The following is a 41,370-nucleotide window of genomic DNA, read 5'->3' as shown; positions in this document are numbered from 1 at the left end:
ATACCTTTTAATCCTTTTGGCTTAGCCATTTTTTATTATTTTTACCAGGCAGGTAAGGCTTATGATATTTTTATCCCATTTTCTTTCCAAAGCATTTGTTTATGGTTCTTTTTATCCATCTGCACCAAAAGATACCTGGGAAATTCTTAAATCTTTTTCATAATAAAATTATACGCGCAAAGCCCTCCGAGAGCAACTCCCTGTGGGCATTTCTTGAAATTGTTTTTTTTATAATACATAAAAATTGCAGATAACGCTTGCAAAAAGAAAAAAATGCCGTTATAATAAAGATCAAGTTAATATTTACGAATGATATGGTGCCCCATAAGGGGAGAATAGGGAATCAGGTGGAAGTCCTGAACGAACCCATCACTGTAAGCGGTAGTGACCGGCAAGTGCCACTGAAAGGGAAGGCGTCGGTTCATGTTAATCCGTAAGTCAGGAGACCTGCCTATGATTCTTAACGCATATGAACGATGGTAAAGTTCATAGCTGGTAAAGCAGCTATGGATTTTACCATTTTTTTCGTGACAGCAAACGGTCGTGCGCTGAAGTGAAAATAAAAAATCGCCAAAGCTTGCTTTAAGGCGATTTTTTATTTTTACTTCAGCATAGGGCACAGCCCGTGACAAAGGTGTTCACAGAGCACCGAAGCAGCACGCTGAGAACGGCAAAATAAAAACGCCATTCCACCAAATTTTTTTGTTTTAGGAGGATTTAAAAACCATGACTTTGTTGGAAAAAGCGAAAAGCGGTGAGATTACCGCGGAAATGCAGTACGTTGCTGAAAAAGAAGGCGTTACCCCAGAATTTATCTGCGAAGGTGTCGCTAAAGGGGAAATTGTAATCTTGCACAGCTCAAGAAAAAATATTCATCCGGTAGCTGTGGGAAAAGGATTGTTTACCAAGGTCAGCGCCAGTGTGGGCATGTATGAAGCAGCTGATACCATCGACGGTGAAATGGCAAAAATCGACGCCGCAGTCAAGGCCCATGCAGATACCATTATGGATCTCTCAGTTCGTGGACCAATCGAGGAAATGCGCGAAAAAGTATTGTCCACTGTTGACCGTCCTGTCGGCACACTGCCCATGTACGAAACCCTGTCTGTCGCAGAAGCCAAATATGGCACCGCACTGGATATGACGCCGGACGATCTATTCGACATGATTGAAAAACAGGCGTCACAAGGCGTTGCCTTCATTGCGCTGCATCCCGGAACCACCCTTTCAGTTATTCATCGCGCTAAGGATGAAGGCCGCATTGATCCTCTTGTGAGCTACGGCGGCTCTCACCTTATCGGCTGGATGCTCTATCACAATACCGAGAATCCCTTATATACTGAATTTGACCGTCTCATTGAAATCTGTAAAAAACACGATGTTGTGCTGAGTTTTGCGGACGGTATGCGCCCGGGCTGTATTGCCGACTCCCTCGATCATGCTCAGGTTGAGGAACTTGTGATCCTCGGCGGTCTGGTCAGACGCGCCAGAGAAGCCGGCGTACAGGTTATGGTTAAAGGGCCCGGCCACGTACCGCTCGATGAAATCGCCACAACTGTACAACTTGAAAAGAAGCTCTGTTACGGTGCTCCTTACTTTGTATTCGGCTGTCTGCCAACCGATGCAGCTGCCGGTTATGACCATATTACCTCTGCCATCGGCGGCGCTGTTGCTGCTTATGCCGGCGCAGATTTTCTCTGCTATGTCACCCCGGCTGAGCATATTGGTATGCCAAACGTCGATGATGTCTATCAGGGCGTCATGGCCTCTCGGATTGCCGCCCATGCCGGCGATGTTGCCAAGGGACATCCTCAGGCTGTCAAGTGGGATCTGGATATGTCTGTTGCCCGCCGTGCCATGAACTGGAAGGAACAGTTTAAGCTGTCCATCGACCCTGAAACCGCTGAGCGCGTCTGGCGTGAACGCAGCACCAGCTTTACTTCGGAATGTACTATGTGCGGTAAATACTGCGCCATGAAGATTGTTGAAAAATATTTGAGAGCAGAGTAAGGAGGACAAGACAATGACACAGATGCTAGAAGCCCGCAAAGGCCGTATTACAGAAGAAATGGAAAAAGTCGCCCTGATTGAAGGCGTTACCCCGGAATTTGTACGCGAAGGGGTTGCCAAAGGCCACATCGTCATCCCCAAAAACAAGTTTCGCAGCCGTGAAAAAATCTGCGGTATCGGAGGCGGTCTGGATGTAAAGGTCAACGGCCTTATGGGCACATCCTCTGACCGTAATGATATGGAAATGGAAGCAAAGAAGCTGCGGATTCTGGAAGAATGCGGCGCCAACGCTTTTATGGATTTGTCCACTGGTGACGATATTGACGCCATGCGCAAGCAGAGCCTCGCAATCTCGGGTATTGCGGCAGGCTGCGTACCTGTCTACCAGGCCAGTGTCGAAGCCATTGAGAAGCACGGCAGCATGGTTGCCATGACCGAGGATGACCTTTTTGCTACAGTAGAAAAACAATGCCAGGAGGGCATGGATTTCATGGCCATCCACTCTGCTTTAAACTGGTCGGTTTTAAACGCTCTGAAAAAAAGCGGCCGTGTCACCGATGTTGTCAGCCGTGGCGGTTCCTTTCTGACGGCGTGGATGTTCCACAACGAAAAAGAAAACCCGCTGTATGAACACTTTGACCGTCTGCTCGAAATTCTCAAGGCTACCGATACTGTATTATCCATCGGCGACGCCATCCGCCCAGGCGCAGGCGCAGACTCTCTGGACTCTGCCCAGGTACAGGGCCTGGTTGTTGCCGGTGAGCTGACTAAACGCGCCCTGGAGGCCGGTGTGCAGGTCATGATTGAAGGACCGGGGCATGTGCCGCTTAACCAGATTGCGACCACTATGCAGCTCCAGAAGCAGCTTTGCTACGGTGTTCCCTACTATATTCTCGGCTTCCTCGCCACCGATGTGGCCCCAGGCTACGATAACATCACAGGCGCCATCGGCGGTGCCTTTGCCGGCATGCACGGCGCAGACTTCCTCTGCTATCTGACCCCGGCAGAACATCTGGGCCTGCCAAACGAAGATGATGTACGTATGGGTGTCCGCACGACCAAAATCGCAGCGGATGCCGCCAATGTTTTAAAACGGGGCGGCAATGCGTGGAACCGCTCTCTGGCAATGTCCAAGGCGCGGGTGGCGCGGAATGAAAAAGCCCAGATTGCCAATGCCCTTGATCCGGAATACCTGGAAAGCAAGCTGAAAGCTGAGCCCGAAAGCCACGGCTGTGCTGCCTGCGGCAAAAGCAAATGCCCGGCGGATATTGCGGCTGAATTTTTCGGTATCGCCTGATCCGTTGACGATGGTCTGAAAATCAGGCAAATCTTTCTCATTACTGCTGAGATTAGTGCTATAATTAAGCTTGAAGATCACCTGAAATCTGCAAAATTCAAATAATGAGGTATTTATCATGAGTGCATTAACTTTAAAGGAAGTTATTGAAAATATTGAACCAAAGGACCCTGATTGGGAATCCAAAGCCTGCGCACATGTGGAATCACTTGCCATTCCGCCCTGGAGTCTGGGACAGGTCCTGACACTCGGCGTCCAGCTGGCTGGAATTAAACGGACCATCCACCCCTGTGTGGATAAAAAAATGATCCTGACCATGGCGGCTGACCACGGAATTGCTGAGGAGGGCGTTTCCGCCTTTCCTCAGGAGGTAACCATGCAGATGGTCGCCAATATCGTTGCCGGCGGCGCAGGCGTCAACGTTTTGGGAAAAGCCTCCGGTGCAGAGGTGCGGCTGGTGGATATGGGCGTTAAGGAGGATATGCCCGAGCTGGTAAAAAAGGGTGCCATCATTGACGCCAAGATCGCTCACGGCAGTGAAAACTTTCATAAAGGGCCAGCCATGAGCAGGGAACAGGCAATCGCTGCCCTGGAAGCCGGCATCAATGTCGCTACAAAAATGATTCAGGAGGAGGGTGTCGAGCTTCTAGGTACCGGTGACCTGGGCATTGGCAACACCACCCCCAGCGCTGCCATTCTCGCGGTTATGGGTGAGTATCCTCTGACCTCCATTACAGGGCGCGGCACAGGGCTTAACAACGCCGGACTTATGCACAAAATCAAAATTATCCGCGAGTCCATCGCGCTCAACAATCCAGATAAAAACGATGCTCTGGACGTGCTGTCAAAGGTCGGCGGCTATGATATCGCCGGTATTGCCGGCATGATCCTTGGCGCAGCCTATAATAAGGTGCCAGTGGTTGTGGACGGCTTTATTTCCACTGCCGGCGCGCTAATTGCCAAAGGCCTCTGCCCCACCTGCGCAGACTACATGATCGCTTCACACCAGTCCGAGGAGCCAGGACATCAGATGATGTGGCAGACTTTGGGAATGCATCCGCTTCTAAATCTTAATTTTCGTCTTGGCGAGGGCACCGGTGCTGCGGTGGCCATGCATCTCGTAGAATGCGCCGCACGGTGCATGAACGACATGCTCACCTTTGAAGACGCAGGAGTCACCAATGGCCTCGCTTAAATGGGACCCCAACACATCCGGTGGACAGTATCTTGAAGATCTGTCCACTGCCTACTGGTATTCGGAATCACTTTTTACGGCCCTGGATATGGGCCTTTTTGAACTTTTGGAGAAAGGCAGCACACCCCTTCCCCGACTGGCAAAAGCTCTGAACTGCAACGAATCCAGCCTGTCCCGCTATCTGCATCTGCTAAAAACCCTGGATCTTGTAGACTGTTATGAAAACAGCTGGTATAACACCACGCTCTCAAGCACCTATCTCATTAAAGGAAAGCCGCTTTATCAGGGCAATTCCATCTTGTGGCGGCGTGATATTAAAGCCGACTGGGACACCTTGAAGCCGGCCCTTGAAGCCGGCGGACGTGTCCATTTCCCCCCCGAAAACATCAGTGATGCCGAAATGGACGCCCGGCGTGAGGAATATATCACGGCTATGGACAATATTGTCAGGCTCAAGGTTCCAGAGATTCTTGAATTTTTCGGAAACGGCCTGAAGACTGGCGCCCGTATTCTGGATGTCGGCGCAGGCAGCGGTGCTTTTGCCCTTGGATTTCTTGAAAAGTTCCAGGACTCCCAGGCCACTCTGGTGGATATTCGCCAGGTCTTGCCACAGACCCGGAAGCTTGTTGAAAAAAGTCCTATTGATACTAAAAACCGTGTTCTGTTCCATGAACAGAATATTCTGGATCCTGACTGGCAGCTTGAGGGCCACTATGATCTTGTCATATTATCCAACATCGTCCACGCCTATGCTGAAGAAGAAATCAGCGGTATTTTAAAAACCGCGTCCCAGCTTCTCTCAGAGGATGGCATCCTGCTGATTCACGACTTTTTTCTGGATCACTGGGACATCAAGGCGGCCTTTTCGGATATCAATATGTTCATCAATACTTATAACGGCAAAGTCTTTAACTCAAAATGGGTCGATCAGACTCTTAAAAACAGCGGTCTGTCCACCACAGGGCTCATCCCTTTGCAGACCGATACAGCTGTTATCTTTGCTGCCAGAGAGTCCGCCGCACTTGACAGCCTGACCATTACACCAGTCCAGAAAATTCTGCAGCCCATCAAAGCCATTGGCTTTGACAAAGTGATGCCCTATGACCCCAAGGACGTGGTCGTCGCTCCCTTTGCCAAAAACAAATGCAAATTCGGTTGCCGCTCCTGGGATAAAAAGCACTGCAGCACCAATCAGGAAATGAGCGCAGATGAGACGAAGGCCTTTGTGAACAGCTTCAGCAAAGCCCTCCTGCTAAAAAGCGAGCCGCCAACTGGCGATTTCCAGCGCAAGGCACTGAGGGCTGAAACCCTTGCCTTTAAAGCTGGCTACTACAAAGCTTTTGTTTTCTGGGCCGGCCCCTGCAGCATCTGTCCAGACTGTGACCTGACTGCTCCCTGCAACAACCACGCCCACTCCCGCCCGTCCATGGAAGGCTCGGGTATTGACGTTTTCGCCACTGTAAAAAAGGCCAGAGAGTCCTTGAAAACCCTGAGTGAGCGCGGTGAAGTCATTAAGTATTACGCGCTGCTGCTTTTGGAGTAAACGGAGTTGAAAATGAAACGAATCCTACTAATTCAGGCCATATCCATGGAAGGCATGGACATCGAGCGTGTCTACCCCATCGGTATTGTCACCCTGGCCTCCTGCATTGAAAAGGCTGGCCGATACAGCCTGGAAATTTTTGATATGAACATGGCTGCAGACCCCTATGGTGAGCTACGCGAAAAAATGCTCAGTTATCAGCCGGATATCATTGGTATTTCTCTGAGAAATGTGGACCCGCTGGGCAACAGGACCACCTCGCTGATCGTTCCCTTTGCCATTACCCTGTCCTTTATCAGGCGTTATCTGCCCGACGTTACCCTGATGGCCGGAGGCACCGCCTTTTCCCTTTTTCCAGAACGCCTGATGCGGGAATTTCCCGAAATCGACCTGGGTGTCGCCGGTGAAGCCGAAGAAATTATTGTGCCGCTTCTGGACAGCATTGATCATCCGCCAAAACTGCCCGGGCTGGTTTACCGTGAAAACGGCGAAGTGAAAATGGTGCCTCCTGTGGGAAAATTTGATATGGGCAGCTATACCATGCCCAACCGCGAGCTTTTAGACCCGCGGGAATATCTGAGGGTCAATAAATATGTGGAGAGCGTAGGAGTTGAAACCAAGCGCGGCTGCTGTTATAACTGCGGCTATTGCTCCTATCCGCTTCTCTCCGGCTGTGGCATGCGGTGCCGTGAGCCAGCGTCTGTGGTCGATGAGATCGAGTTTCTGCACAAAGAATACGGTGTCAGCCGTATCCATCTCACCGATTCCATTGTCAACTTCCCCGTAAACCATCTGGATGACATCTGCAAAGAGCTGATCCGGCGCAGGCTGGATATCCACTGGAGCGGCTTTTTCAGGGAAAACCTGCTGACTCCCGAAAACGCCCCGCTATACCGGGATTCCGGCTGTGAGTGCTTCTCCCTGTCGCCAGACGGGCTCAGTCAGACTGCTCTGGATATTCTGGACAAGCACCTGACTGTCGATGAGATTCTTCACACTGCCAAGGTCTTGTCAGACGTGGGCATCACCACTGTTTATCATTTCCTGGTCAACACGCCCGGTGATACCTGGAAAACAGTGGATGAGGGAAAAGCGCTCATCGACCAGATCTACGACATCCACGCTGCCTCAAAAACCATCGGTACCATCGTACTCAACCTGATCCGCATTATGCCAAATACCAAGGTTGAAAAGCTTGCGCTGGAGAACGGCGTTATCACGCCCAAAACGGATTTGCTTTTCCCCACCTACTATAATCCCGATCCCTTTAAAACGGTTCGTTATGATCTTGAAATCTACCATAACAAACGAAATATCTTTATGTGGCAGGACGCCTAATAACAAAGACTGGAGCGATTAAATGAAACGAATCCTACTACTCGAACATCCCAGAACACCCGGCGAGGACCGTCAGAATGACATTGCCAACACCACCCTGTCCTCCTGCCTGAACAGCGGCTATCTGGCCGCCGTTCTGCTTGAAAAAGGTTATCAGCCCGCCATTGTAGAGGGCTATATGGAAAACCTGAGCTACGAAGCCATCGAAGCCCGCATCGCCGCCCACAAGCCTGAGGTGCTGGGAATCCACCTGGTTTATAACTGGGAGGATAACCACACCCTCTACGACTTTATTGCCAGAGTAAAAGCAAAATATCAGATCAGCCATGTGACCGTATACGGCTACTACCCCACTTTTGCCTATGAAGAAATCCTGGACCGGTGTCCAGACATCGACACCTGCATGCTTGGGGAAAACGAAATAACCATCATAAACCTCATGGCAAACCTCCCGGATTACAGTGGCTTAAAGGGCCTGGCTTACCGGAGCAAGGACGGCTATGAGGCCAGCCGGGGTGAGCTGGTCCGCGACCTGGACAGTCTGCCCTTCCCGCTTCGCAAGGCAGCCTCCTACCCTGGCGGCGAGGTCAATATCTTCGGGAGCCGCGGCTGCTACGGGGGCTGCACCTTCTGCTACATTAACCCCTATTATGGCGCAGATGAAATGCACTGTCCCAAGTGGCGCGGCCGCTCTCCTGAAAACATCATCGCAGAAATAGACCAGATCATCGCTCAGACCGATTATCGCTATTTCTATTTCACCGACCCCAATTTTTATGGCCCGGGAAAGGCTGGAAAGGAACGCGTACTCAAACTGGCCGCCCTTTTAAAAGAACGCAATATCCGCTTTGGCATTGAGGCAAGGGCCAACGATATTGAGCCCGAAACCACCAGGGCACTGGTGGACGCCGGACTGCAGAATATCCTTGTCGGCCTGGAATCCGGCAAGGACGAATCCCTGAAGCGGCTCAATAAATATACGACAGTAGCAGACAACGAAAACGCTCTGCGGGTGCTGCGCGAGGCCGGTATCGAGCCCAGTGTGGGTTTTATCATGTTTGAGCCTGACTCCACTATCAACGACTTGAAGATCAACCTGGAATTTTTAAAGCGCAACGCCCTTTTGGAAACCCTGGAAATATCTGTCAACGTGCTCTACCATCATCAGATTATCCTGGCGGGCAGTAGCTCCTACCACGACCTTCTGGCTGCGGGACGGCTGAACATTTCCGAGCATTCCACCTACGAGGCCAACACCGATTATGTCAATCCCAGCATTGCTACCATGGCAAAAATGATGCGGGATATTACCAACCATATTTTTGACTATATGCATGATACCTGGCAGAAAAGCGCCTCGGGCGATCCCGAGACGGTGGCGCGCTATCAGGCCATCAACCATCTCCTGGTGGATGGCTTTGAAAACGCCTTAAAGCTTTTGGAAAAAGGCGATATCACCGAAGCCGAAAGGCAGGACTGGGTCCGCTGTTTTAACGCTGAAATTGACAAAATCACCGCATAAAAAACTCCGGAAATCTGTAAATAGATTTCCGGAGTTTTTTATTTCTATTTTTATACAGCGCTTATTGTTCAAGCTCCTTCACGATAAATGCCAGCGCTTCATCCAGGGAACGCACCACCATAACACCATCCGTCTCCTGTGTTCCCTTTCTGTCAAGGAGAATCGGACGGATTCCTGCCGCGCGTGCGCCTGCCACGTCCGACGCCATAGAATCGCCGATATGAATGACCTCATGGGCACTGCAGCCGCTGATCTCCAGTGCTTTTTCAAAAAGCTCCCGATGCGGTTTATAGGCCCTTGCCATATCGCCGCAGATAATGCCCGCCGGCTCCAGCGCCTTGTGCCTCATACCTTCTCCCACATAACGGACGCCGTTATTAGTGATAACGTATATGGGCAGCGGACAATTTTCAAAAAATGGCTTGGCGTCCTCAAAAGCCGGCGCGTACATCCAGAAACGCCGGCAAAGCTCATGGGCTTCCTCCAGATTTTCCTGAAGATTCAGCTCCTCGACACAATCTGCCAGAAGCTTGTCCACAATCTCATCCTCCGTTAAAAAGGCGTCGCCGAAACTTTCGTTCTCATACTTTTTCAATTTTCCCCACCAGTAGTTCAGCATAGCCTGCGGGCTTTCAATATCGCTGTTTTTATAAAGCCGCATGGTCATTTCCTCAACGTCTTTTCCCGATTCTTTCATGATGGTTCCCGTATAATCAATAAATACTGCTTTTAACATAATTTCTCCTTTATAAAAAGTGTGCTTTCCTTCTGTCCGCAAAATGTATCCCTGTTCATTGTCGCACGCTATAATAATCAATATTCATTGACCATTATAGACCATTTTGGCAAAATCAACAACATGCTGCAAAAATTGGATTCATTAAATTTGAGCCAGAAAGCTGTTCGCTGTAATCATTCTAAAAAACATACAGCTTTAAGAAAGGCCTGATATAATATTTGAAACGCTTTCAAACGAGGTGAACCATGAAAAAAGAAAAAATCATGCAAATGATACAGGCCTATGATGGCCTGAACCTTTATATGACAACCGATACACCCGAATCCCCGAGGGCTGTGGTGATCATCAGCCACGGCATGTGCGAGCATTCAGGACGCTACGCCGCAGTCACCCAGAAACTTTTTGACCGCGGGTTTAAGGTGTACCGCTACGACCTCCGGGGACACGGCAAGTCCGAGGGCGAACGTGGCTTCTACAGCGCACCGGATGAAATCACCGAGGATCTCCACCGTATTGTGGATATCGCCTCAGAGGAAAATCCCGGCCTTAAGCGCTTCCTGCTGGGCTACAGCATGGGCGGCTTTGCTGTGGCTGACTTTTGTACAAAATATCCCGATAAGGCAGAAGGCGCCATTTTGTTTGACGCGGCCACCCGGGATAACCTGGGCGGCTTCAGCCGTGTCTCCCAGTCCCTTGACCCTCTGACCCGCTTTCCAAACAAGCTGGCAAAACGGCTGACCTCAGATCCCGAAGTTACTGCGGCCTACAAGGCAGACCCCTTAAACGCTTCCTACTTTACGGCTGGCCTGAGCCAGCAGCTGACACTCGGTATCCGGCAGTTAACCGCAAATTCCACTTTCCGTCTCCCTGTTCTTTTGCTCCACGGTGAAAAAGACACCCTGGTTGACCCAAGCGATTCCACGGATTTTTTTGCGCAGATCGCCTCTGAGGATAAACATCTGAAAATTTACGGCAACACTCAGCATGAAATTTTTAATGAGGCCGTCAAAAACCAGGTCATGACAGACGTAACCCGTTGGATTGAAAACCGGCTGTAAACGCGCATACTAAAAGGGCCCTGTGACAAAAAACCACAGGACCCTTTTTATTTATCCTAACGGCTGGCCTTTGATCCCCGCATTCGTTTAATCCATTTAACAACCTCTACCTGGACAACAGAGAGCAGTGAAAGCCCAAGGACGGTCAGCCACTGGCTGCCGCTCAGCAGCGTTACCTTAAAGGCTGCCTGTAGCGGTGGAATAAAAAGAATACAGGCCATCAGCGCGGCAGATACCGCAAAGGACAGGATCAGCCATGGGTTTGCGCCTTCGGCCCGCACCCAGACCGGCTCAGTATTAGAGCGCTGATTAAAAGCCCGGAGCATCTGGGAGAGCGCCAGCACACAGAAAGCCATGGTCTGGCCAGTGATGTGGCTGTCTGTCTCAAAACCGATCCAGTAAGCCACCAGCGTCATGGCGGCGACAAAAACTCCCTGTCGGATTACCCTGAAAATAAGGTCACGCTCAAACAGCGTTCCCGATTTAACCGGCGGATGGCTCATGATATTTTTGCTGGCCGGGTCTACCCCCAGGGCAAGCGCCGGCAGTGTTGCGGTTGCCAGGTTGACCCATAGAATATGAACCGCCAGCAGCGGCGCATCCCAGTTAAAGACGGTTGCCACAAAAAGGGTTAAAATCTCAGCAATGTTTCCTGCCAGCAAAAACTGAATAACCTTTTGAATGTTCCGGTAAACACGCCGTCCCTCCTTAATCGCGTAGGCAATGGTGGTAAAGCTGTCATCCAAAAGAATCATGTCGGCGGCCTCCTTGGCCACATCCGTTCCTGTGACACCCATGGCAACACCAATGTCTGCTGCCTTAAGGGCTGGTGAGTCATTGACTCCGTCCCCGGTCATGGCCGCAACCTCCCCGCCCCGCTTGAGCGCCTTGATAATCCGCAGCTTGTCTGCCGGCGATACCCGGGCATAGACGGTGGTGGTCTTCACTGCCTCTTCGAGCTCACGCTCTGACAGGCACTCCAGCTCATCGCCGGTCAGCACTGTATTTCCTTCCTGGAAAATATCCAGCTCCCGGGCAATGGCAATGGCTGTAACCTTGTGGTCGCCAGTGATCATCACCGTCCGGATTCCCGCCTTCCGGCAGGTTCTTACCGATTCCGCGACTTCCTTTCTCGGCGGGTCAATCATTCCCACAACACCGATAAAGGTCAGGTCATGCTCTATATTTTTTTCATCATCCTCGGGAATTTCCTCAAGCTGCCGTGTTGCAAAGCCCAGTACACGCAGCGCTTTTTCCGACAACTCAAGACAAAGCCGCTGAATATTTTTCCGGTCGGTTTCTGTCATGGGGCGGGCTCCCTGCTCAGTGAGCATCCGGCTGCAAAGGGGAAGGAGTTCGTCTACCGCGCCCTTCGTGTAAGCCGTCAGCTGCCCCCCAACTGGATGAACCGTCGTCATGCGCTTCCGGTCAGAGTCAAAAGGATTCTCAAAAACCCGGGGATAGGCCGCCTCCATGTTATCGTGGTCCAGCCCAAAAGCTCTTGTCATGTACAGGAGCGCACCCTCGGTGGGGTCGCCGATTATGGCGCCCTCCTGATCCGGATCAAAACTGGCGTCATTGCATAAATCCGCCGCGACCATCAGCTCACGGTATACCTCAGGATGCGCCTCAGCTGCCGCGCCGGCCAAAACGGCCTGTCCTGCCTCAAAGTCTCCGTTTACCGCTACCTGGGTAACTGTCATCTGGTTAAGGGTCAGCGTCCCTGTTTTATCGCTGCAGATGACCGTAGCACTCCCAAGAGTCTCCACCGCAGGCAGCTTACGGATCAAAGCGTTTCTTTTAGCCATGCGCTGAACCCCCAGAGCCATGACAATGGTAGCCGTGGCGGGCAGCCCCTCCGGAATAATGGAAATGGCCAGAGAAATAGCCACCAGGAACTGCGGAATCAACGGCCGGTGGTAAACAGCGCCGATGGCAAAAATCAGCACACAGACAATGACCCCTATGATGGTCAGTGTTTTACCCACCGCGCCCAGCTTGCGCTTAAGCGGCGTATCGGTCTCATCCTGACTGTCGAGCATACCGGCAATGTTCCCCACCTCTGTGTTCATGCCCGTTGCCACCACCACACCAGTGGCACGGCCATAGGTGACAATGGAGGAGGTATAGGCCATGTTGCCCCGGTCCCCCAATGCGCAGCGCTCAGGAAACAGCGCATCCGCGTCCTTTTCCGACGGGACAGACTCCCCGGTCAGGGACGCCTCCTGCACCTTCAGATTGGCCGAATCAATGAGCCGCAGGTCTGCGGGCACCATGTCCCCGTCACTCAGAAATACAATATCCCCGGTCACCAGCTCACTGGCAGGCACAATACTCTCCTCATCCTCCCGCAGTACGCGGGCGGTAGGTGCGCTCATATTTTTCAACGCCTCCAGAGAGGACTGGGCCTTTTTCTCCTGGACAATGCCAATAAGGGCATTCAGCACAACGATGGTAAAAATGACCCCTGCCTCTGTCCATTCCCTCAGCACAGCTGAAAAAATGGCAGCGCCAATCAAAATAAGAACCATGGGGTCTGTGATCTGAGACCAGAGCATCTGCGCAATGGATCTCGGCGGTTTTGAACGCAGCACATTGCGTCCGTTTTTTCTTAGCCTTTCGGCTGCCTCAGCATCGCTTAATCCCTCCTCCGAGGTCTGCAGGCCGGCAAAAACATCTTTTGCCGGCAGCGCGTGCCAAGGCTCCTGTCTGTGATTATCCATATTGGATAAACCACCCCTTTCCTGTAAAAATTTTATCTAAGCCAGAATATAAAAAAAGGCACAGTCAGACCACCCATGTGCAAAATGGGCGTGACTATGCCTTGTATATTCTGAGACTTATTCGCTTTTAAGATTTTGATTTTTCGGTCAGTGTCGCTCTCGTCACTATCGTCCATCAATTAAGATTCCTTTACTTTTAATATAAATGTTTTCTAAATTCTACATAAAAAAACGGTAAACGTCAAGGGAATTAAGGAAGATTTAACAAAGGGCTTATCTCCCCGCTGTACAGAAGCGTCAGGCTGTGCATGGCCCGGGTGCAGGCAACGTACAGCAGGCTTCTCTCATACGCGCTGCTGTAATGCCTGCTGTCTGCATCTGGGATAAGGACCGCGTCAAATTCCAGCCCCTTGGCCATCTGGATAGAGGTAACGGAAACGCCGTTTTTAAACTTCCTGCTCTCTGGCGTGATCAGATGGACGCTGTGTTTTTCTGAAAGCAGATCATAAAATGCCCGTGTCTCGCGATTTGTTTTCAGAATAATCCCCAGAGAGGCCCATCCGCTTTTTTCAAAAGCCCGGATTTCATCCACAAGCTTTTCAAGCATTTCCCTTTGGCTGCTGCAGCGGATAACCTCCGGCGGTTCCCCGTGGCGCTCCACGGGCTCTAATGCGCTGACGGGCTGTATCTTCCCGGCAAATTGTATGATCTCACAGGTGGAACGGTAGCTCTTGTTGAGCGCCACGTATTCCGCGCCGCTGTAAAGCCTTCTCATATCGTCCAGTGTATTTTGATTATTGGGATTGACGCATTGCCCAAAATCGCCCAGAATGGTCTTGGGGCAGCTGTAAATACTGTTGATCACCGCGTACTGGACCGGCGTGTAATCCTGCATCTCATCGACCACCAGATGTCTTATTGATTTATTCTCCCTCAAGCCCTCAAAGGCTCTCTTAAAATACAGATATGGGTAGACATCTGCCCATTCAAAGGTCTTCTTTTCAGGCAGGACAAGCATATGTGACAGCCCTGCCTGTCGGTAAAAGTCCTTATAAAGGGAAAAAGTGTTCTTCACCCTGAGCATGGCATTGAGGCTTTTCAGGATGGCCCCCGGCCTTGGAAGCTCCTCACCCCGGATATTATCCGCCTCAAACCGCTCATGGATCGTCTCCGCCATGCACTTCAGGCGCTTTTTAAAAGGAAGTCCACTGTCTGACTCAAACATGTTTTTTATCCAGGCCGCCTCTGCCTTAAACCGGCCAAAGCCGTAATCCTCAGGCGCAAAGGCCATTTCGGGCAGGCTTTTCAGATAGGCGTCCATCTGCCCTTTAAACGCGAGGCTCGACTTCAGCCGGGCCCGTTCTGCCCAGCGCTCATCCTCAGTCTCCAGCGGATCTTTTTCCTTTTCAAACCGAAATTTTCCTTCCAGCTGTTCTTCGGCAATATCCTCAAAGCTTATTTCGTAGATGGGCTCTTCTCCCAGCTCTGGCAAAACATTTGAAATATAATCCCCAAACACCCTGTTAGGAGATAAAATTCGGATGTCCGACGCTGACAGGTGATCCTTAAAGCGGTAAAGCAGAAAGGCGATCCGGTGCAGGGCAATGGAGGTTTTACCCGATCCCGCCACCCCCTGGATGATCATCGTTCCGGCCTTCTCATTCCGGATAATTTTATTCTGCTCTTTCTGGATGGTGGCGATGATGGATTTCATCTTTTCATCGGAGGTATGGCTCAGCTCACGCTGCAGCACATCATCCTGGATATTGACCGAGCTTTCGAGCGCGTACTCCATTTTTCCATCTTTGATTTTAAACTGCCGCTTTCGGGTCAGACGTCCTTCGATTTTACCCGAAGGGGCTTCATAGCCTGCCGGACCCACCTCGCAGTCGTAGAACATACTGGCCACCGGCGCGCGCCAGTCACAGATCAGCAGCTCATTGTTATCATTAAAGGACGCTGGCCCAATATAATATTTTTCCGCATCTTCTCCCTCCTCATACTGAAAATCAATTCGGGCAAAATAGGGGGAGGCCTTCAGCCGCGCCAGCTTTTCCCGGACGTTCACTGCAAATGCCCCTTTCTGGTCCAGCTGTTTTAAGGCCAGCTCATTTTGGAACATTTCGTGAGGGTCGATCTCCCCCCGGTTTTCAACCATGTAACGCTTGGTATCCATATAGTGCTCATCCGCCAGCCCAACGCGGCCCTCCGCGGCTTTAAGCGCTGTATCCAGACGGCTGGCGACCTCTGCCAGATGGCGGATCTCTTCTGGAAAGGGGACGGCGCTTGTTCCTCGCTCTGGCTGGCGTCTTTTTTTATACTTCATCGCTGCTCTCCCCTGGCAAAACAAAGCGCTGGGTAGGATAGCCAAATTCCACCAGGAGCTCGGCCTCGGCAAAACCCAGATCCACAATGGCCTGCCGGTGCCCGGTGTCGGCCTTGTCACCCTCCCGGTAGGTGGTGATGCTGATATCCCTGCCTCTGAGCAGCTCGCCCATCATTTTATCCAGAAAAGCCCTGGGGATTCCCTGGCTGCGGTACAGCGGATGTGTCCCCATAAAATCAATGCTGCCGGTTTCGCCGGAAAAAAGCATTGCGCCGGCAGCCACCTCGCCATCCTTCAGGATCAATGCCTGCCGTTTGCGGATCCGGCGTTTAAGCTCACCGACATATTCCTCCTCATACAGGTGCGGAAACCCGTCGATGACCAGGCGGACCAGTGCCATCCAGCATGGGATATCGCCCTCGTCAGCATAGGTGATCTTCCACTGTGTTTTTTCTTTGCTGTTTCGCATATTATGGCTCCCTTCAAATTGAAACCTCAACTGCAGAGGATAGAACTTTTCATTTTCCCGGTATTGGCTGGGGGACTGCTTATACATGGCAGAAAAGGCGGCTGTAAAGGCCTGCTGGCTCTCATACCCAGCCTGCAGGGCGATGTCGAGTATGGTTCTCTCCGAAAACACCAGCAGCTTGGCAGCCTCTGTGAGCTGCCGCCGGTTCCGGTACTCATGCAGGGTCAGCCCCACAGTTTTTGAAAAGACGCGGTGCAGATGGTATTTTGAATAATGGACTGCACCGGCAATGGCGTCAAGATCCAGCTTTTCGGTTAAATGGCCCTCTATATAATCAATGGCGGCCTGTACTTTTTCGATGTTGTTCATTACTGCCACTCCTTTCTCAGAGCATTATACCCCATTATATCGGAGACGTTTTAATATTTCTTGCTCTTGCTTGCGCTTTTTGTCCGGGCGCCCTCCAAAAGCAGAGAAACCTCCTTCACGGCCAGAGACCGCCTGGAGGTTTCTTCTTCCGAAAGCATTCCGCTTTCACTGCGTCACTCTTTATTCTTAATGTACTTGTTAATCAAAAGATTGGCGGTGGACTGGCTGATGCCCATACGTCTGGCCACTGCCCGGCTCGATTTGTGCTTTGCGTAAAGCTTGATGACCGTCTGCTTTTTAAACTCCTCTACATTGTAAGTTTCGCCGTCGGTTTCTTCCCGGTCTTCCTCCTGGTCCAGATAACGGAAAAACAGCTCCTCATTGATAATAATGCCGTCAGATAAAATGATCATGCGCTCCACAGCATTCCTGAGCTGACGCACATTGCCCGGCCAGTCATAATTGTTAAAGCAGGAAAGTATTTTTTCATTGAAAACCTTATTCGTGTTGTAACGCTTGTTAAAGTCATTCAGGAAAGCGGTCGCCAGATAAAAAATATCTTCCTTTCTTTTGCGCAGGGGCGGCAGCACAACCTTTACGGTGTTGAGCCGCCAATAAAGATCCTCCCTGAACTTTTTCTCCCGGATGGCATTCATTAAATTTTGATTGGTCGCGGCAATGATCCGTATATTGACATACTCAGGCTTATTGCTCCCCACCGGGAAAAACCGCTTATTTTCCAGAACATCCAGAATTTTAACCTGCATGGCCGGAGACAGCTCCCCAATTTCATCGAGGAAAATGCTGCCGCCGTCCGCATTTTTAAGAAGGCCGATTTTCCCTTTAACGTTGGCACCTGTGAAGGCCCCCGGCATATAGCCAAACAGCTCACTCTCCAGCAGCCCGTCCGGTATGGCGCCGCAGTTAATGGCCACAAAGGGCTTGTGGTTTCTGGGGCTACGCTCGTGCACCATCTGGGCCAGATAGCTTTTCCCTGTACCGCTCTCACCCAAAATCAGGATATTGCAGTCAAACTTGGCCGCCTTCTCAAGGTCTGTCAGGCACTGCTCAAACAGGATGCTCTTTCCGATAATCTCATCTGAAAAGTCCAGGTTAATGGACTCAATGGGGTTTCTCAGGTCACGATAGCTCAAATCCACAGCGCGGATGTTATCCAGGGAGATGGACACCATCAGCTCAAACTCATCGTTGTCGTTATAGACCGGAACGTTGATGCAGATCATGCTCCGGTTGGTTTTATAATAGATGTTTTCTGTCACGATCGCCCGGTGGGACTGCCTGGTAATATCAAAGCTGTAGGGGTCCCAGAGATCTTTTTTGGCGGCCTTGCTGTTTTTATTGATGAGGTCTTCAGGCGGAACTCCGTACAGCCGCATGGCTGCGGGATTGATATAGATGATGCGGCCGTTTTTGTCCAGCACATATATTTCCGAGAAGGCGTTCTCCAGAATGGTGAGTAATGTCTCACGGGGTATGGCGTTTAAATAGTCGATGTACTCTTGGGAATGGGATGGTTTTGATATATCCAGCATGGTCTTGTACTGATCCTTTACTTAATTTTCAGACAGCGCGTCTCAGGCGCTGCTCGCTGTCTCTATTATACCTCAAGGAACGGCGCGGGAACAGACCCGGCGATCTCAGCACCGTTTCTCTGACAAAGCAAAAAAGCTGCCCGCGAATCGCGTGGCAGCTTTAAAGCCGGGCTGTCTATAAAATCCATTCCTTTGGCAGCAGCTCTTCGACCATTTTCTGCTGTTTTTTGTCCAGTTCCAGTGGCACATATTCTTCCAGCCGTTTTTTCCAGGCCAGGGTCGCGCGCTCCTGCACGCTGATGGCATCGTCTTCCTTTTTCCAGTTTGAGTAAGCCTTCCGATTGGCGATTTCAGGGAAGACAAAATCGTTGCGGTAAATCTTGGAGGTTCTGGCCAGATAATTGGCAGAGTGCTCGATTTTTTCCATTTTATCCATATAGAGGTTTTCTTCCTTAAACTCGACGCCTCTCAGGAAACGACCGCAGATTTTATAGGTGTCCTCATCCATCATAAATTTTTCATAGCCCAGCGTATTAAAGGAATCCATGATTCCGGCCAGCATGTAGACCAGCTCCGGCTCGCACATTAAGGCTGAAAGGCCCACCATGGTGGATTCCCTGCCGGACTGGTAGTCGTCCTCCTTGGCGTCGGACAGACAGCCGTGGGATCTCTTGGGAAGGCCATAAAAATTGGCAAGCTCATTTTCGACAAACCATTCCACGCTGGTTTCCGCTCCGCCGCAGACACAGAGCGAGTAGCGAAGGTCTGTTTCCAGAGCGCAGAACTGATAGATCACCGGCGCGCCGGGGTTTACCACCTGTGTGGCCACAATGCCCGCAAGGCGCTCAGTATTATTCTGGATAATAGCGCCTGACAGAGACGGCGGCGCCGTCAGTCCCGCAAGGCCAACGCCTGCGATGCAGCTGCACTGTCCGTTTTTTGCGTATTCGATGATTGTTTCACACATCAGGCGGTCCCAGGTGAATGGCGGCGCACTGGTGATTAAGGTTGACATAAGCACCTGGTCGTGAATATCATTGAATTCTTTAGCCAGCTGGATAGCTCTGCGGCAGGTTTCACGGCTTCCGTTCAGTCCTGCCAGCGGCTTGTCGCTGTAGATCATGGGCGTCAGTGTCATAAAATCCGTTTTGTACTGGGCCGGCACATCATTTGGGTGCAGCAGCTCACAGTCAATCACGTCGATCACGTCGCTTGTCTGAAACAGCTTCACAAAATTGACAAAATCTTCCGCGGCAGCCGGGCGGTGTTCGCCCTCCTTAAGCACATTGACCGGCCCGAGAGAGGACTGTCCAATGGTTTTTTTCTGGGTTGTTCCAACACGGTGCCTGTGTCCTCTGGACACATAATCAAAATTTCTCGGGCAGGAGGCCAGGGCGTCGTCGACCTGTTCCTCTGTTATATAGACAAGCTCGCCGTCAATCTTAAACCCTTTTTCCCGAAACATCTTAAGCAGCTCCTCCGAGCAAAACCGTATCCCCTTATTCTTTAATAAATACAGTGATTTTTCATGGATGAGTTCAATGGATTCCTGTGTGACAAAGCTTCTTGTAAAATTCCGTTTATACATATTAATACCTCCAGTATTTGATGCTGTTTAGGTAACGCAATATTTATGCCAAAATCAAAGAAGCCCGTTGCAGGGCGTTTAGACGCTTTTTTCAAGCAAAGAACCATCCATATTTCTTTTTTAAATCGAACGAAATTCGTTCATTTGAATGATTTTCACTCATCTCTTTTCGGAAAATCGCCTCAAAACCCCTGAAATTCCACATTTTTTCTTTTTATTGCTTTGGCATGTTTATTGCGTATTTATAGATAGCAAGTAAGAAAATACAAGAAGGGGGATGGCTGCTGCAGGCCTAATCCGCAGCAGCCTGAAAACAAAATGAAACCTGACAAAAAATCACCTTTTTCCATGGTCAACGGCTGGACTTTTTTTCCGCCGCTCATCTTTACTGTGCTTCTGACAGCCGTGGTCATGGCCAACCCAACGGTTGCCGGCAGCGTGCTGGAAACACTCTTTTCCTTTATCACGGATAAATTCGCCTGGCTGTTTGACTGGTACTACCTGGCGCTCATCGTCGTTGTGCTCATCCTGGCCTTTGGCCCACTGGGCAAAAAACGCTTCGGCAATGAAAAGCCTGAGTATTCTACCCTTTCCTGGCTGGGCATGATCTTTACCGGCGCAGCCGGCCTCGGCGTCCTCACCTGGACAAGCGTGGAGTGGCTGTACACCTACCAGTCTCCCATGTGGGGCGTTGAAGCCGGCACCGTGGAAGCTCTCCAGCAGGCAGCCATGATGCCGCTGTTCCACTGGGGGCCTGTGTTCTACCTGGGCTATGCCTTGATCGCGGTACTTTTTGCCTACCAGTTCTACTGTAAAAAAGTAGATGATACTCTGCCGAGTACAGCCTGCATTTCCCTGCTCGGTAAAAAACGCGCCCGGGGCGGCCTCGGCAAAACCATTGACATTATTTATATTGTGGCTCTTCTCTCCTCTGTCGTGACCTGCGTTGGCGTCAACGTCCCTACTCTGGTCGCCATCATTACCAATATTATCGGCTATGAGCCGCCTTTTATCGTCTCTGTTGTCCTCATCATGGCCTGGAGCATCATCATGGCGGTTCTCCTGTTCGCCGGGCTTAAAAAGGGCATTGGCCTCCTCAGCAATATCCGCGTGTACGTGGGCTTTGGGATTCTGGTCTTTGTCCTGCTCTTCGGGCCATCCTTCTTCATGCTTAACAGCTTTACAGACGGTCTGGGCATGCTCATGCAGAACACCCTCCATCTTGTCTGTAATACAGACCCCTATGCCAAATCCGGCATTCCCCAGAACTGGACCGTTTTCTATTATGCCTGGTACATTACCATGTCCATCCAAAACGGGGTATTCTATGGCCGTATCTCCAAAGGGCGTACTGTGCGTGAGCTGGTTCTGGGGCTTCTGGGCGCCACAGTCATCGGCACATACATGTTCTTTATCGTGTTCCAGGGCTTCTCCATCAATACCTTCCTGGAGCAGGGCTTGGATTTAGGCACCATTCTCGCCGAAGGCGGACAGGGTGCTGCCATTGCGGCAATCTGGAAATACCTCCCCTTTGCCGGTATCCTCATGCCAGTGCTGTTCCTCTTTGCCAACATCTGCATGCAGACCCTGTTAAACGCCAATGCCTACAGCATGGCCATGTCCACGACCAAGGTATTAAAAAGCGGCCAGGAGCCGCCTTCCTGGATTAAAATTTTCTGGTCATTGTGTATTGGCGTTATCAGCATTGCCCTGCTGATGATCGGCGGCATCCGTCCCTTCCAGACCATCACCGTCATCTGCGGCGTCCCCGCCCTCGCCATTATCGCACTGATGGCACTGTCCTTTTTTAAGGACATCAGGAAAAACGGGTGGCGGCTGTCCGGCGAAAATTCTGAAGATAAACTGACAACGGAAATAGAAACAAAACATCCGGAGGTCTTGCCACCGGAAATGCCTGCAAAAGAGTAAAAGCATATACTTGATATCTATCAGATTCCAATTCCAGAATTTATAAACATCGTCATTAATTCCAAAAATTCTATTTATTCTATAAAAAATATTACTATCATTAAATATATTATTTTTATGGAACCCAGCGTGAGCATATGCCCACACTGGGTTTTTTTTATTTTTATAAAGATCAATTATGTGTCAACTATTAGGAGTGAATAACCTTTTTCATGCATTGAAAGCAAGCAAAAGGTCTATTATAATTCTCGAAGGAATCAATTCTTTTAAAAATTAGCTCTTTAAAAGAATTGATTCCAAATTACAAAATAAAATATTACCAAATTTCTAATCATATAAATTTTAATTTCCGTAAAGAAAGGATGGTCCTAAATTGCACAAAAAATTTTATCATTGCAGATGGTTTATAAGTTTCTTCCTCATTTTAATAATGATCACTGGTTTCTTGCCTAGTATTACCTTTGCAATTGAATCAAAACCTGAAAACAGCGTTTTGTTAGAAACCACCGAAAATGATATGCCCCTTACAGAAAACAGTATGGGCGAAGAAACATCGTTGGAAGCCGAAACACCTTTGGAAATTCAACCATCTACGCCTCCAACACCAGAGACCGATGCTTCTGAAATCAATGCTGCTGCACTTCGCAGCGGTAGTGGAACTGCTCAAAATCCTTATGTGCTCACACTTGCCAGTGACCTCTACAATCTGGCAAATCAGGTGAACAGCGGAAATACACACGCGGGAATTTATTTTGAACTGGGAAATAACATTGATCTCTCTGCCTATGCTAACTGGCCCGGAATCGGACGTCAAACCAAACCATTCTCCGGTAACTTGAATGGCAATAATTTTACCATAACAGGGCTTCGCGGCACAGACCCCGACGGCTACGGCCAATACGGTTTGTTTGGCTGTGCAACGTCGGCGTCGATCAAAAACGTATACTTAGAGCTTGGTGGAAGTCTCAGCGCCGTCTACGATACCGGCGCTTTTATCGGAAAAGCAAACAACGGAACTCAGATATCAAACTGCCATGTTGATGGTAATGGATACACCATCAATGTTACCGGTGGTGGCCGGGCCGGAGGATTTGCGGGCTGGACAAATGAGGAGCTTGGTACAGGCACTACGGTTTATTTTAATAACTGTTCTGTAAGAAACATAAATACTTATAGCAGCGGCAACTATTCTGCCGGCTTCATTGGAGTAGCGCATAACGCTGAGGTGACCGACTGTGAAGTATTAAATACAGACTCCAACAAGAATAACGCAACTATTTATGCTGCAGGATTTGTCGCCGCCGCCCACGGTAATTCTAAATTCACAAACTGCTCTGTCACTTCTCCAAATATCATTGGACGTTCAACCGGAGATTCATGGAGCGGCGGGTTTGCTGGTGTTTTTTATGGCAGCAGTAAAGCCAGCGCCTGTTATACTACCAATCCTAAAATTAATGCCACTGCCTGTAATGGCGGCTTTGCCGGTGGTATCTACAATAGTGCCCAAATTGATAATTGTGATGTAACGGAACCCGTTGTCAAGGGAATCGACTATTATCAGGGTGGCTTCGCGGCAAAAATATATGACTATTCTTCTGTAACAAACTGCTATACGACCGGCGGAAAGGTAACACAGGGCAATAGGCTCGCCAGATCCTATGGCGTTGGAGGATTTGTTGCGGATTTATATGGAAACGCGACCGTGACAAACTCTTACACACAAACCGATGTTGAAAACAATAAAGCCGGTTCCACAGATACTAATTGCAGTACTGGAGGCTTCGCAGCTTATATTCGCGAAAATGCTTCCGCGAAGAATTGTTATTCAACTGGCAGTGTCTTTATTTCTAACAGTGGTTCACAGAAAACATACCAGGTTGGTGGTTTTGTCAGCTATAAAGACGGTATGGGCTCAATTACAAATTGCTACAGTACAGGTACTGTAAGTGCTCCAAACGCAAACCAGTACGTCGGTGGTTTTATCGGATATTATTATGGGAATGGTCTGGTCAGCAATTGTTTTTTCGACACAACAACAACACGTTTAGCCATTCCTGTAGGCAATACCTCCATTTCCGGCGTACAATCTTACACCACGAGTCAGATGATTCTTAAAAAAAATTATCCATCCGGCTGGGGGCTTAAAGAGAATTTACTGGGAAAAGCAAACGGAACAGGAAGCCTCTCCTCCCCTTGGTATATCGACGATGATTTAACCTATCCTTACCTGTACTACCAGTATGATGGTCACAGCAAGGAAGACACAAACTACCACATTGCCAACACCATCTATCAAAACGGCAACAGTATCGGTCAGAAACGCGCTGATTTTACAGTCAAACAAAACAGTTTGCCCCTCCGTGCTTTATCAGCGGGAGCAACTAAAGCCTATATACCATATAGCGGCACAAGCCAGCATGTCATTAATACAAATAGTTATGTAGAAATACCTGGAGCCGCTTATAATTCAAACCTGCACTCCTTAGGCGGTGTTTCTAAAACAAATATCATTGCGTTCTCATCCGCCCCTATCGCGGAAAAACGCTCAGACCGTGTTCCCTGGAATGTCGATGATGAGGCTACATACACCTATGTCGGTGATACAGTAACATACTCAATCACAGTCCTGAATTACAGCAGCGAGGCCGATTTTAAGGATGTTATAGTAACAGATAACATCCATGAAAATGTACGTTTACTGGAAAATACCATCACAGTGAATCCAGGCGTTCAATACAAGGAAGATGAAGCGCAGCTTCTGACAACAGATAACGCAGCGAAGCCTTACTATTCTTATGATGCAATTACCAGAAAATTATCCGTTTATCTCGAGGATATGCCAAAATTAGATGCCAACACCGGAGAAATTTCCAGCTATACCATTTCTTTCCAGGTGTTCGTAGAAAAAGAAGCCGCTTCCAAATTCTCTGACCGAACAACTTATATTGGTGACATTGAGAATACAGGCCTATTAGATGGAAAACTCGTTTTCACGGGAAACACAAACAAAGAATCCAATTATCAGTATGATTTCACAGATGGTAACAAAGATCCTGTATATGATGCATGCCTGTTTGACTTTACAAAAAATGATACTGATAGAAATCTCAAACTAGCGGGAGCAAGCTTCTCAACCTACTACTGGACAGGAGACGGAGTCCCAACGGGACAAGTGGATAAAACCAATACTACCACCAATGTTTCCGAGAAAAACAAATGGTACCTATGTGATGAATCCATATCTTCCCCAGACGGATTTGTACAGCTGCGTCTTGGAAAATACCCAACAGCCTATGCTGGTTATTACCAAATCATTGAAACCAGTGCACCTGAAGGCTATCTAACGCCTGCGGGGCAATGGCTTCTGCATGTCAATGAAATCGCATATGTTGATAAAATTACGACGATACAGTCATCCGAAACCGAAGCTATTCCTGCCAAAGATTTTGAAACAACAAGCAAGATAGTGGACAGTAAAGAGGTCATTGATACCGCAAATCTATCGAATCAAAAGCTTACAGGATCTGTCACACTAAAAAAATTTAACGAAACTAACAAACCGCTTCCTGGAGCACAATTCACCATCGAACGTTTCGACGAATCCAGCAACTCATGGAAATACATATCCTATAATAATTCTACAAACCAGTGGATGGATTGGATAAGCGGTGATCATTACACACAAGAAACAATCTTAGAAAACAATACAGCCATTACCATTTTTAAAGAACTGGCAATCGGTCGCTACCGATTTACAGAAGTAACATCACCCACAGGATATGAGACACTGCTTCTTCCTTTCGAAGGTACAATTCCAACATTGGATAATAACAGTGACCCCATATATGATATTACCTTTGAAATTCACGATAATCAGGCAATTCAAATGCCAGCATCAGGCCGTGAAGACTTTATGTCTAAGATGATGCTTTTAATCGGAATTTTCATCATTTTATTATCGTTTGGAGGAGGTGCATTAAGATACTTAAGCAAACATAAACACACGACATAAGCAGTCATCCTGCACAGCAGCGGTAAAACAAGGTTTTAACAAAACCGAATTCACAATCAAAACGAATCTTAAAGGAGTTAAAATGAAAAAAACAAGCAAACTGGTTAAAATCAAAAGTATTTTGGCTGTGGTTCTCATACTTTTCACAGTTATGATGAGCTTACCCGTTACAACACTTGCAGCCAACAATGGAACCCTCAACATCCACAAACTAGACAGCACAGGTGTTACGGAATCCGAAAAAGAAGCTGGCAAAGTCTACAAAGAAGTAAATGGTCTTTACCATGCGTATCTTGAAAACGCAGCGTACTCTGCCTATAAAATTGGGACCTTTGAGCAGACTGCTGACCCGGTTAAAGTGACATATACACCAGTTTCCGGCTTAGTCGATAAGTCTGGTGCCGCTATTACAGAATTAAACGCTTCAACCGATCCATCAAATATTGATGTAGCTGGACTAAATGTAGCGGCACAAGGCACCACCACTGCTTCTGGCCCACTAGTTTTTGGAAGTTTAAATGAATTTAGCGTTTATCTTATCAAAGAAACGAGCTTACCCGAGGGTGTTCATGGCGCAACAGATTTTATTGTTACCATCCCAATGTTCAATAAAGACAACAACACCTGGGAATTTTCCGTTGACGCCTATCCGAAAAATACCTTTGCCAATGCATCCATTGAAAAAACAATTGTCTCAGGCGCAGATGGAAGTGGCGATAATATTTTTTACGCTAATATCGGCGATGTACTAAATTATCAAGTTAAAGTAGCCGTTCCATCCGACATCGATAACGGACTCTATACGCAGTTCAACATTGTGGATACCTCCAGTCAGTATCTTCAGATTGATACTGCCACAATCACAGTTAAAGGCACTCCCTCAGCTGGTGGAGCCGATTATGTTTTATCCGTTGCCAACGGTGACTTTACAGTAGATTACCTGAGTAATGTTCTCACATTGTCTTTTACAGACACCGGTATTGATAAACTGGGAAACAGTGATACACTCCAGGTTAATTATGACACAAAAATCTTAGAAGGTGCCATGAATGAAAAAGGTGGCCTTAAAAATGATATTGCGCTTAACTTAAAAACCAAAGACAAAGATGTTGATCCGATCAAGCCAGATCCCGACAAACCAACACCAGTGGTCAAAATCTACAGCTACGGTGTAAAAAAACTTGGAGATGGCGGCACCCCCTTGGCCGATGCGACCTTTGTTCTGGCAGAAAAGAATAGCTCTGGCGATTATACCTATTTAATTTATAATAGTACAACCGGTCTGTGGACAAATGCCTCATCCATTGATAACGCAACACCGTTTAAAACAGAAACCTCTGGTACTGATATTAACAGTGAAGCAATCCTGCAGTTCCGGAATCTCAGCAAAGACAACACCTATTATCTATTTGAAACCAGTGCTCCCACTGGCTATATCATACTGCCAAATCCCGTTGAGATTATCGCGACAGATGCTTCTACGGACAAAGTCTATGATTCCTTTATACTTAATGACACCACAGGCAATTACGACTATGTTGCAGGCGTAGGTTTCAGTAAAACCATTGAAAACCTTTTGGAAAGTAAAAACCCCGGTATTCTTCCAAGCACAGGCGGACAAGGTACCTATATCTTTATCGCCACTGGCATAGCCCTCATTGGTCTGGCAGCTTTCCTTACAATCTATTACCGTAAAAAAACAAACGCTTAATAAGAAATAAAGAGGATAAGCACAACGCTTATCCTCTTTATTTTTACCGAAATATCTGGAGAAACTAAAATGAAACTCAAAAAAACACATACCACCAGCCTGTTGATTATCCTAGTATTCTTACTGGGTGTTCTCATTATGGGCTATCCATTTTTCAGCAATTGGTATAATCAAATATTACAGAATCGTCTTATTACTGAATACAATATCTCCAGTGAAGCACTCACTCCAGAAGACAAAGATGCAGAATATAATAAATGTCGGGAGTATAATCAGAATCTCCTACAGAATGTTGTGTTGACAGATCCCTTTGATAAACAAGCCGAAAAAGCCGCTAGCGAAGAATATCTCAAACGGCTGGATATAAATAACAATAGTATCATGGGCTACATCGAAATTCCCAAAATCAAGGTGAAGCTTCCCATCTATCACGGAACAAGTCCAGACATCCTTGACAAAGGAGTCGGACATCTGGAAAAAACCTCTCTGCCAATCGGGGGAACCGCCACCCACGCAATCCTTTCCGCCCACACAGCTTACCCAAAGGCAACGCTTTTCAACGATTTAATTGACCTTAAAGAGAGCGACCAATTCTATCTTACCATTCTAGATGAAAAACTTGCCTACAGCATCGACCAGATCAAAGTCGTGGAACCCTCCAATACGAACGATCTCGCTATAGACCGCAATCAAGATTATGTCACCCTTGTCACCTGCACACCCCATGGTATAAACTCACACCGTTTGCTGGTACGAGGCATCAGAGTACCTTATATTGAAGAAAATCCCAAGCCCGATCCCGTCATAAACTGGACACCATATGTTATTGGGGCTATTATCTTTTTAATTGCTTTGTCTGTTTATCAAAAGAAAAAAAATTAGGCTCTCATTAATGAAACAACTCATATCTTTTACGCATTATCTAAAATGTAATAATCCCTTTTTTCATCACCCTGCGGTCCAGCAGCTTTTCATAGGCTTCAATGCTGTCCTCAAACTTAAAGTAGTCCGAAATAAAGTCTTTGATTTCCAGCTGGCCGGAGCGCATCCATTCCAGAACCTGTTCATGGGCTTTTCCTTCTTCGCTCTTTCTTGGCATCTGCTGGTAAATAACACGCCAGTTATAGTCAGCCTGGCTGAAATCAATGGTGATCTCTTCCTTTTCAGGCACGCCGTAGCACAGCACTGCCCCACGGTCCTTGATCAGCCCCATGCCCTGGTTTACAATGGCTGGTGAACCGGCAGCGTCCAGTACAAAATCCACGCCTTCCGGGAAAATCTTCCGTACTTCCTCACGCACATCCTGATCCTTGCTGTTGATCAGATGTGTCGCGCCATGCGCTTTGGCCTGTTCCAGTTTTTCCGGTACAATGTCGCAGGCAATCAGATTTTTAACCCCAAGCAGGCTCATAAACTTCATATAGGTCAGCCCAACCGGACCGCAGCCAAAGACCACAACAGAATCGGTGGGCTGGATACCGAAGTAACGGATGGAGGATAAAACCTCGCGGAAGGTGATGATCATGACCGCGTCTACCGGGTCCAGGTCGTCATCAAGCACAGTCTGGGCATAAGCACATTCCGGCGCTTCTCCCTCCGGGTAAGCCTGCGGATCGCATACTACAGCGTACTCGCTCAGCGCACCCCAGCCTGAGCCAAGCCCAGGCAGATTTTCTTCGTCTGGATCAACAAAGGGCAGCAGCACCTTATCGCCAGGTTTTAAGCCCTTTACCTTTGCGCCGACTTCAACGACCTCTCCCACGCCCTCATGGCCCAGCATAATCGGGTATACCGACTCTGGAAAGCCCTTAAAGGTGCGGTGAAGCAGCTTGACATCTGTACCGCACATACCGCAGGCAATTGTTTTCACCAATGCCTGGTGCTCATCATATTTTGGCTTATTTACCTCTTCAAGGGACATGCTTCCGTCTTTTCCAACAACAAATGTTCTCATTATTAACTCCTCCTCTGGATCATGCCTGCACCCATTGTATTTCCCCTACTGAAAACAGCGCACAGGTTTCATGTTTTAATGTAATTACATAATGATGTAATTTCTTTAATGGGTATATTAGCACAGTCTTTGGAGAAAAGCAACACTATTTTTTAAATAAACCGGGTAACAAGATCCGGATGGTGTATCAGAAGACTCGCAAGTCCCACAATGACCAGCAAAATAAGCATGCAGACAATATGCGTCTTTTTATGCATTGCCAGAATTGCCACATACTCCCTAAGCAGCGCGTTATACCAAAAGTAGAATTTTGTTTTCGCGCCAATGCCCTGAGCCTTAAGCCCTGCCTTTCTGGCATAGATGCCTGCCCGGAAAACATGATAATTGGAGGTTGAGAACAAAATGCGCAGATGCTTCATATCCGCTTCCCGGCTTTCGATGAGCTGTCTGGAAAACAGCATGTTTTCATAGGTATTTTTAGATTGATCCTCAACCAGAATATGATCCTCTGGAATCCCCTGCTCCAGGGCGTACTGCTTCATGGCTTCACCCTCGGCAATCTGCTCATCGCCGCCCTGGCCGCCAGACATGATGAGCATGGGCGGGCTCTTTTTTTTATCCGCCTGCCTTCTATAAACCTTGAGGGCCCTGTCAATCCGGCCAGCCAGCAGCGGCGTGACTTTATTACCGCCCATCAGGCCAGAGCCCAGCACGATGATGTAATCCTGCCTGAGAACAGGCCTGTAAATCCCATAAATAAAAGATGACAGAATAAAATTTGAAAACACGAGCAGCAGGTATAATAAAATTGTGTTGACCACCAGCATAATAACTGAGAGTACATCGTTGATCTCGACGTTTTTAAAGGAGAGCATTCCCAAAACCAGCCACAGCAGAATACCGATACCTACCAGCAGACTGAGCAGATTGGCTTTGCTGCGCCCTTCCTTTCTCAGCAGGTTCACCGCGCTGTAAAAGGAAATAGCCAAAATGATGAACACGCCTGTAAACAGAAGCAGAGCGGCGGCCATCGCGATAATAATCAACAGGAAAAATAAAAAAGGATTTCCCGTCTCATCCGTCAGCATGACAAGCGAAAGACCGCTGAGCATCAATAAAATAAAAAACAGAAACCCATTGATCAGTCTTCTTCGATCCTGTAGATATATAAACAGGAAAAACAAAAGATAAATGAGATTAACAGCATATACAAGCATTGTATTTCTCCTTATTTTCAACTTTTTCTTATTTATACCCATTTTCATATTGTTTCTACCGCGTAAAATAATCATACATACAGCTATTAATGACAGCCTGTCTGAAACCGCCGCGTTGACACCAAAATGAAGAAAGGCTATAATCATCTTGATTACACTTGTAAGATCAGGAGGCTTAGAATGAACAAAAAACTTCCCCAAATATCCGAAGCCGAATTCGAGGTGATGCAGATCATCTGGGATAAAGCGCCCATCAACACCAACGAGATCGTCGGTCTGCTCAGTGCTGCAAGCGACTGGAGCCCCAAAACCATCCAGACCATGCTCATCCGCCTCGAAAAAAAAGGCGCCGTCACTCACGAAAAGGAGGGCCGGGTATATGTCTATTCCCCCCTCATCCCAAAGGAGGACTACATTTCCCACGAGAGCCACGCTTTTCTGAACAAATTTTTTAACGGCGCCCTGGACCAGATGGTTGTCAGCTATCTTTCCCAGAACGATTTATCCCAGGAGGACATTGACAGCCTCCGGTCCATTTTAGACCAAAAGGCAAAGGGCTGAGGCGGCAGCATGTTTTTTATCCGTTTTTTAGCCGGCAATATCTTCTGCGGGCTGCTCATCTGCGTCATTTCCGGTATCAAAAAGCTCCTCGGTGACAGGCTGACCCGCAGGTACCATTATTACATCTGGTTCGTCCTGTTAATCTCCCTTTGCGTTGTGCTCCTGCCCGATGCTTTATTTAAAGCCGTTGGTTTTTCCAGCTTTCCAATGCCTGATCAGAGCGCCGCAGCCGCCGCGGCGGGCAGTACCGCCACACTGTCCGGGGGCTCTGGATGGATGCAGGATTTTTCCCAGTCTGTCAGCCGTGCTGATTCCGGCCGCCTTACCGCCTGGATCACAGCAATCTGGGGATGCGGCGCCCTACTCTCCGCCATGGTCTGTCTGGCCGGCGCCCTTCGGCTGCACTGGCTGAAAAAGCGCTTTCTTCAGCCAGATCAGGCGCTTTCTCTTGCCTTAAAGGAATGTCAGCCTGTCATTCCCTGCCACGGCAGAGTAAAGCTCCGCCAGTCCCGCGGGATAAAAGGCCCGCTGACCTTTGGGCTGTTCACCCATTATATTGTCCTCCCCAAAAGTACCACACAGCAGCTGTCTTTCGGAGAAATAAAAAACATTCTGCTTCACGAGCTGTGCCATATCAAAAACAAAGACATTTTTCTAAACCATCTGATGTGCGCGCTGCGGGCCGTCTACTGGTTTAACCCCCTTGTCTGGTACGCCTTTTCCCGGCTGCGCAGTGACCGGGAGCTTTTCTGTGACGATTCTGTCCTGGCGAGACTTCCAAGCGAAAAAGAACGCCTGAATTATGGCTATACCCTGCTCAATTTCGCAGGCAGCTCCCTTAGCGCTTTCAGCACTGCGAGCAGCGCCGGAGGACCAAAAAAGCAGCTCCAGGAACGGATACTGGCGATCTCCCGGTACAAAAAAGAAACCCCAGAAAAGCGATGGCAAAGCATCCTGGTGTGTCTGCTCACAGTCCTCATCGCGCTGAGCCAGGTACCGCTCATGTCCGCCTTTGCCTCCGGTTCCGACCATTATACGCCGCCCGGGGACATCACCCTGACCGCTGAAAATTTAGACGCCTATTTTGGCAGTACGTCAGGCTGCTTTGTCCTCTATGACCAGAGTCATGACCGTTATCAGGCATGGCACCCCGAAAAAATAACCGAACGCTCCTCCCCTTTTTCCACTTTTAAAATCTACAGCGCCCTCAATGCCCTGGAGCAGGGCGTTATCACACCAGACTCCAGCTTGCTAAAATGGGACCAGCAGCCATACCCCTTTGAAGCTTGGAATCAGGATCAGGATCTGGCAAGCGCCATGCGCCATTCCGTCAACTGGTATTTTAAGCGGCTTGACGCGCAGTCCGGCATCAGCGAGCTGAATCAATTTTATCAGTCCATTGGCTATGGAAACGCAGAGGTCGGCCGCTCCACTGAGGACTACTGGAACGCGTCCACCCTCAAAATATCGCCACTGGAGCAGATAGACCTGCTGAGAAAGCTCCGTGAGAATGCGTGGGGCTTCTCAACCCAAAATATCGAAGCCGTAAAAAACGCTCTGCTTCTCTCAGACAGCCCAGACTGCCGTCTATACGGCAAAACAGGCTCTGGAAAGGTAAACGGCCAGAATGTCAGCGGCTGGTTTGTCGGCTATGTCGAAACCCCAGATAACACCTGCTATTTTGCCACCAACCTCCAGGACAGCGCCAACGCCACCGGCCCCGCAGCAGCCAAGCTGACCCTTTCAATCCTGCAGGATATGGGTATTCTCCAATAAAAAGGAGCGGTCATTTAATAATGGCTGCTCCTTTTTTTGCAACGCTTGACTTTTAATCTTACATATGTAATAATTAGCCTGTAAAATTCTTACATATGTAAGATTAAGGAGGTACCCTTTGAAAAAGTTAAAGATTCTTTCCATATTCCTCTGCATTGTTTTCCTGCTATCCGGCTGCTCAGCGCAGAACATTACGCCGCAGTACAATCCGTCCGAAACACGTTCAAGCCCGGATTTCAGACTTTTGGGCGCGGAAAAGCTGGATGATGAAACCTCCGGAAAAATTGAAAAACGCTGTCTTGAAATCGCAGACCTCTACCAAAGCCAGTACCACACCGCAAAAAAGGAAAAGCCTGAGCTCCGCTATGAGCAGTCAAGCGTGAGCGATACCGATCTGGAAAAGATCAAAGCCACACTTCTGGAAAAAGGGATCTCCGTCATTGACGCAAACGGCGATGAAACCTCCACCCTGCTCAATCCAGAGCCCTTCTCAGATTTCTGGAACAATGTCTCCGCCCAGCAGGACGCAGAGCTCGAAGCCATTGCCCTCTCAGAATACGGCGGCTTTTATTACTACCTGTTCTCATATCACAGCGGCAAACGGTATTTCGCTTACGCCAATCTGGAGTGGGACACTGCAGGCCGGCCAAAGGTAAAGGATTTTCAGAAAACAAGCATCGACAGCTGGCTGTATACCGAAAACGGCAATTTTATGTACACCCGCACCACCGGCTGCGCCGCTCCCCATGTATTTGAAAAAATGGGCCGCTGCCAGCTGCTACGCATCAAGCCCGTCCCCGGCGCACTGCTTCAGTACAGCCTCGCCTATATCGCGCCAGTGGGCTATAAGGGCAACAACCTGTTGATCAGCGATTGGAGTGAGCCGGATTTTGACAGCCTCAATTTCAATGACCTGCTGGAATATCTGAAAAAGCTTAGCACCGGCAGCTATCTCAGCCCAAAGGATTATCCCTTTGACGAGCAGAGTGATAACTTCTATATCCCCAGCAGCGAATTTGAAGCTGTTATCCTGCCCTTTTTCAACATGACCGCCCCCCAGCTGAAAAAGGCGGCCTCCTGCGATGAAGACCGCAACGCCTATCCCTGGCAGGAATATAAAGGCACCAATACCTACCCCAATCCCACCTTGTACCCCAACGTCATCGCCAGCCAGAAAAACAGTGACGGCACCCTCACCCTGACCGTAGACGCCATCTGCCCGGAAAAAGAAACCGACGCGCTCTTCACTCATAAGCTTACCGTCCGTCCCCTGGAAGACGGCGGGTTTCAATATGTTTCCAATGCCATAACCGCTGAAAATGAAGAGGATATTCCGGTTTATTTTCCGCGGGTTCGGGAGCAGAGGGATGAGGGGTTTAGGGATTATTGGTAGAGTGTGTGATAAAGCGGAAAAGGTCACTTTAGTTTTTGCCATTAACTTAAAAAACAAATCTTCAAGAACAGTAAATTCTTGAAGATTTGTTTTGCTTTAAAGTTTGTTAATTTCTATTCCCACTCAATCGTAGCACAAGGCTTAGGACTCAAATCGTAGCACACGCGGTTAACGTTCTTTACTTCGTTCAAGATCCGGTGGGTGATTTTCTGGAGGACGGGCCAGTCAATTTCTTCGATGGTGGCGGTCATGGCGTCAACGGTGTTGATGGCTCGGAGGATGACAGGGTATTCGAAGCTTCTGGCGTTATCGCGGACGCCGACGGATTTGAAGTCTGGGACAACGGTAAAGTACTGCCATACCTTTTTATCCAGTCCGGCCGCTGCAAATTCTTCTCTCAGGATAGCGTCGGATTCTCTGACGGCTTCGAGGCGGTCACGGGTAATGGCGCCAAGGCAGCGTACGCCAAGGCCTGGGCCTGGGAATGGCTGGCGGTATACCATATCGTCTGGCAGACCAAGCTCTGTGCCGCAGGCGCGGACTTCGTCCTTGAACAGCTGGCGGACAGGTTCGACCAGCTCAAACTGTAAATCTTCGGGCAGGCCGCCGACATTGTGGTGGGATTTAACCATTTTGGCGGTTTTTGTGCCGCTTTCCACGATATCCGGGTAGATGGTTCCCTGACCCAGGAAGTCAATGCCTTCCAGCTTACGGGCTTCTTCTTCAAAGACGCGGATAAATTCTGCGCCGATGATCTTGCGTTTTTCTTCAGGGTCAGCCACACCGGCCAGCTTGGTTAAAAAGCGTTCAGTGGCGTCCACATAGACGAGGTTGGCGTCCAGCTGGTTTTTAAAAACCTCGACCACGCTTTCAGATTCGCCTTTACGCATGAGGCCGTGATTGACGTGGACACAGACAAGCTGTTTTCCGATGGCTTTGATGAGAAGGGCGGCTACAACGGAGCTGTCCACACCGCCGGACAGGGCCAGCAGAACCTTGCGGTCACCTACCTGGCGTTTAATAAGCTCAACCTGGTCGGCGATAAAATTTTTCATATTCCAGTTCTTTTCTGCTTTGCACTGTACCAGCACAAATTCTTCCAGGATTCCCTTTAGTTCTGCTTCATCCTCAGGCCATTTTTCCAGTGTGTCTGCGCATTTGGCCGGGGCATGGTCTACTGCCAGCACCGGGCAGCCTGCTTCGTAAACCCACGGGCCAACATCAATTTTTTCACCGTCTACCACGTTATTCGGGCCGCCGTTTACGATAATCCCTTTGACATTTGGCAGGGCTTCCAGTTCTGCCTTTGTAATATCGTGGGGATAAATTTCACTGTATACGCCCAGGCTGCGAATCGCTCTGGCCAGGGTTGTGTTTTCGGTATTTCCCAAGTCTAAAATGACAATCATGTCTTGTTTCATCTTCCACTCTCCTCAATAAAATTTCAAAATAGTTCGTGCTCTTATTTTATCATAGGAGAATAGATACCCGCAAGCACAATGGCCATATGCCACCAGCCTATTTTTTACGTCTTCTGATATACAAAGCCGCGATCAGGACAGCCACCACCACAAGCACACCCACAAGGATAAAGGTCGTTGTCTGGTGTGACCCTTCAATTCCCGTCTGTGTATTTTTAGCCGCTTCGGACGCTCCGGCCGTATCTGCTCCTGATTCCTGAATATTCTGATCCGGTTCTCCCGTACCCTCATTGGGCTGTGGATCAACCTCTGGTGTTACGGTTTCTTCGGACAAATCACCGGTAAATGCCTTGATCATGGCATTGCCGTAGTTTCGGGTGGCCGTTTCACCATACAGCTCAATGGTCTCATCGGGCAGGGCCTTGACATCCTGCCAGCCTTCACCGGCTTTTTTGATAAAGCTCTGCCCGGCGTCTGCCTGCGCAATACAGCGAAAGGTTCCCTCCATACCATAGAAATCATATGCGCCGGTTCCAGTCTCGATGGGCCAGTAATACCCGTCACTGCCTGAAATTTCCTGGATAACGGCAAAGGTCTCGCCCGTCTCCAATGGGACGGCCTGCTCCAGAGAAAGAGTATGGTAGCCGCCGTATTTTACAGTCTCTGTCTGATCCGCTGCCAGTGTTCCGCTCTCTGGATCGTTTTTATCCTTTAAATCCTGATACACACGGGTATGAACCGTTGATCCTGGGGTAATGGTAACCGCGGAGACAGCCTTCAGGCTTTCGTTTCCAGCGGCTGTAAACACATTGGCGGCCTCAGCAGACTGCTCCTGAAGCCCCAGCGGCGCATAGGATTTTAACCCCAGAAAATCATATTGATAATTATGGTCATAGGTAAACTGCCCCTCCCCATCCGGGATATCCACCTGATAAGAGGCAAAGGACTGTACGCTCCGGTCATAGTAAGACAGATAAAAGTACCCGTCGTTACCCCAGCCGCTGCCCCAGCTGTTCTTGACGATCCAGGCGCCGTCGCCCTCCGGGGCTTCGGCAAAATTACCGGCTGAATAGCCATCATCCCAGCCCACAATGGACACGAGGTGGTTGGGCGCCGCATAGGTTTTATTAAACTCGGCGGCATCCTTCTTTCCGGCGCCGTCTGTGCTGTCTGCTGCTTCCTGAGGGGTGCTCTGGCCTGCGGCAAAGTATACCTGGACCTCTCCGTTTTTCATCAAACTTTCCTTAATGGCCTTCTCCGCGTTTTTATCATAGACAAAGCTTTGTTTTTCAGCATCTGTAAAGGTGGCTGTCCCAGGCAGAAAGTCGGCGTTCTGAAGGTGTACGGCCGCGTTAAAAAATTTATTCTCGGCGACTTCCCAGTTCATTTCCTTGGGATTTTCGGTCGGATGCCACTCGTAGGGAGTCCCTTCATAGGGCACATCGGCCTCGGTGTCAACGCCGCACCAGGTGCTCAGAGTACCAGTCAGCAGCTCCCGGGTGCCGCCAAGATCCATAAAAAGGCCTTTGACAGAAGCGGTTCCCTCGGCACGGTTATTTACACCGGCAGCATCTGCCAGGCGATAAGCGAAATACGATAAATGCCGTTCGGAATAATCCGGCTCAGCGGCTGTCTGTACCCCTTTATTCTTCTGCTGTGTCAGCACGTTGGACTCAATGGCAGATATCCCGCTGAAAGCCCAGCAGGAGGACCAGGGATTTTGATTTTTCACGCTGGTGCTCCGGCCAAGGGTGCGCAGATCGTAAGCTGCGGACAAAGGCTCATCGTAGCTTTCCGAATGCTTGAGGTTATAATATGACTGGTCAAGGCCTGGCTGCGCGCTCTCCTGCCCATCCGCATGCACAGGAGACATCAGGCCAGAGGCCATTATGAGCACTGCCGCCAAAATACCCGCTGTCCGGTTAAGGCTGCTTTTCTTTCTGATTTTCATGTTCTCATCCTCCGCTTATTTTTGATTTAATCATACTGTATTTTTTATTAATGGTCAAATCATCCTTTACATTGAAAAGCCCCTGCTGTCTTAAACAGCAGGGGTATATATCTTTATCTAATCCCATATCTCCACATGGTCAAACGCCTGCCCCGGGTACTCGATGACGCCGAGGCCCAGGGTTCTGGCGACGCGGGCAACCTCGGTGTAGGGGATACCAGGGCAGTACAGATCGGCGGCGTGGCCGAAGCAGTGCCAGGAATTGGGGATACCGCCCACCTCGGCATTACGCTGGTCGCAGCGCACCCCAGAGGTGATGATCACCGGGCGGTCAAAGGCGTAGCGCAGTGCCTCAATTTTTTCCAGAAGCTCTGGCGCCATCTCCGCAGGCCAGCCGTCGCAGTAGCCGTCACAATCACAGGCATACTCCTCCATCAAAAAGTGGGCAGAGGCCCAGGGGCCGTCTGTTATAATGGGGTCCGGCGGCAGGGGATGCTCAATGACAAGCCGCTCCTCCGGGGCAGCCTCTGTATTCGCCGGGCTTTCCGCCTCCGACACAGGCACCGTCTCTGCTGTTTCCACGGCTTCCGGGCTCTGTGTTTCAGCCAAGGCTTTTTCCGGCGCGTTTATCCGGGCTGCAAAAACCAGCCCGGTAACCGACCAGGCCGCTGCCAGGCAAAAGGCCAGGGGCTTTTTAAAGCGCCCCGGCCCACTGCGCTTCGGTGTTTTTATAATTCCACCTTGCGCACGGTTTTGTCCACATACTGGTACCCGGCCAGCTTTTCCAGTCCCACGCCCGAGGGCTGGAAAATATTCTGGGTGATAATGGTCTGGGCCGAGGCCTCAATCTGCTCCTGGGTCAAATCCTCCAGATAATCCGGAAGGCTCAGGGTCATGCTGTCGCCGTTCTTCATCAGAAAATCCAGCTCCAGCGCTTTGGTAGTCGTTGTCTCCATTTACATTTCCTCCTTTATGCTGTTTCAATATTCTGGTACGTCATAACGTTGTTGCTGTCTGTTACAATGGGTGTTATCAGCTTGCCGATGGCCTTTCCGGTGAGCACTACCGCTTCCGAAGTGACAACACTCTCATCCAGACCGAGATCTGCGTAGGTGCGAGTTTTCTTTTTAATTTTCCCGTCAACCTCCCCATAATTCAAAATAAGCTGCAAAATATTTTTTAGCTTTACACGCTCATATGCCATTTTTCAACCTCCAATTTATTTTTTAAGGCTTCAGCGGCAGCGCTGCCTTTTTTATAAACGGTGGTCTTTCATCAACCTTTTCTGTTTCGCTAGTGGCCGGCCATAGCGCACCTCCTTTTGTTTTCCGGCAGGACTGCCGCTGTTTTTGCCTTATACCTGTAAATTGTCTCTGGGTACTGCTTTGACCAGAGTCTTTTTTATTTTTTTACAGCTGGCCTTTCAGTCTTTTAAGAATACGGCTGTGGCGGTACTGAAGCGTGCTGTAGCCAACCCCCAGGCTCTGGGAGGCCCCCCGGATGGACTGGTTTTTCCCATAGACTGCTTTTAAAAGCGCCCGCTCCTCTGGCGTCAGCTCCTTGAGCGCTGCTGTCAGGCGCTCAAGCTCCTCCCTGTGGATATAGCCGCTCTCAATATCAGCGCCGGGGTCTTCCAACAAACTGATGAACGTTTCACCGTCCTCATTCCCTGCTTTGGCATCTGCCGGTACATCGCGCGCCAGGCGGCGCAGGCATTTGCGCCGGCGGTTCTGCCCCTTCTGGTACACATAGGGCTTGATAAAAGCCGCGAAGCCCGTTCCGGCAGCCGTGTCAAAAGCCTGTATTCCCTCAAGAAAGGCCAGCCGGGCGTCCTGCAGGCTGTCCTCAAAGCTGTAATTTTCTGTCTTTCCAAAGCCTGCCGCCGACAGCATCAGCGGGCGAAAGCAGCGCTCCAAAAGCCCCGCCGCGGACGCATCACCCTGCTTCGCCTTTAACGCCAGGGCGTCGATCTCCTGATAATCCATTTTAACCTCCTCAGTTATCCTCATGCACATCTGTAACCTCAAGGACCATTTCCGGAAAACGATCCTCCACCGCGCCGCTGTACTCATAAAACAAATCTTCGGCCTCCTCCGGGCTTCGGGCACAGAAGCCCACGCGCACCCGGCACTCCGCTTCTACCAGGTATGCCCGGCGGCGGTTTAGAATACCGGGGCCTTTTCCATATCGGTTCATATTGTCACCTCTTTTCCTTCTGTTTTCTCTCCCGCGCTGCCCACATGGCGTTAAAGCACGCCACCTCATCCTCGGGATACAGCGACACAATGGCAGCCTTTTCGGCCTCAGTGAGTTGAGGCAGCAGATTGAAGCCGTTGGAAGCAGGCAGCGCCTCAGGAACAGAACCATACGGATAACAGGGTTTACTGTTTACACCATTTATGAACGGTGCGGCCGGGTGTGCATCCCGGGTGACGCCCTGCGTCCACACTAGGCGTTTCTGCCCGGTATCCATCACGCTAATCTCTGTCTCGCACAGCCCGGTATCAAAGGGCTTCATCCGGTAATCCCCGGCGTGCTGGCTCACGTGAGGTGTATAGTCGATTCGCCCGTGACGGATCAGGTGCTTTCTCTGGGCATTGACCTGAAAGCGGCTGGTCAGCCCCAGAAAGCGGCATACCTCACTGTTGGGCACCTTAAAAACCACCGGCCAGCACCACCTCCCGTCCTCACTGCGGACAGCCGCCTTATTGTTAAAAAACATGAGCAGGTGCCAGAAGGACTGGAGCAGCGGGCCCAGCCTGCCCACCTCCAGCCATCGGTAAAAGGCCAGCAGCTCAGTCAGGTAGTTCACCGCGCACCGCCTTTCCTGCCCTTTGGCGGCAGCCCGGCGTCTCCCCGGCCCACAGCGCCGCTTAAAATACCGGACAGGCAGTCCAGACACTGGACTTCAACGCGCTCATAACCCTGTGCCTCCTCCTTTCTTTTCAGGCTTTCCTGCACCTTTTTGCCATAAAGCTGCAGAGACGCCTCATATTGCTCCAGCAGCACCGCGATACGTCTTTTCATGGTCTCAAGATTTTCCGCCTGCTCACAGACGCCCATTGACTGAAAAGCCCTCAGACCGTCGTTCATGATGATGGCGTCCTGGTTTTTACAGCAGCCCTCGCAAAAGGCCTGGTAAAAGGTCATAGGCACCTCTCGCCCCAGCTCCAGGGCGCATTGAACACACCCCAGCTGTTTGCTCATGGTCAGTTGGCCAAGCAGGTTTCTTTTGGTTTCATTCATCGTGTAATCCTCCTGTAAAATAGATTGGTTTGATTTCAGCGGTGCTCTTTTTTTCTTGCTCCTGCTGATGGTTCTATAATACAGGACTTTGCGGTTCTAACAGACGCACAAACGTGTTTTTTATCATCATAAATCAAAAATTATTTTTATTCTCTGCCGCCAGCGGTACACGGTGCTCAGCTCTCCGTAAAAGGGCATGGTGAGCACCGGGCGGCCCCGGCGGGGCTTTAGGGGCTTTTCGTCCAGTTCATCGTTTTCAAACACATGTAAAAGGGTATGGGCAACGGTAAACAGGGTATGGCGCAGCCAGCGCCCCGCGAAAACGGGCAGCACACGCTGGCGTCTGGCGCAGTGCCTGCACTCGCAGCTGCACACCCACAGCACGTACAAATTGCCGTCGGCGTCCTCCACCTCCTTGGACAGGCCGTTGACTACATGGTTTCTGCCGTTTCTTTTCACCAGGCGCAGG

Annotated in this window: 31 protein-coding genes, 1 pseudogene and 1 riboswitch; of the genes and pseudogenes, 14 read left to right on the top strand and 18 right to left on the bottom strand. The window is 49.5% G+C overall.

All coding sequences use genetic code 11. From position 1 onward, the window contains the following. Positions 1-297 precede the first annotated feature (297 nt). A riboswitch (cobalamin riboswitch) is annotated at positions 298-469 on the top strand. A 257-nt stretch (positions 470-726) separates the two neighbouring features. The 6 genes from thiC (at position 727) to BUC22_RS20380 (ending at position 8,905) form a co-directional block, all read left to right on the top strand. Continuing rightward, positions 727-2,010, top strand: coding sequence for a phosphomethylpyrimidine synthase ThiC (gene thiC, locus BUC22_RS20405; protein WP_013382463.1), 1,284 nt, complete (start codon positions 727-729; stop codon positions 2,008-2,010). A 13-nt stretch (positions 2,011-2,023) separates the two neighbouring features. After that, positions 2,024-3,307, top strand: a complete 1,284-nt coding sequence (gene bzaB, locus BUC22_RS20400; protein WP_013382464.1) for a B12 lower ligand biosynthesis ThiC-like protein BzaB — start codon at positions 2,024-2,026, stop codon at positions 3,305-3,307. Positions 3,308-3,425: 118 nt separating this feature from the next. Beyond that, the gene (cobT, locus tag BUC22_RS20395) at positions 3,426-4,502 is read left to right on the top strand and encodes a nicotinate-nucleotide--dimethylbenzimidazole phosphoribosyltransferase (RefSeq protein ID WP_013382465.1); all 1,077 of its coding nucleotides are present in this window, start codon (positions 3,426-3,428) and stop codon (positions 4,500-4,502) included. Next, positions 4,489-6,045, top strand: coding sequence for a 5-hydroxy-benzimidazole O-methyltransferase BzaC (gene bzaC / locus BUC22_RS20390; protein WP_013382466.1), 1,557 nt, complete (start codon positions 4,489-4,491; stop codon positions 6,043-6,045). The genes cobT and bzaC overlap by 14 nt, the downstream gene beginning before the upstream one ends. A 12-nt stretch (positions 6,046-6,057) precedes the next feature. Further along, complete coding sequence (bzaD, locus tag BUC22_RS20385) at positions 6,058-7,383, top strand: B12 lower ligand biosynthesis radical SAM protein BzaD (RefSeq protein WP_041689944.1); 1,326 nt, start codon at positions 6,058-6,060, stop codon at positions 7,381-7,383. A gap of 22 nt (positions 7,384-7,405) precedes the next feature. Further along, complete coding sequence (locus BUC22_RS20380) at positions 7,406-8,905, top strand: B12-binding domain-containing radical SAM protein (protein ID WP_013382468.1); 1,500 nt, start codon at positions 7,406-7,408, stop codon at positions 8,903-8,905. 61 nt (positions 8,906-8,966) lie between these two features. Here BUC22_RS20380 and BUC22_RS20375 read toward each other — a convergent pair whose 3' ends face one another. Then, on the bottom strand, positions 8,967-9,641 hold the full coding sequence (locus BUC22_RS20375; RefSeq protein WP_013382469.1) for an HAD family hydrolase: 675 nt from the start codon (positions 9,639-9,641) through the stop codon (positions 8,967-8,969). A 248-nt stretch (positions 9,642-9,889) separates the two neighbouring features. On the opposite strand from BUC22_RS20375, the gene BUC22_RS20370 reads away from it, so the two are divergent. Then, complete coding sequence (locus tag BUC22_RS20370) at positions 9,890-10,702, top strand: alpha/beta hydrolase (RefSeq protein WP_013382471.1); 813 nt, start codon at positions 9,890-9,892, stop codon at positions 10,700-10,702. A 56-nt stretch (positions 10,703-10,758) separates the two neighbouring features. Here the strand turns inward: BUC22_RS20370 and BUC22_RS20365 are convergent, their stop codons facing one another. The 5 genes from BUC22_RS20365 to BUC22_RS20345 form a co-directional block, all read right to left on the bottom strand. Next, positions 10,759-13,425, bottom strand: a complete 2,667-nt coding sequence (locus tag BUC22_RS20365) for a cation-translocating P-type ATPase (protein WP_013382472.1) — start codon at positions 13,423-13,425, stop codon at positions 10,759-10,761. Between the two features lie 250 nt (positions 13,426-13,675). Continuing rightward, positions 13,676-15,751 carry a HelD family protein gene (locus BUC22_RS20360; RefSeq protein WP_013382474.1) on the bottom strand — a complete coding sequence of 692 codons (2,076 nt, stop codon included), beginning with the start codon at positions 15,749-15,751 and terminating at the stop codon, positions 13,676-13,678. Then, complete coding sequence (locus BUC22_RS20355) at positions 15,741-16,589, bottom strand: helix-turn-helix domain-containing protein (protein WP_013382475.1); 849 nt, start codon at positions 16,587-16,589, stop codon at positions 15,741-15,743. The genes BUC22_RS20360 and BUC22_RS20355 overlap by 11 nt, the downstream gene beginning before the upstream one ends. Before the next feature lie 173 nt (positions 16,590-16,762). Further along, positions 16,763-18,142, bottom strand: a complete 1,380-nt coding sequence (locus BUC22_RS20350; RefSeq protein ID WP_013382477.1) for a sigma-54 interaction domain-containing protein — start codon at positions 18,140-18,142, stop codon at positions 16,763-16,765. Between the two features lie 175 nt (positions 18,143-18,317). Further along, positions 18,318-19,730 carry a trimethylamine methyltransferase family protein gene (locus BUC22_RS20345; RefSeq protein WP_013382478.1) on the bottom strand — a complete coding sequence of 471 codons (1,413 nt, stop codon included), beginning with the start codon at positions 19,728-19,730 and terminating at the stop codon, positions 18,318-18,320. A 318-nt stretch (positions 19,731-20,048) separates the two neighbouring features. Between BUC22_RS20345 and BUC22_RS20340 the strand changes: the two genes are divergently transcribed. From BUC22_RS20340 to BUC22_RS20325, 4 genes are all read left to right on the top strand, one after another. Continuing rightward, on the top strand, positions 20,049-21,659 hold the full coding sequence (locus tag BUC22_RS20340; protein WP_070081210.1) for a BCCT family transporter: 1,611 nt from the start codon (positions 20,049-20,051) through the stop codon (positions 21,657-21,659). Positions 21,660-22,032: 373 nt separating this feature from the next. Beyond that, complete coding sequence (locus BUC22_RS20335) at positions 22,033-25,671, top strand: GLUG motif-containing protein (RefSeq protein WP_013382483.1); 3,639 nt, start codon at positions 22,033-22,035, stop codon at positions 25,669-25,671. 82 nt (positions 25,672-25,753) lie between these two features. Further along, positions 25,754-27,382, top strand: a complete 1,629-nt coding sequence (locus BUC22_RS20330) for a SpaH/EbpB family LPXTG-anchored major pilin (protein ID WP_073383581.1) — start codon at positions 25,754-25,756, stop codon at positions 27,380-27,382. A 69-nt stretch (positions 27,383-27,451) separates the two neighbouring features. Beyond that, a complete protein-coding gene (locus BUC22_RS20325) occupies positions 27,452-28,264 on the top strand; it encodes a class C sortase (RefSeq protein ID WP_070081211.1) in 813 nt (270 codons plus the stop codon). Between the two features lie 40 nt (positions 28,265-28,304). Here the strand turns inward: BUC22_RS20325 and BUC22_RS20320 are convergent, their stop codons facing one another. Together BUC22_RS20320 and BUC22_RS20315 are read right to left on the bottom strand one after the other, a co-directional pair. Next, the gene (locus BUC22_RS20320) at positions 28,305-29,336 is read right to left on the bottom strand and encodes a zinc-dependent alcohol dehydrogenase (RefSeq protein ID WP_013382486.1); all 1,032 of its coding nucleotides are present in this window, start codon (positions 29,334-29,336) and stop codon (positions 28,305-28,307) included. Positions 29,337-29,488: 152 nt separating this feature from the next. Next, positions 29,489-30,553, bottom strand: coding sequence for a YdcF family protein (locus tag BUC22_RS20315; RefSeq protein WP_041689946.1), 1,065 nt, complete (start codon positions 30,551-30,553; stop codon positions 29,489-29,491). Between the two features lie 180 nt (positions 30,554-30,733). Here BUC22_RS20315 and BUC22_RS20310 point away from each other — a divergent pair, with 180 nt between their 5' ends. From BUC22_RS20310 to BUC22_RS20300, 3 genes are all read left to right on the top strand, one after another. Further along, positions 30,734-31,114 (top strand): BlaI/MecI/CopY family transcriptional regulator, encoded by a 381-nt coding sequence (locus BUC22_RS20310; RefSeq protein WP_013382488.1) that lies wholly within the window; start codon positions 30,734-30,736, stop codon positions 31,112-31,114. Positions 31,115-31,123: 9 nt separating this feature from the next. Then, positions 31,124-32,890, top strand: a complete 1,767-nt coding sequence (locus BUC22_RS20305) for a BlaR1 family beta-lactam sensor/signal transducer (RefSeq protein WP_013382489.1) — start codon at positions 31,124-31,126, stop codon at positions 32,888-32,890. A gap of 118 nt (positions 32,891-33,008) precedes the next feature. Next, positions 33,009-34,283 (top strand): DUF6070 family protein, encoded by a 1,275-nt coding sequence (locus tag BUC22_RS20300; RefSeq protein WP_013382490.1) that lies wholly within the window; start codon positions 33,009-33,011, stop codon positions 34,281-34,283. A 113-nt stretch (positions 34,284-34,396) separates the two neighbouring features. On the opposite strand, the gene guaA is transcribed toward BUC22_RS20300, so the two are convergent. The 10 genes and pseudogenes from guaA to BUC22_RS20250 all read right to left on the bottom strand — a co-directional run. Next, positions 34,397-35,704 (bottom strand): glutamine-hydrolyzing GMP synthase, encoded by a 1,308-nt coding sequence (gene guaA / locus BUC22_RS20295; protein WP_013382491.1) that lies wholly within the window; start codon positions 35,702-35,704, stop codon positions 34,397-34,399. 97 nt (positions 35,705-35,801) lie between these two features. After that, on the bottom strand, positions 35,802-37,655 hold the full coding sequence (locus BUC22_RS20290; RefSeq protein ID WP_013382492.1) for a C1 family peptidase: 1,854 nt from the start codon (positions 37,653-37,655) through the stop codon (positions 35,802-35,804). 117 nt (positions 37,656-37,772) lie between these two features. Beyond that, the gene (locus BUC22_RS20285; RefSeq protein WP_073383578.1) at positions 37,773-38,264 is read right to left on the bottom strand and encodes a YcbK family protein; all 492 of its coding nucleotides are present in this window, start codon (positions 38,262-38,264) and stop codon (positions 37,773-37,775) included. Between the two features lie 119 nt (positions 38,265-38,383). Then, the gene (locus BUC22_RS20280; RefSeq protein WP_013382495.1) at positions 38,384-38,611 is read right to left on the bottom strand and encodes a DUF2922 domain-containing protein; all 228 of its coding nucleotides are present in this window, start codon (positions 38,609-38,611) and stop codon (positions 38,384-38,386) included. A 14-nt stretch (positions 38,612-38,625) separates the two neighbouring features. Further along, complete coding sequence (locus tag BUC22_RS20275) at positions 38,626-38,859, bottom strand: DUF1659 domain-containing protein (protein ID WP_013382496.1); 234 nt, start codon at positions 38,857-38,859, stop codon at positions 38,626-38,628. Positions 38,860-39,064: 205 nt separating this feature from the next. Continuing rightward, the gene (locus BUC22_RS20270) at positions 39,065-39,640 is read right to left on the bottom strand and encodes an RNA polymerase sigma factor (protein WP_013382497.1); all 576 of its coding nucleotides are present in this window, start codon (positions 39,638-39,640) and stop codon (positions 39,065-39,067) included. A gap of 10 nt (positions 39,641-39,650) precedes the next feature. Then, positions 39,651-39,851 (bottom strand): hypothetical protein, encoded by a 201-nt coding sequence (locus tag BUC22_RS20265; RefSeq protein WP_013382498.1) that lies wholly within the window; start codon positions 39,849-39,851, stop codon positions 39,651-39,653. A gap of 4 nt (positions 39,852-39,855) precedes the next feature. Continuing rightward, a complete protein-coding gene (locus BUC22_RS20260) occupies positions 39,856-40,467 on the bottom strand; it encodes a hypothetical protein (protein WP_013382499.1) in 612 nt (203 codons plus the stop codon). Beyond that, positions 40,464-40,901 (bottom strand): hypothetical protein, encoded by a 438-nt coding sequence (locus tag BUC22_RS20255; protein WP_070081212.1) that lies wholly within the window; start codon positions 40,899-40,901, stop codon positions 40,464-40,466. The genes BUC22_RS20260 and BUC22_RS20255 overlap by 4 nt, the downstream gene beginning before the upstream one ends. 126 nt (positions 40,902-41,027) lie before the next feature. Next, positions 41,028-41,370 (bottom strand): annotated as a pseudogene (locus BUC22_RS20250) (hypothetical protein); the annotation flags it as partial.

This window comes from Eubacterium callanderi (genome assembly GCF_900142645.1).
GTDB classification, from domain to species: Bacteria; Bacillota; Clostridia; order Eubacteriales; family Eubacteriaceae; genus Eubacterium; species Eubacterium callanderi.
Note: the sequence above shows the minus strand (reverse complement) of the source record. Positions and strands in the feature narration are given on the sequence as shown.

Coding starts and splice junctions, on each gene's coding strand:
- BUC22_RS20265 (WP_013382498.1), bottom strand. CDS start 39,851: ATGAACCGATATGGAAAAGGCCCCGGTATTCTAAACCGCCGCCGGGCA.
- BUC22_RS20290 (WP_013382492.1), bottom strand. CDS start 37,655: ATGAAAATCAGAAAGAAAAGCAGCCTTAACCGGACAGCGGGTATTTTG.
- BUC22_RS20315 (WP_041689946.1), bottom strand. CDS start 30,553: ATGCTTGTATATGCTGTTAATCTCATTTATCTTTTGTTTTTCCTGTTT.
- BUC22_RS20330 (WP_073383581.1), top strand. CDS start 25,754: ATGAAAAAAACAAGCAAACTGGTTAAAATCAAAAGTATTTTGGCTGTG.
- BUC22_RS20305 (WP_013382489.1), top strand. CDS start 31,124: ATGTTTTTTATCCGTTTTTTAGCCGGCAATATCTTCTGCGGGCTGCTC.
- bzaB (WP_013382464.1), top strand. CDS start 2,024: ATGACACAGATGCTAGAAGCCCGCAAAGGCCGTATTACAGAAGAAATG.
- guaA (WP_013382491.1), bottom strand. CDS start 35,704: ATGAAACAAGACATGATTGTCATTTTAGACTTGGGAAATACCGAAAAC.
- bzaD (WP_041689944.1), top strand. CDS start 6,058: ATGAAACGAATCCTACTAATTCAGGCCATATCCATGGAAGGCATGGAC.
- cobT (WP_013382465.1), top strand. CDS start 3,426: ATGAGTGCATTAACTTTAAAGGAAGTTATTGAAAATATTGAACCAAAG.
- thiC (WP_013382463.1), top strand. CDS start 727: ATGACTTTGTTGGAAAAAGCGAAAAGCGGTGAGATTACCGCGGAAATG.
- BUC22_RS20345 (WP_013382478.1), bottom strand. CDS start 19,730: ATGTATAAACGGAATTTTACAAGAAGCTTTGTCACACAGGAATCCATT.
- BUC22_RS20340 (WP_070081210.1), top strand. CDS start 20,049: ATGAAACCTGACAAAAAATCACCTTTTTCCATGGTCAACGGCTGGACT.
- BUC22_RS20255 (WP_070081212.1), bottom strand. CDS start 40,901: ATGAATGAAACCAAAAGAAACCTGCTTGGCCAACTGACCATGAGCAAA.
- BUC22_RS20380 (WP_013382468.1), top strand. CDS start 7,406: ATGAAACGAATCCTACTACTCGAACATCCCAGAACACCCGGCGAGGAC.
- BUC22_RS20325 (WP_070081211.1), top strand. CDS start 27,452: ATGAAACTCAAAAAAACACATACCACCAGCCTGTTGATTATCCTAGTA.
- BUC22_RS20310 (WP_013382488.1), top strand. CDS start 30,734: ATGAACAAAAAACTTCCCCAAATATCCGAAGCCGAATTCGAGGTGATG.
- BUC22_RS20365 (WP_013382472.1), bottom strand. CDS start 13,425: ATGGATAATCACAGACAGGAGCCTTGGCACGCGCTGCCGGCAAAAGAT.
- BUC22_RS20280 (WP_013382495.1), bottom strand. CDS start 38,611: ATGGAGACAACGACTACCAAAGCGCTGGAGCTGGATTTTCTGATGAAG.
- BUC22_RS20320 (WP_013382486.1), bottom strand. CDS start 29,336: ATGAGAACATTTGTTGTTGGAAAAGACGGAAGCATGTCCCTTGAAGAG.
- BUC22_RS20370 (WP_013382471.1), top strand. CDS start 9,890: ATGAAAAAAGAAAAAATCATGCAAATGATACAGGCCTATGATGGCCTG.
- BUC22_RS20350 (WP_013382477.1), bottom strand. CDS start 18,142: ATGCTGGATATATCAAAACCATCCCATTCCCAAGAGTACATCGACTAT.
- bzaC (WP_013382466.1), top strand. CDS start 4,489: ATGGCCTCGCTTAAATGGGACCCCAACACATCCGGTGGACAGTATCTT.
- BUC22_RS20355 (WP_013382475.1), bottom strand. CDS start 16,589: ATGAACAACATCGAAAAAGTACAGGCCGCCATTGATTATATAGAGGGC.
- BUC22_RS20360 (WP_013382474.1), bottom strand. CDS start 15,751: ATGAAGTATAAAAAAAGACGCCAGCCAGAGCGAGGAACAAGCGCCGTC.
- BUC22_RS20375 (WP_013382469.1), bottom strand. CDS start 9,641: ATGTTAAAAGCAGTATTTATTGATTATACGGGAACCATCATGAAAGAA.
- BUC22_RS20270 (WP_013382497.1), bottom strand. CDS start 39,640: ATGGATTATCAGGAGATCGACGCCCTGGCGTTAAAGGCGAAGCAGGGT.
- BUC22_RS20275 (WP_013382496.1), bottom strand. CDS start 38,859: ATGGCATATGAGCGTGTAAAGCTAAAAAATATTTTGCAGCTTATTTTG.